A 57,671-nucleotide genomic window follows, 5' to 3' on the forward strand; every position below is an offset into this window, starting at 1 on the left:
AGAAGGAAAAGGTTACGAAAAAAATGATTGTGCAGTAATTGGAATAAATAATAAAACAGGAAAAATTACAAGATATGATTTTAGTGAAATAATCGGATTATCAGATTATGAAGTAACCCCAAAAGGCGTTTATGTCATGGGAAATTATAACTTTAATACTACCATATGTTTTTATTCTTTCGATACACATGAGAAAGAATACTATAAAATAAAAGATTTTGCTACGACGGATTTTTTTGTATGCAAAGATGTTCTTTACATATTAACTCTAGAAAATACCATTTTGAAAATTGATAAAAAAAATAAAAAAAATGAAGTGGCTTTTGATTTTTCTAAAGATTTTACCGAAGATGATAATGTTATAATGGGTGCAGTTTACAATGATAGTTATGTGTATCTTCCATATGATAAAAAGCTGATTAAATTAGATTTATCTAATAATAGCTATTCCTACGTTGAACTTCCAGTAGATAAAAACATATGGAGTTGCTACATTTTTAATGATAAATTATATGTAGGTATAGTTGATGAAGAAAACTTAACAGAAGACGGAAAAATTATCGAAGTGGATATGGAAAATGATACAGTTTTACATACTTATAAGTTAGATCTTTTAATCACAGAATTTGTAGTACAAGACGATTATCTTTATTTATATGACGATAATAATGTGGTGTATAAATATAAAATGGATGGAGATAAGCTTGATTTAATCTGTTCCCATGATTTACTAGATGATGGCTATAGATTCGTTTCCGGAATCTTTACTAAGTAGCCATTGAGAGTGTTAAATAAGATTTTAGAAAGTTATCCTAATAAAGTAACTCAAAAGCTTTTAAGGGAATCTATAAAAAAGCAGTAATCAAAGTGCCTAAAAACAAGGTAAAAAGCTATCCTAAACTTATGAAAAATAAGGGGCAGGCAAAAACTGTTAAAATTAAAAAATAAGAAATACTCTTAAGTAAAAAATAGGTCACACTAATGATATTTCCGTATTTAAGGAAAATCAATGGTGTGGCCTTTTTTACGGACATTTACCACATATATTTTTGACATAAAAAAAATATGATGCTAATATATGAAGAAGTGCGTTAAATAAAAATATTTACACCAACAGGTGTATATGACGAATAATCATAATATATGTTTAAATAAATGGAAATAAAATTTCAGGAGGTTTTAATGAGTAAACAAGCGCTTTCAGACCAGATTCTAATGAGTATAGACAAATCTGCAAGATACATTGGAAACGAGATAAATTCTATTAAAAAGAATCCAGAACATGTGGATATACGCTTCGCTATTTGTTTTCCGGATGTATATGAGATAGGAATGTCTCATCTGGGCATACAGATATTGTACGATATGTTTAATAAACGCGAAGACGTTTATTGCGAAAGAGTCTATTCTCCATGGGTAGATTTAGACAAAATACTAAGAAAAGAAAACATAAAACTTTTTGCCCTGGAATCCCAGGATCCGGTTATAGACTTTGATTTTTTGGGAATTACATTACAATATGAAATGTGCTATACAAACATTCTTCAGATTCTGGATCTCTCACAAATGCCTCTTTACGCAAAAGACAGAGATGAAAGTTTTCCTTTGGTTATCGGAGGTGGTCCTTGTGCTTATAATCCTGAACCTATCGCAGATTTCTTTGACCTGTTCTATATCGGAGAAGGTGAAGTAACCTATGGTGCTTTATTTGAACTGTACAAAAAACACAAAAAAGAAGGTTATGATAAAAAGAAATTTTTACTGGACGCCAGCCAGATAAAGGGAATTTATGTACCGTCACTTTACCAGGTAACATATAAAGAAGATGGTACTATCAATTCTTTTAAACCTAAATATGAAAATGTTCCTGCCATAGTAGAAAAGCAAATTGTTACTGATTTTAGCCGTTCTACCTATCCAACAGCTCCTGTAGTTCCTTTTATAAAGGCTACTCAAGATAGAATGATGTTAGAAATAGCAAGAGGCTGCATAAGAGGTTGCCGTTTCTGTCAGGCCGGAATGATTTATCGTCCAAACAGGCAAAAAGACCTTTGCAAATTAAAAGAAGATGCTCTTAAAATAATGGAAAATACAGGACATGAAGAAGTATCATTAAGTTCATTATCTTCCAGCGATTACACATATTTAGGCGAATTGGTTAATTTTCTTATCGACGAGTTTAAAAGCAAGGAAGTAAACATTTCCCTTCCGTCTCTTAGAATAGATAATTTTTCATTGGATATTATGAGCCATGTTCAGGATGTTAAAAAAAGCAGTCTTACCTTCGCACCTGAAGCCGGAACTCAAAGACTGCGTAATGTAATAAACAAAGGTCTTACCAAAGAACAGATTTTAAATGGTGCAAGAAGTGCATTTAATGGAGGCTGGCAAAAGGTAAAATTATACTTTATGTTAGGGCTTCCAACTGAAACTGAAGAAGATATGGAAGGAATTGCTACTTTAGCAGAAGATATATCAGAAGTATATTATGAGATTCCGAAGGATCAAAGAAATGGTAAATGCCAGATAACTGTAAGCACCTCCTTCTTTGTACCAAAGCCTTTTACTCCATTTCAATGGGCTCCTATGCTTACTTCAAAAGACTATGTTGAAAAAGCTAAATTTGTAAAAAGCTCAATTCGTTCTCAAAAAAATCAAAAAAGTATCAAATACAGCTGGCATGAAGCAGATGTAACCATTTTAGAAGGGGTGTTTGCAAGAGGTGACAGAAAAATTTCAAAAGTAATTGAAACCGCCTATAAAAAAGGCTGTATTTACGATGCCTGGACTGATTTTTACGATAATGATAAATGGCTTGAAGCTTTTGACGAATGTGGAATTGATATCGGATTTTATACCACAAGAAAACGCGAATTAGACGAAATCCTTCCTTGGGATTTTATTGACATAGGTGTTACCAGAAAATTCTTAAAAAAAGAATGGGAAAATGCACAAAATGAAATAGTAACTCCAAATTGTCGTGAAAAATGTTCCGGTTGTGGAGCAAAAAAATATAATGGAGGTGTCTGCTATGAAAATGAGGCTTAAATTTGAAAAAACAGGTATCGTTAAATATATAGGACATCTTGATTTGATGCGTTTTTTTCAAAAAGCATTCAGGCGAACCAGTATTGATATAAGCTTTACAGAAGGCTTTAACCCACATCAGATAATGTCATTTGCCATGCCTTTAGGCGTAGGTGTGGAAAGTGTTGGAGAATATATGGATTTTTCCGTAAACTCACCAATAGATATAAAAAAATCCATGGACGAACTTAATGCAGTAATGTGCGAAGGTATCATGGTTACAGGTATTTATCCTCTGATTGATAATGCAAAAAAAGCCATGTCCATAATTGCTTTGGCTGATTACATTATTAAATTTGATGATGAAATCATTAGAAATATTGACGAAAATACCTGGGATACATTAAATGATAAATTTTATAAAAATGCCTTAGAAATTTCTATTTTGAAAAAAACCAAGAAAAGTGAAAAAATTGTTGACATCAAGCCTATGATAAAAAAATTTCGCGCCTATACTGAAAATGATGAAAAACTGCTGTTTTTATCCTTGGATACAGGAAGCGAAAATAATCTAAATCCACGACTTGTTGTTGAAGCCTTGTATCATTATTTAAATATTGAATACAATGACTTTGGATATCATATTAAACGTACAGAATTATATGCTAAGAAAGATAATAATTATCTTACACTAGGTGAGTATGAGTGTTCTGCCACATTATAAGAAAAACACATTAATATAGCAGATATTCTAATATTCACTTTATTAAAAAAGGAGCACTCTTGGAAACTAAACTTGTAATCACAAATTTAAAATACAATGATAACAATAAATGTGTTTCAGCGTATTTTGAAAATGATGAGATAATAGAATTAAATACCATAGAAGACAACCTTATAAATTCCGTATATATTGGAAAAGTTGAAAATATTGTTCCCAGCATAAATGCCGCATTTATAAACATTGGAATAGGAGAAGACTGCTATTTTTCCCTAAAAGATAATCAGTCTATTCCTTATGTCAATGAAAAAAAAGATAATAAGCTAAAAATAGGAGATGAGATACTGGTTCAGGTTTCCAAAGAAGCCGGCAAAAAGAAACCGGCTGTAGTTACTTCTAATATTGCTTTTACCGGTAAATATGTTGTAATTACCTATGGAAATACTAAAATCGGTATTTCAAAAAAATTATCCAAAAACTATCATGAGAGATTTGAAAATCTAGGTGGCAAATTTGCAAATGACCTGTATGGAATTGTATTTAGAACTAATTCCGTAAATGCAAGAGATGAGGATATATTTTCTGAAATTAGGGAATTAGAAGGAAGATTAAATAAACTTTTAAATAATTACAAACATAGAAGCTGCTATTCAAAACTTATAAGCGGAATTACCGAATATGAACAATTCATTCTAAGGTGTGACACAAGCCAAATGGATTTTAGCGTAGTTACGGATAATGTTGACATTTATGAAAATCTGAAAAATAACAACCCTAATTATAATCTTAGACTTTATGAAGATGATTATCCTTTATTCAAACTTTACAATTTAGAAAGTTCTTTAAAAAAGGCTCTTTCAAAAAAAGTCTGGCTAAAATCCGGTGCTTTTTTATATATTGAGCACACAGAAGCTATGACCGTAATAGATGTCAACTCTGGAAAATACTCAACCAAAAAGAAAGAAGAAGCCTATCTAAAAATCAATATAGAAGCAGCTAAGGAAGTAGCAAGACAACTCCGTTTGAGAAATATTTCCGGAATATGCATTGTGGATTTTATAGACATGGAAAGAGAAGAAGACCAAAATGAACTAATGAAACAGCTACGCTCTTTTATAAAAAAAGATCCCGTTGGTGCTACATTAGTGGATATAACAAAATTAAATCTTGTGGAAATAACCAGAAAAAGAATAAAAAAACCATTATACGAACAATTTGCTTCTATATCTTCCATACAAGAGCAAAGTTTTGATGATATAGAAAAATAATCAAAGAAAGTGTTTTAATTATTAGACCATATATTTGTAATGAAATTTTGCTTGACATAAATTTTCATAGATGCTACTATAAAGAAGATGCCGCACAATAAGGTATAAGTTTGCGATTTTGCAACACCGAAATTGGCGAGTAATGATAATAGGAGGTGCCATATGTACGCGATTATAGCAACAGGTGGTAAACAGTACAAAGTAGCCGAAGGCGATATCATTAGAGTTGAAAAGCTTGGTTTAGAAGCTGGAGAAACTGTTACATTTGACAAGGTTTTATTAGTAAGTGACAATGGTCTTAAAACCGGAACACCTTACTTAGAAAATGCCACTGTAACAGGATCAGTTGTCAAAGAAGGCAAAAACAAAAAAGTTATTGTTTACAAATTCAAGAGAAAATCTGGATACCATAAGAAAAATGGTCACAGACAGGCTTTCACAGAAGTTAAAATCGATAAGATTAATGCATAGTAATGACTAATGTATTGATTTATCAAGATTCTGAAGGACTGTATCGCCGATTTAGAGTTTATGGTCATGCTGGATATGCAACTAGCGGAGAAGATCTCGTTTGTTGTGCTATCTCAACATTGGTGATTAACACTATAAACTCAATAGAAGCATTTACAGATGATGATTTTTGTGTTGATGTTGATGAAAAATCCGGAGATATAGATTGTCGTCTAGATACTTGTTCTAAGGATGTGAAACTTCTTGTTGATTCCATGGTATTGGGATTAACAAAAATAATGGAAAACGATAACGATAAATATATCAGAATAATACACGAGGAGGTGTAATGATATGTTAAATATGAACCTTCAGTTTTTTGCACATAAAAAGGGAGTTGGTTCTACAAAGAACGGACGTGATTCAGAGTCAAAAAGACTTGGTGCAAAAAGAGCAGACGGACAGTTTGTAAAAGCTGGAAATATTTTATACAGACAAAGAGGAACTAAAATTCATCCAGGTGTTAATGTAGGAATCGGTGGAGATGATACATTATATGCAAAGATTGATGGAATTCTTCGTTTCGAAAGAAAAGGTAGATCTAAGAAACAAGCATCTGTATATGCAGTAGAAGCTAAAGCTGAATAATTATTTTTTTCAATAATTTTTAAACCCGACTTTTAAGCCGGGTTTTTAAACTTTTATGATGATTTTCCTTGTATCATAAAAAGTGATCTCAAAAGATATTAATTGATTTATTGTTCGATATATCTTAAAAATGATTATATAAATTTGGGGTTCTACATTTTATTCCAAATTATATTCTTTTGTGATATTTAATGAATACTAAAGTTCATTAAAACACATTTTAAAGAATGATAGAGGTTTTATATATAGATAGTTTAAGTAATATAAAACGATACTAATATAAATAATATGATAATTAAGCTTAAAATACAGAAATTAAAATTTTCAGGCTTTACTTATAGATAATAAATAATTTAATGAGTTATAAAGGTAGGTGAATAGCATGTTTTCAGATAAGGTTAAAGTTATTATTCGTTCAGGAAAAGGTGGAGATGGTCATGTAAGTTTTCGCCGTGAGAAATTCGTTGCTAATGGAGGTCCTGATGGTGGCGACGGAGGAAAAGGCGGAGATCTTATTTTTCAGGTAGATGAAGGATTAAACACATTAGGTGATTTCAGATACAACAAAAAATATTCTGCCGGAAACGGTGAAACCGGTAAAAAAAGAAATCAACATGGAAAAAATGGTGAAGACCTTATATTAAAAGTACCTAGAGGAACTTTAATAAGAGATGCAACCAGTGGAAAAATAATCGCAGACATGTCCGGCGAAAATACCCGAAAAATAATTTTAGAAGGTGGAAGAGGTGGCCTTGGAAATCAACATTTTGCCACAGCTACCATGCAGGCACCGAACTACGCTCAACCTGGAAAAGCTGCAAAAGAAATAGAAGTAATACTTGAGCTAAAACTTATTGCTGATGTAGGTCTTGCCGGTTTTCCAAATGTTGGAAAGTCAACTTTTCTGTCAAGAGTAACCAATGCCAAACCTAAAATTGCAAATTACCACTTTACAACTCTTGTACCAAACCTGGGAGTAGTCGACCTTGACGGAAGCAAGGGATTTATAATAGCAGATATTCCAGGTCTTATTGAAGGTGCTTCAGAAGGCTTAGGACTTGGCTATCAATTTTTAAGACATATAGAAAGAACCAAAGTTATTGTTCATATGATAGATGCTGCTTCAACTGAGGGCAGGGATCCAATAGATGATATTAAAAAAATTAACCTTGAATTAAGTAAATATAATTCTGACCTTACAAAAAAACCTCAGATAATTGCAGCAAACAAAATTGATGTCTTAACTGAGGAAGAACAAAAAGAAATTCTTGATAAAATTAAAAAAGAGTTTTCCCATGAAAATTTACAAGTTTATCCAATTTCTGCTGTTACAGGTTCAGGATTAAAAGAGCTTTTATATGCAATAAAAGATACTTTAGACAAAAATGAAACACCAGATTTGATTTACGAACAAGAATTCTTCCCTGAAATTGAGTTGAATAATGAAACTGAAACCGGCCATACCGTAACAGTTGACAAAGACGGGGTATTCGTTATCGAAGGCCCTCAAATTGAAAAAATGCTTGGTTATACAAATCTTGAAGCAGAAAAAGGTTTCCTTTTCTTCCAGAATTTCTTAAAAGAAAAAGGTATCCTTGATGAACTTAAAGAAGCAGGTATAAACGATGGTGACACTGTAAGAATGTACGGTTGGGAATTTGATTATTACGATTAAATTTCTTTAATTATAATGTAAAAGGTTTAGTATATAAAAATACCGACCCCAAAATTAGATTTTTTACGAGACGACTTAGGTCGTCTCGTTTTCTTTGTTAGGGCAATTGTGCCCTGTTTTTAAATGGAGTTTCTCAAAAGAGAAACGAAATGCAAAAAACAAATAAACCACTTGCTATGCGAGTGGTTGAGATTGCTTTAGCTTACAGTAAAAAACCTCCAGTGATATAATAAATGCAGGTTCGCCAACCGCATTAAATCAAAGGAGGTATCCAAAATGGATGTAAATAGTTTATCACATACAAAATGAAATTGTAAGTATCATATTGTTTTTGCGCCAAAATTTAGAAGAAAAGTTATATATGGAAAATCTAAAATCTACCTAAAAAGTTTATAATGTCAAATCAAAAAAGTAGAGTTATACAAATTTTTATTAACTGGTAAGTATAACAACAATATAATTTTTCTGAAACAAAACTAAATTAAGCACTAAGACTTAAATTTAGATTTTTACGGGAAAATAACCCTAAAGAATAGGGATTATTATTTATTCGCAAAAGACAGCTTTATCGAATAAATAGCTATATTTCTCAAGAATAGCTATTTATTAAGTTTTCTTACATAATTTCCTTTGAATCCAGAATAATTGTAAATGGCCCGTCATTTTCAATACTTACTTTCATATCTGCTCCAAATATTCCTGTTTGAACTACAGGCACGCGTTCACGACATTTTTTTATTATGTATTCATACAAACCATTGGCAATTTCATAATTTCCGGCATCTGTAAAAGAAGGTCTGTTTCCTTTTTTACAATTTGCATAAAGGGTAAATTGTGAAATTAAAAGGAGTTCTCCCTTTATATCTGCTAATGAAAGATTTGTCTTGTCGTTTTCATCAGCAAATATTCTCATTTTTATCAGTTTATCTATCATTTTATCAGCAATTTCTTTTGTATCTTCGTTTGATACCCCAATAAACACTAAAAATCCCTGATTAATCTTTCCACATACATCCCCTTCCACCTTTACACTGGCAGATGTAACTCTTTGTATTACAAATCTCATTATTATTCTATAATCTATTTTTCTCTTTTTGAGTTAATAGATCTTCTCCTTTCTTTAAAACTGATGTTAGCATCTAATTAGTACAAAGTAAAATGAGCTATTCCCTTGAAATATAGTATATTCATAACAATAGGAGGAACTCTTTATGACACGTAAAACAAAACAACACACGATACCCATACGACAATGCCTGTATAGAATCCTTCCACTCTTTAATTAAAAGAGAATGGCTAATCCATTACATTCAGCCCTTCTTATAACTATAGCTGAAGTAAAATTCCTCGTTTGTAAAAGTGTAAAATATAAAATATTTCACTCATTCGTCGCACCATATCTTTATAAACCTATCAAATCTTGGTAGTTTTGGTTTAAGATAACCTCTTTTGTTTGCAGAAAAGAAATGCTTGTCAATAAGACGGTCTCGATATGCATTATATGACTCTGGTTTAGACATATGGGCTTTTGTATCTTTTGCTCTTCCAGTCTTTCCTTTATAAAAGCTTCGAATAAACTCTTGTTCTGCATCGGTCAGTTCGGGCCAGTCAAGATTATAGGACTTGAAGAGGATTCTCTCATAATCCGGAATAATATCCTTAATTGTTTCCGACTCTCCTTTATTAAAATATAATGAACCCAGGACTTGATACGCATAAGCATAACCAAGTGTCATGTCATATAATTTCTTTGCCTCTTCTGCATCTACATCAAGAAATTTTTCATAATTATATGCAATATCAAATTTATCCAGAGGTTTTACCTCTCTTGTGTCTCCCCGTCTAAAAAAAGATAGGCTTTTGGAAATATTCTCGCTGTTTGAATCTCTCTTATTAATAACAAAAAAGTCTTCTATGTTTTTTGATAATCCACTTACAACCAGATATACTCTTCGTCCCCTGTTAAACATTGTTCCTAATACGGAAAGAAGTCGAACTGTGTTTTCTGTTTTAGAAATATCATCTATCATTACAAGAACATTTCGGTTATTCTTGTTTGCCATTGCTATCATGTTTGCTAAAGTTGCCTCAGCATTGTAAAAATTACTGTTTTCAGAATAAGTTTTAGTTACCTCTATACTACCTTTACCTGATATTATAGGAATACCGCCTTGCGCTGACGCATTGGTTGTTACAAGAGTTTCTGTCTTTTTGTTGCTAATGAAATCCTCCTGGCTTAGATATGAAATAAGTGTCTCCACTCCATCTCCTTCTGCAGCAAGAGGATAAACAAGCCAGTTTTCATCTTTTTCAAGAGTTTGTAAAACTTTACCATATTCTACTGATTTTCCAGAACCTCTAAGTCCTGTTATCTTATAAACATATTTTGACGATTCTTCGCTCTTGAAATTTGCAATTATTTCTTCCGCAATGCCACAGTCAATATAAGGCTTTCCCGCAACACCAGGCGTCAGAGTAAATGGGTCAATTTTTACTGTCATATATTTATCTCCTAAGTTTTACTATTCGAGTAATATTTTTACTAATTTTTACGCTTCTTTACGCTTATAAGTTTTATTTTACCATTCCACCGATATTTTTACCATTGTTTTTTTATTACTATACCTTACTTTCGCTGCATGACAACAAACATTGTTATATTTTCGCTTTTCGTGTAGAATAAGATTTGGTAAAGCGGACATTCGGAATCCGCTTCGCTACTTCCTCATGAACGCAGTGGCACTTTGTGCCACCTGTCAGAAGGGGCTTTAACCCCTTCTGACACTAGTAAGCTTATACCCTCGCTTAAAGCTTACGCTTTTGAAGCGGGGGATTACTTACACTGCGTTCAAAAAGAATTAGAGAAATATCCAAACTAATTCAAGAATATATGTTCTCAAAACAAAACAATATAAGGAGAATGACACAAAATGGCTGATGTTAAATATCATGAACAGATAAATATACAAAACGAAAAAAAATTAAAGGAAATTCTTAATACAATCCCCCACTTTTGCAGGGAGTTTTTCAGGGGAATCGAGCCCACTACTTCTTCAAGAACCCGGATTGCCTATGCCTATGATTTAAGAATTTTCTTTGAATTCTTAATGGAAAATAACCCAGAGTTCAAAAAATATGATATGAAAGATGTTCCATTATCTTTAATGGATGAAATCAAAGCTGTAGATATCGAAGAATATCTTGATTACCTTAAATACTATAACAAAGACGGAGTCGATGTTACAAACGATGAAAATGGTCGAATGAGAAAATTATCTTCTTTAAGGAGCTTTTACAAGTATTTTTTCAGGCAGGAACGATTAAAAAATAATCCTGCCATTTTGGTAATGATGCCAAAAGTTCATGAACATACCATTACAAGATTAGATATAGATGAAGTTGCAAGGTTTTTGGATGCAGTTGAAAGCGGCGAAGATTTAAACAGTCGTCAAAAGGCTTTTCATAAGAAAACAGCCATACGAGATCTTGCTATGATGACACTTTTATTAGGTACCGGAATTCGTGTCTCAGAATGTGTGGGTCTGGACCTAGATGATGTGGATTTTAGAAATGGCGGCCTGAAGATACACAGAAAAGGTGGAAATGAGGTAATTGTATACTTTGGCGAAGAAGTTGAAACAGCTTTGTATGATTATTTGGAACAAAGAAACCAGATTATTACTAAGCCAGGACACGAAAAAGCCTTGTTTTTATCATTACAAAACAGAAGAATCAGCGTTAGAGCTGTAGAAAAAATGGTAAAAAAATACGCAGCTTTAGTTACCTCTTTAAAACATATAACTCCTCACAAACTCAGGTCAACCTATGGTACAAATCTATATAGGGAAACCGGTGATATTTACCTCGTAGCAGATGTGTTGGGACATTCAGATGTTAATACAACCAGACGACACTATGCTGCCATTGGAGAAGACAGGCGAAGAAGTGCCGCAAATAAGGTTACTCTACGAGAAAAAGGATTAGACAAAAATTAAGTTCATATAAAAGCAAAAGCACAAGTGCAATCACTATTTAATCAGTGTACACACTTGTGCTTTATAATTATAAAATCTGCAGATTCATAGTATTTTTCATCTGACAAATGTCAATACATGAAAGATATTTATGCTAAATAATATATTTTACTTCTTTACAACAAAATTAATAATTTTTCCAGGAACATAAATCTCTTTTACAATGTTTCCATCTAATTTACCCTGTAATGCTTCTTTTCCTGCTGCCAAAGCATCCTCTTTAGATATATCAACACTTAATTTGATAACAATTTTTGTCTTTCCATTAACCTGAACAGGTATATCTTTTTCGTCATCCTTCATTGATTCTTCATTGTATTTTGGCCATGTGCAGTTAAATACTGATGAATCATGTCCTAGTTTTTCCCAGAGCTCTTCACTTAAATGTGGTGCAAATGGTGAAAGTAAAAGAACAAATGTCTCAAGAGTTTCTTTATCGATTCCACCCTCTTTTGCCATGGAATTAAGCTTATTATTGTATTCCATAAAACCGGAAATAACTGTATTTAAACTAAAGCTTTCAAGTCTTGTTGTTATATCATAAATCAATTTGTGACGAATTTTTACAAGTTCTTTTGTAGGAGAAACAAATTTATCAAGGTTTGAATTAACAAGATTCCAGAATTTTGTTATAAATCTGTAAACTCCGTCAATTCCCCTGTCATCCCATTCAGAATCCAATTCCGGTGGACCTACAAAAAGCTCATAAAGTCTTAAGGAATCACAACCGTACTCATTTACCAAATCATCCGGTGAAATAACATTTCCCTTAGACTTACTCATTTTAATGCCGTTTTTCCCTGTAATCATACCTTGATTAAATAATTTTTTGAAAGGTTCATCAAAATCAACAACCCCAATATCATTTAAGAATTTGGTATAAAATCTTGCATAAAGGAGATGAAGAACAGCATGCTCAACTCCACCGATATACATATCTACAGGAAGATATTTGTCAGCCTTTTCTCTTGAAACAAGTTCATCCTTATTATGAGCGTCAATATATCTTAAGAAGTACCAGGAAGAACCTGCCCATTGAGGCATGGTATTTGTCTCTCTTTTAGCCGGTCCACCACAGCAAGGACAGGTAGTATTAACCCAGGAATCAATTCCTGCCAATGGTGATTCTCCTGTACCTGTTGGCTGATAAGATTCCACATCCGGTAAAAGTAAAGGTAAATCTTCTTCCGGAACAGGAACAGCACCACATTTTTCGCAGTGAATAATCGGAATCGGCTCACCCCAATAACGCTGTCTGGAGAATACCCAGTCACGAAGTTTGTAATTTGTAGTAGCCTTTCCAATGCCCATTTTTTCAATCATAAGAGGGGCTTCTTTTTTAAGTTTTGATGATTCCATGTTGTTCCATTCACCGGAGTTAATCATCAAACCTTCAGGCTTTGTATAAGCTTCTGTCATATTTTCAAATTCTTTTCCCTCAGGTGCAATTACCTGAACAATAGGAATATCGAATTTTTTGGCAAACTCAAAGTCTCTGTCATCATGAGCAGGAACACACATAATAGCTCCAGTACCATAATCAGCTAAAACATAGTCAGAAAGCCAAATTGGAACCTTCTTATTATTAAGAGGATTAATGGCATATGAACCGGTAAATACACCTGTTTTTTCCTTGTCCTGAAGTCTGTCAACAGAAGATTTAAGAGATGTTTTGTAAATATAATCCTCTACTTCTTTTCTGGTTTCATCTGTAGCAAGTTCTTTTGCAAGAGCATGCTCAGGAGCAAGCACCATAAATGTAGCACCAAATAATGTATCAGGTCTTGTTGTGTAAACAGTAATAGCCTTGTCACTGTTATCTACCTTAAAGTCAATTTCTGCTCCGTGGCTTTTTCCTATCCAGTCAGTCTGCATTTTTTTTACTTTTTCAGGCCAGTCAAGCTTATCAAGATCAGCAAGTAATCTGTCTGCATATTCAGTTATTTTAAGCATCCATTGTCTTAAATTCTTTTTTGTAACATCAGCACCACATCTTTCGCACTTACCATCTACAACTTCTTCGTTGGCAAGTCCTGTCTTACATGATGGACACCAGTTAATTGGCATCTCTTTTTCATAAGCAAGACCCTTTTTAAACATTTGTACAAATATCCATTGAGTCCATTTATAAAAGTCCGGATCAGTAGTATTTACTTCCATGTCCCAATCATATACTGCTGCTATTTGTTTAATTTGGCGTTTTATATTAGAAATATTATCTGCTGTAGATTTAGCAGGATGAACTCCCATTTTAATAGCATAATTTTCTGCTGGAAGTCCGAAAGCATCCCATCCCATCGGGTGAACAACATAATTACCGTTTAATATTTTGTAACGGCTCCAAATATCAGAAATAACATATCCTCTCCAATGTCCTACATGAAGACCGTTTCCGGACGGATATGGAAACATATCAAGACAATAATATTTAGGCTTTTTCCCGTCATTTACATTGATTGGGTTTTCTTCCCATTTTTTTCGCCATTTTTCTTCAATGGCAATATGATTATATGGTTCAGCCATATTTCATTCCTCCTATATCTATAATGCTTTCAGCTGTTAAATAACAATGTAAAAGGACATCATTATATCAATAATATTATGTAAAACTCACCATTAACAACTGATTTTTTCATAAGTTACCGACTATTTTTAATTATAATTTGTCTGAATAATATAAAAATTTGAAAATATTTTTTCTTATTTAATCATAAACAGCCATTAAATATTTTAATCATAGCCTATTGATTTGTCAAGAAATTACCATTTTTCAAGGCATTTAAACTTTTTATTTATGAAATAAACCACTGTTTTTACCTTCATTAATACCCCTTATTTAACATAAATGATAAACAATTTTATATGTTTTAAAAAACTTTCCCACTTTAAAGCCTCAAAGTGTTGACTTTTAATTAAAACTTCCTTAAAATAGCACTTAAAACAGGTCTTTTATATGGAGTACGGTAAAAGAAATAAAAATAGTAAAGGATTGGAAAGAAATGATTATAGTAATGAGACCGGGGGCAAAACAGTCCTCCATTGATGCAGTTATTAAAGAAATCAAAAGTAACGGTTTAGATGTGCATCTTTCAAAAGGTAAAGAAGTAACTATCATTGGTGTCGTAGGTGATAAAACAAAGCTGGCATCTGTAAATTTAATGTCCAGTGGTGATGTTGAAAAAATCGTAGAAGTTACTGAAAGTTATAAACTTGCCAACAAGAAATTTCATCCGGAACCAAGTATTGTACCGGTTGGAAACACTTTTATAGGACCAGGATATCTTACAGTTATTTCCGGACCATGTGCTATCGAAAATGAAGAACAGATGATGTCAACAGCTAAAGGTGTAAAAGAAGCAGGTGCTACTATTCTTAGAGGCGGTGCCTATAAACCTCGTACTTCCCCATATTCTTTCCAAGGTTTAGGAGAAGAAGGTCTTAAACTCTTAAGAGCTGCCGGAGATGAATATGATCTTCCTATTGAATGTGAAGTTATCAGTCGTGAATCTATAGAAACAGCCGCAAAATATGTTGATATGTTTCAAATTGGAGCCAGAAATATGCAAAATTTCTATCTTTTAAAAGAAGTTGGAAAAACAAATATTCCGGTATTCTTAAAAAGAGGTTTAAGTTCAACTATTGATGAATGGTTAAATGCTGCTGAGTATATTATGAGCGAAGGCAATAAAAATGTCGTATTATGCGAAAGAGGAATAAGAACCTTTGAAACAGCTACAAGAAACACATTGGATATCGCTGCTGTTCCAGTTTTAAAATCCAAAACCCATCTTCCGGTTCTTGTTGACCCTAGCCATGCCAGTGGTGTTAGAGAATATATCCCTGCCCTTTCAAAATCAGCTATAGCAGCAGGTGCAGACGGACTTATGATTGAAGTACACATTGATCCTTCAAAGGCTTTATCAGATGGTCCTCAATCCCTTAATATTCCACAATTCAAAGAACTTATGAAAGAATTGGAGGATTACAAAAAAATTACAGGAAGAAAATAAAAATGGATACCTTTTTAAATTTAGATATAAAAATCGGCTTTGTCGGACTTGGGCTTATTGGGGGAAGTATAGCCAAAGCTATAAGAAAAGTCTATGGAAACGCATTTATTAATGCTTTTGATATTTCAAGGGAATCTTTGGAGGCTGCTCTTTCCGATAAGACTGTTAATCACGCTACAGATAAAATAGATGACTCTTTTTACGGCTGTGATTACATATTTTTGTGTGCAAGTGTTAAAACAAACACTACATATTTAGATGAAATAAAAAAATATCTGACAAAAGACACAATTCTCACGGATGTTGGCAGCGTTAAAAACAATATACACGCATATATTCAAAAAGCAGGGCTTTCAGATTATTTTATAGGGGGACATCCCATGGCCGGTGCGGAAAAATCCGGATATAAAAATTCCAAAGCCCATCTTATTGAAAATGCCTACTATGTAATATCCCCTGAGAAAAATACTTCTCATGAGAAAATTGAAAAATATTCTGATTTTATAAAAAGTCTGGGGGCTATCCCTATTGTCCTTGATTATAGGGATCATGACCATATAACAGGTACTATTTCACATTTACCTCACATTATTGCAGCAGGTCTTGTTAATTATGTGAAAAAAAATGATGACAGCAGGGAAATGATGCGTACTCTGGCAGCAGGCGGTTTCAAAGACATGACAAGAATCGCCTCTTCTTCTGCTGATATGTGGAAACAGATTTGCCTTGCAAACAAAGATAATATTTTAAATGTAATGGATTCCTTTATGGACGAATTAAAGGATATAAGGAAAATAATTGAAGATTCTGACATTATAAAACTGGAAGAATTTTTTTCAAATGCCAGAGAATACAGAAATTCCATGCCGATTAAGGGCGGAGCATTTTCAAAAGCCTATGAGATTTATGTAGATTTAGTAGACCAGGCAGGTGCAATTGCTCCAATTGCTACTATTCTTGGAATTAACGGCATTAATATTAAAAATATCGGTATCATAAATAACAGAGAATTTATAGATGGTGTATTAAGAATTGAATTTGAAAGCGAAAAGGATCTTGATGATGCATCAAAACTGCTTTCTTCTTATAATTACAAAATTCAAACAAGATAAACAGGATAATGATATATGAAAAAAATAGAATTAGAGGCTGTTAAAAGCCTTAAAGGTGAAATTAATATTCCGGGAGATAAATCCATTTCCCACAGAGCAATTATGTTAGGCTCTCTTGCCCAAGGTGAAAGCCATATCAGCAATTTTCTTACAGGTGAAGATTGTCTTTCTACCATAGACTGCTTTAGAAAAATGGGGGTGGATATTCATCTTTCAGATAAAAATGTTAGTATAAAAGGTAATGGACTTCATTCCTTGAAAAAACCGTCATCTTTACTTTATACAGGAAACAGCGGAACCACCACCCGAATTATATCCGGAATTCTTTCCGGTCAGGATTTTGAAACACAATTAAACGGTGATGCTTCCATTATGAAAAGACCTATGAGTCGAATAATAAAGCCCCTTAAAATGATGAATGCCAGGATAGAAAGTCAACTGAATAATGACTGTACACCTCTTACAATACGCCCTTCAAACCTTAAGTCCATTGACTATGTTTCTAAAATAGCATCTGCCCAAGTAAAATCTTGTATATTATTGGCCGGCATGTATGCTGAAGGTAAAACTTCTGTTACGGAACCTTATTTATCCCGAAATCATACAGAAATAATGGTTAATTTCTTTGGAGGAAAAATTGAAACGGAGGGTACAAAATCAATTATTACTCCTGAACCGATATTAGAAGCCAGAGATATAATTATTCCGGGGGATATTTCTTCAGCGGCTTATTTTATTGCTGCTGCCCTCATTACTCCAGGTTCTGAAGTGTTAATAAAAAATGTTGGTATTAATCCTACCAGAGATGGAATTCTTACAGTATGTAAAAAAATGGGGGGAAATATTGAGCTTTTAAATGTAAATACTAAAAACGGAGAAAAAACAGCTGATATTTTAGTCAAATACTCTGATTTAAGAGGCGTAACTATAGAGGGGGATATAATACCACTCCTGATTGACGAACTCACCATTATAGCCGTTATAGCCATGTTTGCAAAGGGCACTACCATTATTAAAGATGCAGCTGAATTAAGAGTAAAAGAATCAGACCGTATTAAAACCATTACTACTAATCTTTCCAAAATGGGGGCAAATATTACGGAAACTGATGATGGAATGATTATTGAAGGAGGTTCGAAGCTTTACGGTGCCGAAACCGAAAGCTTTAATGATCACAGAATAGCTATGAGTATCGCAATTGCCTCCTTAAATGCCAAGGGCAAAACGATTATTAATAACAGTGACTGTGTAGATATATCATATCCTGGATTTTTTGAAGATTTAAAGAAGCTTTCATTATAAAAAACTTGTCAGAAGGGTTTATATTCCCTCCTGACAAGTATAAATTTCATCTTCGTTTACACTTAGTTCAAATGATGATGCCAGAAAGAATTCCTGCTCCGAAAGATCCAGGAGTTTTTTCATTTTATCAGAAAATTCACCACAAGCTCCGTCTTTTATCATATCTATGGCAAGCTCATGTTCTATTTCAATTTTGTATACTCTTTTACTTCGTAATGCATCATAACAGTCTGCAATGGATACAAGCTGAGCACTGATTGGAATTGCTTCTCCTGACAATTTATCCGGATATCCGTTTCCATCCCATTTTTCATGATGATAACGACAGATTTCATAAATATATTCATACAAAAAATCATCAAAAAGTGTTCTGATTCTTTTTAAAATTTCGCATCCCTTAATTGTATGAGTCTGCATTATTTCATATTCTTCTCCGGTTAATTTTCCCGGTTTTAATAATATGGCATCAGGAATTGCTATCTTTCCTATATCATGCAAAACGGATGCCTTTACAATGGCAGCAGCGATTTCATTATCTATACCATATTCCGGGAATTCTTCCATAAGGTGTCTTAATAATATACTTACAAATTTCTTTATGTTTTTAATATGCTGACCTGATTCAAAATTTCTAAATTCTACAACTGTACTTAAAATATCAATTAACTGTTCGTTGGTTTCTTCAAGAATTTTGGCCTGTTTTTTAATTTGCTTTGTCTGAATATCAACCAGATATTTTAAGTGATTCTTATTTTCATAAAGCTCTATTACATTTTTTACCCTTTTTATAACCACTTCTCTGTTAAAAGGTTTTATAATAAGCTCTGTTATCCCCAAGGCATAGGCTTTCTTTTCAACTTCCAGGGTATAATCACCGGTAATTAAAATAACCGGAAACTCTTTAATATAATTCTTTTGATTTAATATCTCCAAGAGCCCGAATCCATCTAACACAGGCATCATAATATCAAGCAAAACAGCGGCTATACCTGTATGCTCCTTTTCAATTACAGATAAGCCTTCCTGACCATTTTCGGCTTCCAATATATCAAAATCAGTCCTAAACAGTTCTCGTAAAATACCTCTGTTTATTTCCTCATCCTCTATGATAATAATCTTTTTTCTTCCACTTACCATTTTACTCAACCACCAAAAATTAGAATGAACTTAAAAATTTTTCTTTTAAAGAATCAATATTGCCAAACCGTTGCTCTATTTTTTTAAATACCCTTTCTTTGTCTTCTTCATTGCCAAAATAATCTTCTACTGCCAATGAGACCTTTTTGATAATATCGGCATTTTCATAAATATCTGTGGTATTAAATTCCAAAAAACCACTTTGAACTGTCCCCAAAATATCGCCGCTTCCCCTTAAGTCCAAATCTTTATTAGATATTTCAAAACCATCTGTTGACTTGTTTACAATATCCAATCTCTCTTTTGTCTTTTCGTTGTGTAAAAAAGGAGACATAAATATACAATAGGATTGATGTGCTCCTCTTCCAATTCGACCTCTTATCTGGTGAAGCTGAGCAAGTCCAAATCTTTCTGAATTTTCAATAAGCATAACCGTTGCGTTGGCTACATCAATTCCTACTTCAATAACTGTAGTTGATACTAAAACCTGTATGTCATTTCTTGAAAATCTGCCCATTATTTCTTCTTTTTCTTCATCCTTCATAGCTCCATGAAGATAGGAAACTTTAATATCCCGTGGAAAAATTTCCTCAAGCATTTTTGTATAGTCAATAACATTTACCAGATCTTTGTTTTCACTTTCCTCTACTAAAGGACATATAACATAAGCCTGCCTTCCTGCTCTTACCTCGTTAATAATAAGCTCATAGCTTTTCTTTCTGAATCTGGTATCCACCACACAGTTTTTTACAGGCAACCTGTTTGAAGGAGCCTTGTCAATGAGGGAAATATCCATATCAGCGTAAAGAATCATGGCAAGAGTTCTTGGAATAGGTGTGGCTGTCATCGCCAGTACATGTACCATTTCCCCTTTATCTGCAAGCATGCTCCTTTGGTTGACTCCAAATCGGTGCTGCTCATCTGTAATAACCAGTGAAAGATTTTTCATTTTCACCTTATCGGTAATAAGAGCATGAGTGCCTACAATGATGTCGATTTCTCCCGATTCAAGCTTTTCATATATTTCTCTTTTTTCTTTTGCTTTTGTATGTCCTGTAAGAATTGACACATTAAATGTTAATCCCAGATTAGAGAATAATCCTTTTATCTTTTTGTAATGTTGAGTCGCCAAAACATAGGTTGGAACCATTAACGCGCTCTGGTATCCGTTTTCTGCCATCATTATCATTGCCAGGATGGCAATTATAGTCTTTCCTGAACCCACATCTCCTTCCACCAGCCTATGACAGGCATAATCTCCTGAAAAGTCTTTAACAAGCTCTTTAAAGACTTTTTTCTGGGCATCCGTCAACTCAAAAGGTAACTTATTTATAACAGATTCAGCAATACTCCATTTTTTGATTCTGAAATTATTGTCAATCTGTCTTGAGGAGTCCTTCATAAGCCTTATCATGGATAAAAAAATAAAAAAATCATCAAAGGTAAGTCTTTCCTTTGCTTTTGTATAAGCTTCTTTACTAAAAGGAAAATGAATATTATTTAGTGCATACTCATAATCACAAAGACTATATTTATTTAAAAATTTCTCATCAAAAAAATCTAATGTCTCTATGGGATAGGATTCTATAACCTGACTTATCGCCTTAACAATAGTCTTGTTTGAAAGACCTTTGGTTTTAGAATATACCGGATATAAAGTTTTCGTAAGCTCACGATACTTATTTGTGGGAAAATATTCAGGATGTTCCATTACATAAGTATTTCCATCCTTTTTTATTTTTCCATAAAATACAAAAACCATACCGGCTTTTAATACAGAACACAAATAGGCTGAATTAAACCAGATAATAGACATGTCACCCGTTTCATCAGCTACTTTACATAAGACTACTGATTTTTGGTTTTTCGTGGTTCTTTTAACCAACGGAGCAGTTATTCTGGCTCTTATTGCAAAGACCCCTTCAAAATCAACATCCGCTATGTTTACCCAGTCAGTATATACCTTGTAACCGGATGGGCGATAATTGATTAAATCCGCTACAGTGACTACACCAATTTTTTTAAAATAATCTGAAGTTTTTTTACCTATACCTTTTAAAATACTTATTTCATTTGTTAATTCCATAATTTTTCTGTCTTGATTATAACACTTTCATAAAAATGATAAAAAAATAATTGCATGAATGACCACAATACAGTCATATTTAAAATAGAATCAATGCTTTATCCTGAATTTAAAAAAATCTGTAAATTACTTTAATAAATTACAGATTTCAATTAAAATATTTTACCATCTCCTGCCAAAATATACTCTGGCAGGAAATGCGTAAATTTTAATAACTTATTTTATTCTACGGAAACTATATAATAATATACAGGCTGACCACCGGAATGTAATTCAACATCACATTCATCAAATTCTTCTTCTAATTCCTCTGCCAGCTTTTCTGCATCTTCTTTAGAAATTTCATCTCCATAATACAAACTTACAAGACTTGACTCATCATCTACAAGTTTAGAAACAGTAAGTTTCACTGTCTCATTAAGCTCTTTGCCTACTGCTACAATGCTTGAATCACCAACTCCCATATAGTCTCCCTGATTGATTTCAAATCCATCTATGGAAGTATCACGAACAGCATATGTAACCTGTCCTGTCTTTACATTTTTTATTTCATCAAGCATACATTCTTCGTTTTCTTCAACACTTCTATCTGAAATAAAATTAATAAGAGCTGTTATTCCCTGTGGAACTGTCTTAGTAGGAATAACAATAATATTTTTATCTGTCACTAAGTCTTTAGCCTGATTAGCTGCAAGTATTATATTTCCATTGTTAGGTAATATAAATATATTTTTCGCATATACATTATCAATGGCATTTAGCATATCTTCTGTACTTGGATTCATAGTCTGTCCACCTTTGATGACATAATCTGCTCCAAGACTTTTAAATATTTCTTCAATACCATCTCCGGCAGATACACTGATAAATCCATACTCTTTAAGCTCTTTTGGAGCGGCTTTTTGTGTATTTAAAGCCTGTTCTTTTGCAAGCCTTTCTGAATCCTTTATAACTTTTTCCTGGTGCTCCTCACGCATATTATCAACTTTCATGCGAGTTAAGGAACCATGTGTCAAAGCTTTTTCAAAAGCAAGACCAGGGTGATTTGTATGAACATGTACTTTCACAATTTCATCATCAGAAACCAATACAAGGGAATCACCTATGGAAAGAAGATAATTTTTAAACTCCTCTTCCATTTCTTCTGTAAATTCTTTTTCAAGCTTTATGATGAATTCTGTACAATAACCAAATTTAATATCCTCAGTTTCGATAGGTTTTGAAGAAGCTGTTTTAGCAACAGGTTTAGGCGTATTATCCTTATCAAAACTTAAAACGGATTCTTTACCCAAATAGCCATCATATGCACCTTTAATAACCTCTAATAATCCCTGACCGCCTGAATCAACAACTCCTGCTTCTTTTAAAACAGGTAAAAGATCTGGTGTTTTATTTAAAACAATCTGTCCATAATCGATGACCTCTTTAAAAAACTCTTCAACATCATCGATTTTTACCACCATCTCACTGGCTTTTTCTGACATTCCTTTTGCTACGGTAAGGATTGTTCCTTCTTTTGGTTTCATAACCGCTTTGTAAGCTGTTTCAACGGCCTTTTGAAATGCATTTGAAATAACCATAACATCAATAACGTCATATTCAGCAACTATCTTTGTAAAACCTCTTATAAGCTGTGAAAGAATAACTCCTGAGTTTCCTCTCGCTCCTCTAAGGGAACCGGAAGCCATGGCTTTACATACATTTTTCATGGTACAATCTGTAACATTGCTGACTTCCCTGGCAGCTGACATAATTGTCATAGTCATATTGGTTCCAGTATCACCATCCGGAACAGGAAATACATTTAATTCATTTATCCATTCCTTACTGGAATCAAGTCTGTTAGCTGCTGCCAAAAACATTTTTGAGAGAGTCTTGGCATCTATCGTATTTTTTTCCAAAACAAAGTCCTCCTTAGTCGATTACTCTGACACCTTCTACATAGATGTTGATTTTATCGATATGCATCCCGGTAAATTCTTCTACTTTATATCTGACATTATAAATAAGATTTTCTGCAACAGAAGAAATATTTACGCCATAAGCTACTATAACGTGAAAATCCAGTGTAATTTTATTATCAATTATTTTTACGGCGATTCCATGATTTAAACTGTCTTTTTTCAGAATCCTCACAAGACCGTCCTTAACATTAACGGAAGCCATTCCTACAATTCCAAAAATCTCAACGGCGATAGAACCTGCATATTGTGCAATAACATCAGAATCTATAACTACTTCGCCTAAATGAGTATTTACATATCCTTTCATGGCTAAACCTCCATTCTTAATAGGATTTATTTATGCCTCGTTGTTTTGGGCAAAAAGATAATCAATTTTAATAGAAACATGATTATATTATATATATTTTTAATAGAATTATCTATAATTTAATTTTTAGATTCAAAGTAAAAATCCCCTACAACTTAAAAAGAAGTGTAAGGGACAAATTTTCTAATTTGACTAGGCTCTTTCTACTTTACCAGATCTTAAACATGAAGTACAAACGTATAATCTTTTATTAGCGCCATTAACTTTACATCTAACTGATTTAATGTTTGGCTTCCACATTTTATTAGATCTTCTATGTGAATGACTTACTTTGATTCCAAAGTAAGCACCTTTACCACAAACGCTACACTTTGCCATCATCGCACCTCCTTGTCAATACGTTATGATGATAAAACGCTTAAATATTAGTCTTTTTTAGACCCACAATGCAATCATTGTATCAGATATACTATTGATTTGCAAGTATTTTTTTATTGGGCGACTCATTTTTTATAGCATTTTATTGAATTTTCAATCACATTATTAAACAAATATTATCAATAAGCTATTTATCGACATTTTCTTCTTTAATATCTTGTGTTTTAGTATCATCTTTATCCTTTAAAACATCGTTAACAACAGCTTCTTCATCCTTATTTAATTTAACCTCAGGTTTATCACTGTCATTTCCTGATGTAAATTTGTTAATAATATCAGGTACCATATCAAGTATTTTGGTTACACCATCCTGATTTTTAACATTTACAAGTTTTGTACAACCGTTTTGAATAACAAGTACTGCACTTGGGCTGATTTTTCCACCCATACCACCACCGGCATTTTCTGATTTATCACCTGAAAAAGCTCCGGCACCAATACCAAAAGATGCTTCTACCAAAGGTAAAATTATGGTATCACCCATTTTTACCGCGTCACCTACAACTGTCTTGGTTGTTATAAAATTTTCCATTCCTTTAAACAAAGATTCAACTGTTGATTTTAAATTGTTATCATTATTTTTATTTTCCATTAATCGTTTCCTCCCGTTTCCTTAAATTTCTTATATATGATTCTACAATCTTTATTCATAAACACTTTCAGAAATAAGTATAAAAGATAAAACAAAAAAATGCGACCTTTCATTCTAATATTTCCTTTTAATACTTTCTTTTGGAAATCCGGTATAAATCTGACATCTTTACTAATGGGAAGTAAAAATGACAAGAAACCGGTAATTTCACCTGTAAGGGCAGGATCATCGCTTCCATATCGAAGCTTTCCTGATATTTGTCTTGGAAATATATGTTTAAGTGCCTTTTTTAGATTTTTTTTCAAAAAACGAAAAACTTTCTTATTTCTTTCATCATTTATAAAGCTTATTATTGTATCTATGTTTTCCCTGATATTTAAAATACCTGTTTTTATTGAAACAAAAAATTTCTTTATCTTTTCAGGTACAGAAGCAATAAAATTAACTACTGTCTTAAATTTATTTGTAATCCTGTTTTCTGTATTTGTTTCTTTTTCGTCGTCCTTAACATTCCCGATTGGTTCTTCATATTCATTACCCAAAACCAAGTCAGCTTCATAATCATCATTTAAATCAGAAAGATTACCTACACTTTCCTTAAGCTCATTTTTATCAGATTCATCCGGGGTTGTTAGCTCTATATCCCTATTAACATCCAGCTTATCTAATATGACAATTTCATCAGGTTTTCCCATTAAATCAGACTTTTCGTCTGTTTCCTTGTTAAAATTGTGTTTTTTTCCTTTTAACAGAATATTGAAAATATAAATACCGATTTTCAACTCTTTATTTTTAAAAATAACCTTTAAAGAAACCAGGCTAAAAAGCCAGGACACTTTTGTTTTAAAGCAGGCTGTATCAAAGCCTTCTTTTTTTACTGCTCTGACATCGTATTTAAAAGGGAAAAAAAGCAGTAATAATATAATCAAAAATGCCAACGCTAAAAGACTACCTAATATTATTAAAAGTATTTTTAAAACTGTCAGCAGTATACTAAGCATAACTCTCCTTATTGTTAACTATAAAACTCCCTAACATTAAATGCTCCTGTTTTTTTATATACATTATCTATAAGAAAAACAAGTAATTCAAGTGTTTCATCGTAAGATTCACCTATTGCCAGAACAGTCAGGTCATCTTTAGGATAGTATTTTTGCAATAATATGTTCGCATTTATTATATCGAACAAATTATTCTTATTTGATGCAAAGCAAATAACATATGTATCCAGAAGAATTTTATTATGTTTTAATCGCCACAGTATTTTTCTTTTATGACGGGATGCTTCTTTTCCATAATATAATTTTTTTGAAAATTTCATATATTACCTCAATTTTTAACCATAGTAACCATTAAAAATTTCTTTGCAAACCGGTATCGCTGAGGCAGCATTTGCTCCTCCACCTTCGACTACAACTGCTATGGCCAGCTGAGCACCATCTGTAGGTGTATATCCAATAAACCATGAATGAGAAACATTTTTATCACTAGAGTACTCTGCCGTTCCTGTTTTTCCGGCTACAGTAAAGCTACTTCCATTAAAACGAAATCCGGTACCGCTGTTTACAACTTCCTCCATGAATTCCTGTATAATTTGGGCTTCTTCAGTACTCATTAATGTTTCATAAACTTCATTTCCCTGTGAAGAAACTACTTCTGATTTATAGTTTTCTATTCTTTCTACTAAATGTGGCTTCATAAGCACACCATTATTAGCAACAGTAGCCGCCAATAAAGCCATGTGAAAAGGAGTAACTTCTGTTTCACCCTGACCTATTGATGTCATCATAATATCCGTTGTATTTGATGATGAATTAAGTACAAAGGAGCTTTTTTTAACATCAAGATCAAAGTCAATATTCTTATTAAAAAGCATTGACTCACAAAGGTTTGCAAATGAATCTATATTTAATCCCAGTCCTATGTTAGCATAAGAAGAATTACAGGATTTCGCAAAGGATTGCTTTAAATCAACATGTCCATGAGCAGTATTATCATAGCAGGCTAAAGTATAGTTATTATGGGTAATACTGCCACCACAATCATAACTGTAATTTAGATAATTTCCGGAATTTTCTCTTAAATACTCCAAAGTGGTTAAGGTTTTAAATATAGAACCAGGTGGATATAAGCCCTGGGTTGCCCTGTTTAACAAAACCGAATCGCTGCTGTTTGATATGTTGTCCCAGTTTGCACTTAAAGTATTTGGATCAAAGGAAGGTTTTGAAACCATTGCCTTAACTTTACCGGTAGAAGGTTCAATTATGACAACTGCACCTTTGTTATCTCCCAATGCATTATATGCTAATTGCTGTAATTTGGCATCTAATGTAGTAACAACCGTATCTCCTTTTTGTTTTTCAGAAGACCTGGTTTTTTCAAGTTTTTCTTTAATATCTGAACTTGAAGTCAATAGCTTACGATTTTCTGCTGATTCAATACCAGATTTACCCGTTGTAGTATAACCAACTACCTGGGCAAAAACATCGGCATAGGGATAAATTCTGCTTTCGGTTCCATCTTCTGCCACATTTGTATAAGCAAGAATATTTCCATTGGCATCGGTTATATTTCCCCTTACAACAGTTGTAGCATAATTATCTATTCTTTTATTATAAGGATTATCAATTACTTTTTCACTTTCATAAAAAATAAAATATGAAATGTAACCTACTATGCAGATGAACAAAGTAAAGAATGAATAAGCAACGACAGCATATTCTCTGTTATGTTTGGCTTTTTTCTTTTTTTCTTCTTTTTCTATTCTTTTTTGCTCTTCTTCACGAAATTTTGCTTCTTCCTTTTCACGCTTTATCTGTTCTTTGGTTTTTTTCACCGGTGGCCTTTTGGTAGAAGTTTTATGAATGTGTTCTTCGGATTGCCTTTTCTTTTTCATGTTCTGAATTTCTGACCCTGACCTTGCCGGAATGGGCTTTTTCGCTGTTTCTTTCTTTTTTGTCGCTGTCCTTACTGTCTTTTTCTGATTCTTTTCGTTCATTTTCCTCACCCTCATCTCTTCGCATAAGATAAAGTCCCTGAATTATTGCAAATATTATTAGTGTAGATAATAAAGAACTTCCTCCGTAACTTACAAGAGGTAATGTAACACCTGTTAGTGGAATAAATTTTGTTACTCCACCTATGGTTAAAAATATCTGAAAACCATAAACTGTTCCAAGGCCTAATGCTACTAGTTTATAAAAGCGGTCTCTAATTTGCATGGATATATTTAAAAACATTATAAAATTACTAAGACACAGCAAAACAAGACATATTCCAAAAATACCACCTAACTCTTCACAAATGGCAGAAAAAATAAAATCTTCTTCTACAATAGGAATGGTATCAGGCATTCCCTTACATAATCCCGTTCCAAACCATCCTCCGGTTCCTATGGCAAATAAAGATTGGCATATCTGATATCCGCTGTCTGCTATATCACTCCAGGGATCAAGCCAGGCCGCAACCCTTTGTTGTACATGGGAGAATATCTTTTCTGCCAGAAAAGCTGCAACAGCACCACTAGCCAGTATAATACCAAAATATGTCAGTTTTTTTGTTGCTACATAGAGCATAAAAAGATATACCACAAAGTAAATTAACGCAGCACCAAGGTCTTTTGAAATAACCAATATCAGCACATGGGCCGCTGCAACTGCAGAAGTCACCAGTAAATCCCTGATTTCTGTGGATTCATAAAATCTTGAAGCCAGGAAAAATACAAATATTATCTTAACAAATTCTGAAAACTGCAGTGAAAAACCACCTAGATTTACAGATAGTTTTGCACCATATGTAATATGTCCTAATACAAATACTGCTGTTAAAAGAATAAATCCTATACCACCATATACCCAGGTTAAATTTTTGAAAAATTTAAATTTTCTGATAATAAGAGGTATCATAGTGGTGACTATCATGGCAACAACTGCAATCATAAATTGCTTTTTTGCCAGTGCAAAGTCAAGTCTTGCCAACATAATAAAACTTATACTAAGAAGCATTACCATATTGTTCACAACTAATCTTGAAACAAGAGGAAACACAATCTTATATACCAAAAGAACAGCCCAGAAAAACACAACCTGTTCCAGGTAAAACACTAGTATATCTCCTTTATTTGTTTCATTTTGAAGATATATGGCTCCGTAAGCACAAAAATGTATCAAAAACATCAATATACTTTGAAAAACAGAAATGCCTGCTTTTTTTTCCTCATCCGAGTATCGAAAAACAGCAAAACATTGAAAAGTATATAGTGCGAACAAAATTATAATAATATATTTTGAAGCTTCAACAATTATGTCATTCATCTTATTCTCACTCGACTCCTCTTTTATAATGTCCCCTTGTAAAATCTTTAAAAATTTCTTCATCCTTAAGGTCCGTAGTTTTGTCATATTTATTTGAAATATAATTCAATATTTTTAGAACCTCTTTAGCAGACTCAAAAGTAAAATCTATTTTTAAATATTGAAATCCAAGATTTTTAATTTCAGGTAAATAATCTGTTAGTACGGTGGCTACACTGTTGTATATAAGATTATTGCATTCAAAACAGTTGCACATTACCTTGAATTTCTTGTTCTTCCTATCTGAAAGATCAAGTTTTTCATATTTTTTATTACATTTAAATGCATCTTTATTCACGCACATCTGAGACACCATCAGTATTTGATGCCCGTATATTCTGTACTGACAGCCACTATTATCAAGTTTTGACAACTCTTTAAAGGTAAGTTCCGCCGGTCTTGTTATTACAAGATTTCTTTCTTTATAAAATATATCCGAATAATTATTAAAAGCATATAGCCTATCATCACAAATAATTATATAATCACTATCATTACTTAAATGCGTTTTTAAATAATTAAGACTGTCAAAATTTTTAACCAGAAAACCATCTATATCTTCTGATAAAATATTTGTGAGATTTTTTTCATAATAATCTCGTACCTCTTTTCTAAAAATATCCGGCATTTCATAAAAAAACTTCTTAGAATTTGTATGGCAGGCTTTAACAATATCAGATAAACTTTGCTTATTAAAACGCAAAAAATACTCACTAATATATATACCCTTTACCAAATCAAAAGTAATAACTTTTTTAAATTGCTCTAAATTACTTACCTTTACATAAAAGTCCGGATTGCCCATAATATTTTTAGCATTAATTATTTGTTTCGACTCATTAGATTTTTCAAGAGTTCTTTTAAAATTACCATTAATCTTATCAAGAAGCATTTCTAAAGCATTTCTTCTGATTTCTTTAAGGTTTCCTACTGTCAAAAACAAGCCATTCTCTATATTTACTTCCAAACTGTCAAAAACAAAAGGATAATCACCGGTCTTTATAATCGGTTTGATAACATTTTCTACTGTCAGAGGTTGTTTTATAGCCTCTGATGGAATTATATCCGAAATATATTCATAGTTTTTATCTTTATATTCAATAGTAATAGTAACAGGAAATCCTTTATTTATTTTAATAAACCCATTAATTTTTTCTTTAGATTCAACAGTATATTTTTCTTTTATTGCTTTAAAAAATGGTTCGTCAGCCGAGTCATAAGCCGGCTTTATCTTTGTAATCATATCCGGATCATTTTTTCCAAAATAGTATTTATTTGTAAAACCACATCTGTTCCCTATATCTGAAAGAAATTTCTCATCTTTAGGGTCGATTTTATATTCTAAAACCCCATCATTATAAATATCAAGATACTTCCTGTAGATTGAAGTAACAGCACAACTGTATTCAAGCCTTTTCATGCGGCCTTCTATTTTTAAAGACATAGCTCCGGAATCCAGTATTTGTGGAAGAATACTTAAAGTATTGTAATCTCTCATACTAAGGATATAGGACGATTGAGCTTTTTTGTCGTTTAAAACCGGTGTATACTGCAAACGGCATGGTTGAGCACAACGACCTCTGTTTCCGCTTCTTTTTCCCAACATTGAACTAAATAAACACTGGCCTGAGTAAGAATAACACAAAGCTCCATGAATGAAGCTTTCTATCTCTATATCAACATTTTTATGTATTTCTGATATTTCTTTTAGGGATAATTCTCTGGAAGTAACTATTCGCGCAGCACCATATTCCTTTAATAATCTGGCTCCGTCAAGACCTGTCAGAGTCATCTGGGTACTGGCATGTAAAGGTAATTCTGGAAAATATTTTTTTGCAAACTCAAATACGCCGACATCCTGTACTATAATGGCATCAAGACCAGCGCAATAATAATCATAAAGATAATCATACAAATCTTTTTCAACTTCGTCGTTTTTTAACAAAGTATTTACTGTAAGATATAGTTTTTTATTTCGAATATGAAGATACTCTATGGCACTAAGAACTTCGTCACGAGAAAGATTCCCAGCAAAAGCCCTTGCGCCAAATAAACTTCCACCGGCATAAACAGCATCTGCGCCTGCATTTGCGACTGCTTTTAATGTTTCAAAACTGCCGGCAGGGGAAAGTAATTCATTATTATTTTTCATATATTAAACATCAGCCTTTTTATCATTCTTAAGATTGTTCCCCAATAATACATCTTTTAATGATTCTTCTAACTTGTTCTTATTAAATTTAAGTTCTTTAATTTCAGATTCGTTTTTGGCAATAGTTTTCTGAGCTTCTTCAAGTTTTAGCTGAAGCTCAATAATATCATGCTTGATACTATAAAGCTCTTGTTCTTTTTCTTCCAGGCTCTTTTTTAATTCTCCTGCTAACATATCAGCTTTAAAGTAATCATGAGCGATATTAAGATCTAAAAGTGCACTTTTGGTCTCGGAAGTCAAATGTCTGTAACTGTCCATAGAAGCCATTTCTTCATCTTTTTCATTGATGTAAGCTGCAACTTTTTGTAAATAATCTACACTTTCGTTTCCACTTAGAGTATAAACTTTTCCTCTTATCAAAACATCTGTGCTAGTTTTTTCAGCCATCTATTTTACACCCCTTATATATATTAATATTTGTACGGAACACTTAATGCATCATAAGCAAGCTTGGTTGCCACTCTTCCCTTTGGCGTTCTTATGATAAATCCGTTTTTTATTAAAAATGGTTCATTTACATCTTCCAAAGAACCACTGTCTTCTCCTAACGACGCTGCTAAATTGTTTAGACCTACAGGACCACCATCAAATTTATCAATTATGGTTTTTAGTATAGTCCTGTCAACATTATCAAGTCCATATTCATCCACATCCAGCATCCCCAAAGCAATCCTAGTAGTCTCATATGTAATATTACCATCAGCCTTTACAATTGCATAATCCCTGACTCTTTTCAACAATCTGTTGGCAAGTCTCGGCGTTCCTCTGGATCTTCTTGCTATTTCCAACGCCGCATTTTTTTCTATATCAAGACCTAATCTCTTTGCAGATTTTTCCACTATTATACACAATTCTTCAGATTCATAAAACTCTAATTTTTCAATTATCCCAAAACGGTCTCTTAACGGTGCTGATAACATACCGGCTCTGGTAGTTGCCCCAATTAAGGTAAATTTAGGTAGATCGATTCTTAAAGATTTTGCATTAGCACCTTTTCCAATCATTATATCTATTACATAATCTTCCATAGCAGGATAAAGCACTTCTTCAATCTGTCGGTTCAATCTGTGAATTTCATCTAAAAAGAGAATATCCCCCTCATTAAGACTGTTTAAAACTGCTGCCATATCACCTGCTCTTTCAATAGCAGGTCCAGTGGTAACTTTAATATTAACACCCATTTCATTGGCAATAATACCGGATAATGTAGTCTTTCCAAGACCCGGAGGTCCATAAAATAATATATGATCTAAGTGATCATGACGTTTTTTTGCAGCCTCGATACTAATTTTTAATGCAGTTTTTGCTTTTTCCTGACCTATATAATCTTCAAAAGTTTTTGGTCGAAGGCTCTTTTCCTCAACCTCTTCTTCTATTGTAAAATCAGTTGAAATAATCCTTTTTTCCAATATTTACACCATCCAAATTTATATTCTTACCAGATTGGTAAGAGCTATCTTTAAGACATCTTCAACAGATGTAACCGTATCAATATCAATTTTATTAATAGCCATATAGCTTTCAGATTTACTGTATCCAAGTGCTATTAAAGCTTCCATAGCTTCTTTTTTGATATCTTTTATTTCATTTTGTCCTTCAGGATTCAAAATACTTTCTTCATTAGTGTCTGTAAAAGACGAATAAGGATTTATTTTATCCTTTAACTCTATAATAACCTTTTTTGCAGTCTTTTGTCCAATACCCGGTGATTTAGCAATAGCTTTTGCGTCTTCTGATATTATGGCAGTAATCAGCTCGTCTATCTGCAATGTAGAAAGTATCCCCAAAGCACCTTTGGGACCAATACCACTTACACTGATTAACTGTTTAAAAATACTTAAAATATCATTTGATAAAAAGCCGTAAAGCTCCATTGCATCATCTTTTATATTCAAATATGTATAAAATCTCGTTTCTTTATTGTAGGCAAGTTTTATTATGGTATTTGAGTCTGTATAAATTCTGTAACCGATACCATTATTTTCTAATATTATACAATTTTCTGACTTATCTGTAACAAAGCCATTAATATAAGCATACATATCAAACAACTTCTCCTATATAATAAAAATCATGGCATTCCACAAGCTTTACATCAACAACATTTCCTATAAGACGCTTTCCACCTTTGAAATGTACAGTAAGATTATTAGCCAGCTTTCCTGTAAGCATAGTAGAATCCTGATTATTAACCTCTTCTGCCAAAACCGGAAGTGTTTGTCCAACTATCTTATTAGCCTGTTTTGAACTTTCCTCTCTAACTAAAGCTAGCAATCTGTCAAATCTGTCATGTACAATATCTTCCGGAACCTGATCAGGCATTTTAGCAGCCCTTGTACCTGTTCTTTTTGAATAAATAAAGGTAAAAGCGCTATCAAAAGAAACTTTTTTCACAACATCCATTGTTTCAAGAAAATCTTCTTCCGTTTCTCCCGGAAATCCTACGATAATATCAGTTGTAATAGATGCATCAGGAATTTCTTTTCTAATTTTTTCAACAAGTAAGAGATAGTCTTCTTTTGTATAGTGACGATTCATGGCTTTAAGTATCCTTGAACTTCCAGATTGTAATGGAAGATGAATATGATGACATATCTTTTTAGAATTTTTGATTACTTCTATAAGATCATCACTAAGGTCTTTCGGGTGTGGAGTCATAAATCTTATTCTTTTTATTTTATCAACTTTTTCAACTTCTTTTAAAAGCTCAGAAAAAGGGATCTTTTCTTCAAAATCATTTCCATAAGAATTTACATTTTGACCTAAAAGCATTATCTCGACAACGCCGTCATTTGCAAGATTTTCGATTTCCTTGATAATCTCATTAACCTGTCTACTTCTTTCTCTTCCCCTAACATAAGGAACAATGCAATAACTACAAAAATTATTACAACCAAACATAATATTTATGCCGGATTTAAAAGGAAACTTTCTTTCCACCGGAAGGTCTTCTACTATTTTATCCGTATCTTTCCATATATCTATAACTGTTGATTCAGCTTTAAATGAATTATACAACAATTCTGGAAATTTATAGATATTATGTGTACCAAAAACTAAATCCACAAAACCATAATCTTTGCGAATTTTTTCAACAACATCCGGTTCCTGCATCATACAACCACAAAGTGCAATTTTTAATTTAGGGTTGTGTTTTTTATTATGAGACATTTTTCCAAGTCGACCATATACCTTTAAATTAGCATTTTCTCTAACAGTACAGGTATTATAAATGACAAAATCAGCCTCATTTTCTTTTTTAGAATCCAGAATTTCATAACCCACTGCCTCTAAAATACCAGTGAGTTTTTCTGAGTCCCTTGCATTCATCTGACATCCAAAAGTCTTGATGCAGGCAGTTAGTTTACCCTTATATTTGTCCTTTAACTGTTCAAGAAGGATTCTTGTTTTTTTAATGAAATAATATTGTCTAAGAGGCTCTGTTTCCGGAGCCTCTATACTAATATCCAGATTTTCAATTTCTTTTTCAAGTAATGTATTATTCAAAATAATTCTCCTATAATCATATAATATCTGATTTAATTAATAAACCCATGTTCGATAAAACGTATATGATTATATAATATTTATTTTATTCTTGCAAGTTGTTTAAGGCCTAATCTGACCATCACCATAAATGATATATTTGTAGGTGGTAAGGGCATCTAATCCCATTGGACCTCTGGCATGAAGTTTTTGAGTACTGATACCGATTTCAGCACCAAATCCGAACTCAAAGCCATCTGTAAAACGCGTTGACGCATTTACATATACAGCAGCTGCATCGACTCTTTCCAAGAATTTTTGAGCATTGGCATAGTCTTTTGTAATAATGGATTCAGAATGACCACTATTATATTTATTTATATGAGAAATAGCTTCATCAATGTTTTCAACCGTTTTTATGGATATTATCAGGTCCAAATACTCTTTTCCCCAATCTTCTTCATCAGCAGCAATTGCATCAGTATAAATATCAAGAACAGTCTTGTCACCTCGAATTTCAACACCTTTTTGCTTAAGAATGTTACATATTACCGGTATTGCTTTTTGTGCTATATTTTTGTGTATTACCAGAGATTCACAGGCATTGCACACACCTGTTCTTTGAGTTTTGGCATTTACTATAATATTTGCTGCCATATCTATATCAGCCGTTTCATCAACATATATGTGACAATTTCCAGTGCCGGTTTCTATTACAGGAATTGTACTGTTTAAAACGACATTTTTTATAAGACCTGCTCCACCTCTTGGTATCAGTACATCTACATAATCATTCATTTTCATAAATCTTGTGGTTGTTTCGTGATCTGTAGCTGTTATGAGATTTATGGCATCAGGATTAATTCCATTTTCCTTTAAAACCCCTCTAATACTATCTACAATAGCAATATTAGAGTTTATTGCATCACTTCCACCCTTTAAAATTACAACATTTCCCGTTTTAAAACATAAACCAAAGGCGTCTGCCGTAACATTTGGACGTGCTTCATATATAATGCCAACTACGCCTAAAGGAACTCTCTTTTTGCCAACCAATAATCCATTAGGGCGTTTTACCATAGAATCTATGCCACCAATAGGGTCATCTAAAGTAGCAATTTGTTTCAGCCCCAAAGCCATATCTTCTATTCTTTTTTTATTAAGGCTAAGTCTGTCAATAAGACTTTGCTTCATTCCCTTATTTACGCCATTTTCAACATCAATCTTATTTTTTTCAATAATTTCATCACTGTTTTTTACCAAAGCATCTGCCGTTTTTCTTAATATATCATTTTTTTCATCTATTCCCAAAATAGATATTTCTTTCAAGGCTTCTTTTGCATTTTCGCATACCTGGTTTAAGTCAAACAATTTGTTCTCTCCCCTCCCGTTTTTTAAACATTTCCTGTCAAGCCATTAATGTCTGGCACATTCTCCTGTATCCCCTTTAAGAATTTGTATTCCATGTAATAAAGAATCCAAAATATATTCAAGGCTTTCTTCAACTGCCTTTGGTGAACCTGGCATATTGACAATAAGGCTTTGTTTTCTGATTCCAGATACTGCTCTTGAGAGCATAGCTCTTTTTGTGATAGTCATTGAATATGCTCTCATTGCTTCTGCTATTCCCATAGCCATTCTGTCACAGACTTCTATGGTAGCTTCAGGGGTAACATCTCTCATAGAAAAACCTGTTCCGCCAGTTGTTAAAATAAGATCAGCTATTTTCTCATCTGCAAGTTTTGTCATTGCAGCTTTTAGCTTTTCCTTATCATCTTCAACAATCTCCATTGAAGTTACCTGATAGCCGGCTTTTTCTACCATTTCTTTAATTTTAGCTCCGCTAAGATCCACTCTTTCACCTCTGCTACCTTTATCCGAGGCTGTTATAATACCTACGGTATATGGTAATTTATAAGTCATCTCATCACCAACTTTTACTTTTCCACCTTTTAAAACTTTTGTAAAAACACCGTTTGTAGGCATTATACAGGTTCCTACCTGCTGCATTATTGCACAGCCTTTATGACATTCTTTACCGATTTGAGTTAACTCAAGTTCTACATCACCAACAAAAAATTTTGTTCCTAATGGAAGATGTATAAAATCTATGCCGGATACCAGAAGATTTTCTCCAAAAGCTCCGTCAGACACTTCAACGCCCTTTTTCTTGAAGTCCTCTCTTCTTTCGTAGCTTAATAATGACACCTGTCTATGCCATTTTCCTGCATGAGCATCATTTTCCAGTCCAAAATCCTCAATAATCATCGCTTCATTGATATTTACTTTTTCAACACCCTTTTTCTCACTTATACAAACTGCTTTAATAGTTCCCATTATTTCTTATCCTCCTTAAAAATGTCCCTTTGTAAAAATGTCTTTTTTATCTCCTCTAAATATTTGTTAAATCTATTATTGCTAACTTTAAATTTAGGGTAGGCAATAATAAATCTTTTTGTAATAAAAGAGTTATTTTTAACCATTGTAATATAATAGCTACTAGTTTTTTCAAGTTTTTCTTTAAATTCCTTTGAATAAAATTCGCTTTTTTCTTTAATGGTATCAAAGGTTTTGGGAATAATTTTTCCTTCTTCAAAGATACTTCCTGCCGTTTCAGAAATGTCATTCACTTTTTCATAGATATTTGCTTTCAATTTTGAAAAATCCATAGCTTCATTTCTGTATGCATCAATTTTCTCACGGAATTCTTTACTGTTTTGATAAACTCTCGTGGACTTAATATAGTCATAAAACTCGCTGATTGTTAATTCCATCTTTGCAAGACGGGATGTAAGATTTATTGTAGCCATAGCTGAAACTGTAAAATCAACGACATAAGCCAGACTTATAATCATTACTGCTTTCTGTCCCGTGGATACGCTATACAAAGCCACAAATCTTACTACAGCGGGTTGTAAAATAAGAAATAATGCCACTGTAAAAAATCCCCAAGCAATTGATGAACTAAGACAAATGCGCCCTTTATAGTTAAATTTTTTTTCACTGTAATCCCACCAGCTGGTTTTAAAAATATTTTCCATTACAGTTCCTGTAAAATATTCAAGTATTGTAGGCACTACAACACCCCCTGCATAAATAAGAATTACATTTCCATCAAGAGGTTTTAATATTAAATAAACTAAAACAGCACCTGCACCATATATGGTACAAAGAGGACCTGTAATAAAACCACGATTTACTATATGTCCCTGTTTTAGAGAAACATAGGTACTCTCAAATACCCAGCCTAAAAAACTATAAATATAAAACCAATTAATTATGTTATATACGGAAACATCCAATATAGTCATATTCCAGATATTAATCACCTGACCTTCTATTTCTTATCAATAATTCTACTATACTAAAATACTATAAAAAATACCAGTCAATTTTAGGAAAATAGTAAAACAATAAATTGTTATAAAAAAAACTATAAAAAATATTGTAGCTACAATATATCCAAGAAATAATGTATAATTATTTTATTAACTGATTACAACTTTAAAAGACAGGGGAATTTTAAAATGGCAACCTTAATTAAAGATTTAAAAATAAATATACAAAGCCCTTTTTTAAACGCAAATTCCAGTGAGAAAATTTTATTTTTTGATATTGAAACAACGGGATTTTCTGCAAAGACATCTAAATTATATCTCATTGGAGGTATATACAGATTCATGGGAAATTGGAAAATTATACAATTTTTTTTAGATTCTGACGAAAATGAAAAAGATTTACTCTATGATTTTATGTCATTTGCATCCGAATATACACTTTTGATAAGCTATAATGGAACGGGATTTGACACCAGATTTTTATGGGAAAAATGCCAATTACTTGATGTAGAATACACTTTGGATAATCTGACCCACTTTGATATTTATAAAGAAATCTCAAGATATAAACCTTTTTTCAAACTAAGCCATATGAAGCAAAAAAACATTGAAGAATTTCTTGGTGTAAATAGAGAGGATCAATTTGATGGTGGCCAGTTAATCCAAAAATACTTTGATTATATTATGACTCCAAATGACGAAGATAAAAAGCTTTTATTACTCCATAATTCCGACGATTTATTTGGAATGATTCAAATACTGTCCATTGTACATTATTCAAAATTTTTCAGCGGAAGCTTCGAAATCAAAAAGTTGTCTATTGATGAATATTCAAATAAAGACGGTGAAGTTCAAAAAGAGGCCTTGTTTGAGCTTTCGCTACACCTTCCATTAGAAAAAAGAATTTCTTTCGGAAATGACATTTTTTATATTACAGCTTCTAAAAAAACAGCATTTATGAAAGTACCTATCCTGAAAGCAGAAATGAAATTTTTCTATCCTAATTACAAAGATTATTACTATCTGCCTCAGGAAGATATGGCAATACATAAAAGTGTTGCATTTTATGTAGATAAAGATTTTAAAACAAAGGCAAAAGCTGCAAATTGCTACGGAAAGAAAAGTGGAGAATTTTTAGTTCAATATGAACAAATTGTTTCTCCTTATTTTAAAAAAGAATATAATGACAAAACTTCATATTTTGAACTTACAAACGAATTTATTAGAAATCCTGCCAAAATAAAAGAATATGTTTTGCATATATTCAAATATCTTTTAAAAAAACAAAGATAAGCCCTATGTAAATAAAAAGCATACGGATTCAGAATAAATCTGAATCCGTACACTTTTTTAGAAACTGTAACTATCCTTTTTGGAAAAAGAATGATTTATATCTTATGTAATTCAACTCTTTATAATTCATAATCTGCTCAGTACTTCCTATAAATAAAAATCCGTCTTTTACAAGAGATTCATTGAATTTTTTATAAATAACCTCTTTGGCCTCCTCAGTAAAGTATATAACAACATTTCTGCAAAGGATGAGATGACACCCGGAAATATAAGAATCCTTTAAAAGATTATGTTCTTTAAACTGTACTCTTCTTTTTATATCCTCTGATATCTGGTAGGAAGATCCTATTTTTGTAAAATATTTGTTTTTCAAGTCTGAGGGAACACCCACCAAACTTTTTTCGCTATAAAGTCCAACTTTAGCCTTTGCTATAACCTGCTTATCAATATCTGTGGCAATAATATTTATGTTATTTAACGGCACAAGCTTTGATAAACACATAACTAATGAATATGGTTCATCTCCCGTAGAACAGGCAGCACTCCATATCTTAAGATTCTTTCCAAATTTTTCAATCAATGCCGGAAAAACCTGTTTCTCCAAAATCTGCCATTGCTCCGGATTTCTATAAAACTCGGAAACATTAATAGTCAAAAAATTTATAAATTCCTCAAAAAGCTCTTTTGAATCTTTCAAGCTTTTTACATAATCAGAATATGTCTTAATTTTATGTTTTGAAATAAGAGAATCTATACGTCTCTTCATTTGTTTTTCTTTATAGCTGTTTAAATCAATCTTAGTAAGTTTATAAACATCCGTCTTAAAGGTTTCGTAATTGTCAGCCATTTATCTGCCTCCCAAACTTGTATTTAGTGTAAAAACCGTATACTATTTTCACCTCAATACACTATATAGAATCTATCGGTGAAAAAAAGCATTTACTTAGTTAAGTGATGCAAAATCCTGCGATGAAAGCTAAAAATAATTATATTTCTCTCTTAAAAATGATAGTTCTGTATTATCCATCAAAAAAGCCAGGAAAAATCTACAACCTGACAAAAAGGCAGGCACAAAGGCCTGCCTTAAAAATTTCAATTAAAATGATTATTCAGCGTCCTCAGCAGGAGCTTCTGGTTTTTTGTCCTGCTCCAATGCTTTCATGCTAAGACTTATCTTCTTATCATCAACATTCAAATCTACAATTTTAACTGTAACTTCCTGTCCGATTGAAAGAACATCTGATGGTTTATCAACATGATCTGTAGAAATCTGTGAAACATGAAGTAAAGCGTCAACACCTGAAACAATCTCTACAAATGCACCAAAGTCTGTCATTCTTGCAACTTTTCCTGTTACAACAGTACCAACTGCATATTTTTCCTCAGCATTAAGCCATGGATTTTCTTCAGGAAATTTAAGGCTAAGAGCAATCTTCTTCTCATTGATTTCTTTAATAAGAACCTTAACTGTATCTCCAACTTTGAAAATCTTCTTTGGATTATCAACTCTTCCCCATGACATTTCTGAGATATGAAGAAGTCCGTCTGCTCCACCTAAATCGATGAAAGCACCAAAATCTGTAACATTTTTAACTGTTCCTTCTACTGTATCTCCTTCATGAATCTTTTCAAGAAGTTCTTTTTGTAATTTTTCTTTTTCTGCAACTAAAAGCTGCTTACGATCTCCAATAATTCTTCTTCTTCTTGGATTGAACTCACTGATAACAAATTCAACTTCCTGACCGTCATATTTTTTGAGATTTTTTTCATATACATCTGATACAAGGCTAGCTGGAATAAATACTCTTGCTTCGTCTACAACAACGCTTAAACCACCGTTCAATACCTGAACAACTTTAGCTTTAAGAACTTCCTTATTATTGAAAGCTTCCTCAAGTCTCTTATTTCCTTTTTCAGCAATAAGTCTCTTATAAGAAAGAGTAACCTGACCTTCACCATCATTAACCTTAATTACTTTACTTTCAATAGGATCTCCAGCTTTAACAACTGTAGTAAGATCTAAATTTGAATCGTTGCTGTATTCATTACGTGTGATAATACCATCTGATTTATAACCGATATTTACAAATATTTCATCTGGCTTTACATCGATAACTGTACCCTCTACAACCTCTCCTGTATGAATTGTTTTGAAATTTTCCTCAATCATTTCATCGAAACTCTTATCTGACATTTCTTTGAACCTCCTCAATAATTTTTTTTGGGGTTGATGCCCCGGCTGTAATACCTACATTATTTGTGGATTCAAAGTTGCTCAAATCCAAGTCATCAAGTGTCTGTATATAGTAAGTATTTGCACATTCTTTTTTACAAATTTCAAATAATTTCTGTGTATTGGAACTATGCTTTCCGCCAATTACAATCATAGCGTCTGCCCTGGATGCTATTTCCCGAGCTTCATCCTGACGTTCTTTTGTGGCACTGCAAATCGTACACATACTCTTAATATAATAATCCATTTTAGAAATAATTTCAACAAATTCTTTAAATTTCTTCTTATTATATGTAGTTTGTGCGACAATGCATATTTTTTTTGGTGATTTTAACAAAAAATTTTCTGCCTCTTCTCTGGAATTTATGATTGTGACATCATTTCCCTCACACCATCCTCTAATTCCCTCAACTTCAGGATGGTCTTTATCACCAATAACTATAATATGGTAGCCTTCTTTGCTTTGTTTTTCAACAATATCATGAATTTTTAATACAAAAGGGCAAGTTGCATCAATAATCGTAACATTTTCTTTTCTTTTAAGCATATCATATATTTCCTTGGAAACGCCATGAGAACGAATTACAACCGTTCCTTTTTCCAGTGAAACAAGCTCTTCGTAATCATCGATTACCTTTACGCCTTTTCTCTCCAGTTCATTAACAACATACTCATTATGAATTATCGGTCCATATGTATAAATCGGCTTGTTTTGCGCATTTTGAACCTGTTCATACACTTTTTTTATTGCTCTTTCTACTCCAAAGCAAAATCCTGCAGTTTTTGCGACTTCAATATTCATCATTTATACCTTTTCTTTGTAAAGAGATATTATATAATCAACTACTTCATCCGGAGTAAGATTATCCGTATTCACTTCAATAGCATCTTCTGCCTTTTTTAAAGGTGATATTTCTCTGTTTTTATCCATTTCATCCCTTTTTGAAATATCTTTTGCTATGTCATCAAGACTGTAGTTTTCTCCCTTTTCTTTAAATTCTTCATAGCGTCTTTTAGCCCTTACATAAACATCTGCCGTAAGATAAATCTTTAAAAATGCATCAGGTAATACATTTGTACCAATATCTCTTCCATCCATGACAAGGTCTTTTTCTTTTGCAAGCTGCCTTTGAAGAAAAGTCATCCTGTCACGAACTTCTTTTACTTTTGAAGTATATGAAGCAGCCATGCTCACATCTGATGTTCTAATAAGTCCATTAACATTTTCCCCGTTTAATATCACCTGTTGTGCTCCGTTTACATATTCAATGGAAACATTTGCACCCTCACATTTTTCGGCTACTTTTTTACTATCCTTAACATCTACGCCCTCTTTTAACATAAAAAGAGCAATGCTTCTATACATAGCACCGGTGTCAACATATATCATATTTAATTTTTTTGCGATAGCTTTTGCTACGGTGCTTTTTCCAGCTCCTGCCGGTCCATCAATTGCAATGTTTTTTCTCATAACAGCCTCCTGTTTTTAAGCATTTTTTCCTGCTGCGTACCCGCTTGACCAGGCTACCTGAAGATTGTATCCACCTGTCAATGCGTCCACATCAAGAACTTCTCCTGCAAAAAACAATCCTTTAATATTTTTGCATTCCATTGTTTTAGGATTAATTTGCGATACCAAAACCCCACCTCTGGTGATAATGGCCTCGTTCATCCCTCTAAGTCCGGTTAATGTAAAAGGAAAATGCTTTAATAATTTAAGAAGTATTAACCTTTCTTCTTTTGTAATTTCATTAACTTTTTTATCCGGATTTATTTTACTTAACTGTATTATTACCGGAATCATTTTTGTCGGAAGCAATCCGCCTAAACTATTTTTAAAGGCTTTGTTTTTTGCTTCTTCAAAGTCTTTTAGCAAACGCCTGTCTAACGCCTTATCATCCAAAGCAGGCTTAAAATCTATAAACATTTTAAGGGATTTTTTCTTTAAAATGTTCCCTATATAGCTGCTGGCCTTAAGTATAATCGGCCCGCTAACTCCAAAATGAGTAAAGAGCATTTCTCCAAATTCTTCATATATCATTTTTTCACCATCATAAATATATGCTGTAATATTTTTTAAAGAAAGTCCCTGTAACTCTTTTACATAATCTTCTTTTGCATTAAAAGGTACAAGAGACGGCTCTGGTTCTTTAACCTCAAGTCCAAATGCCCTTGCAAAATCATATCCGTCACCGCTGGAACCTGTAGATGGGTATGATGCTCCTCCCGTAGCTATAATAACACTTTCCGAAATATATTTTTTCCCATTATCATCTTTTATGTAAAATAAATCTTCTTCTTTTTTTATGGAAACAATATTAGTGTTATATACTATTTTCACCTTATTTTCAGATAATACCTTCGTTAAGCAGCGGATAATGTCGGATGCTTTATCTGATACAGGAAATACTCTGTTTCCTCTTTCAATCTTTGAAGGTACACCGTTGCTTTCAAAAAAATCAAAAACATCATAATTGTTAAAAGCAGAAAATGAACTGTACATAAATTTTGAATTACTAATAATGGAAGAAAGAATTGTTTCCCTGTCAGAAAAGTTAGTATAATTACATCTTCCTTTTCCGGTTATGTAAATTTTTTTTCCTGCTTTTTCATTCTTTTCCAATATAGTGATATTGTCAAATTTATTTTGTAAAGATGCCGAATAGGCGGCCATCATTCCGGCAGCTCCTGCACCTACTATTATAAGATTCATATGTCAGATTTCCTCCGGATTCTTATATTGATTAACAAATGAAGGATCAAAATAATCTATTTCATCACTTTCATATACCTGATATTCTTCCCAGATTTTTTCCAGATTCTCAAGATTTTCTACTACTTCATCTTGTTTTTTCATACATAATGCAACGATTAAAGCATTTATCAAGCTTAATGGGGCTACTAATGAATCTACAATACCTACCATATCACTTTTGGCTAAAAGATTACAGGAAGAATAAAGATTCATAGGTGAATATACGCTGTCAGTAAGAGTAATTACTTTGGCACGACGATTATTTGCAAATTCAAGTGCTTTAAGAGTTCGCATGGAATATCGTGGAAAACTTATACCAATTATAACATCTTCTTCATTTATTCTAATCATCTGTTCAAATATTTCACTGGGAGAACTGGTTTTTAACAACACCACATTATCAAAAATAAGATTCAGATAAAAATTTAAAAATTCTGCTAAAGGGGAGCAACTTCTGATACCGATTATGTATATCTTTTTTGCATTTGAAATAATATCTACTGCTGTATTAAAAGCTTTCCTGTCAATATTATCTATTGTATGTTTTATCTTTTCAGAATCGGAATGGAGAACTGAATCTACTATTTCTGACTGAGTAATCCGTCCATAGGTTACTTCCATTCTTTGTATGGAATTCAGCTTGTTTTTAACCATCTCTTCTAAGGCTTTTTGAAACTGAGGGTAACCCTTATAACCAAGCTGAGTAGCAAATCTTACTACAGTAGATTCACTTACTCCTATTACTTTTCCAAGTTTTGAAGCAGTTAAAAAAACCGCTTTATCATAATTATCTATAATGTATGTGGCTATTTTCTTTTGTCCTTTGCTAAGACTGCTGAAGTTTCGATTTACACGACTAAGCAGTCCATTCGAATTTTCCATATATCCTCCAATGAATTTATGCATTTTTTAAAGTCTGATTTTAAAAATAATATGCAACAAACTAACCGGAAAACATTTCTAAGAAACATTTTCCGGTCGTAAAACTTCGCATAAATTATATATAATTATCTTTGAAAAATCAACATTTTTTTCTTACTGCATATCTTCAAGGCATGCGTTTAATTTTTCCATTTTAGCTTCTGCGGTATAAATAAGCTCACTACATTCTTTTAATTCTTTTTCTATGTCTATATCGCGTATATCAAGCTTTTTTTCATTGTCATCATAAAGAGACTTATACAAAAGATCATGCTCCAAACTTGCCCACAAATCCATAGACAAGGTGCGTAGCTGTAATTCAACCGGAACCATTTGTTTTTTATTCATAAAATAAACCGGAACTCTTATGGTCATATGTAAACTCCTGTAACCGTTTTTTTTAGGTTGAGCAATGTAATCCTTTATTTCCATGATATAAATATCATCCTGAGCCATCAGTCTGTCTCTGATTAAATATACATCTTTAATATATGGGCAAATCACTCTTATTCCTGCAATATCAAATATGTTATTGCAAGCAGCTGTAAGAGTCAATGCAAGGCTCTTTTTTTGTAATTTTCCTAAAATACTTGATGCTGATTTTAAACGAGTGTCAATATGGTGGATAGGTACACGAAGCTTCCTGTACTTAAATTCGTCTTTTATTATTTCAAGTCTGGCAGTTGTAGCAGACATTGCAGCAGAATACATCCTTAAAATAGGATCCATTGTTGCTGAAAACTGATCTGTAATATCTGCTATATATTCCATGTCGTCGTTAACTGTGGTATTGGCCGGTACCAGGGCGGTTACCTCAATATTATTCTCAACTTTTTTATAAGAAGCTTTATTTCTTCTGGTTAATTTCTTTAAAGATCTGCTTATCATTTTATTCCTCACTATTTTTTACCTGATGAATATTCTTTATATCAGGCTTTATTTCTCATAAATACATCTAACTATACAACACTTATTCATACACCTTTATTTTACAAAAAATGTATAAACAAATGGTGGGCTAATTCTTAAAATATTATTAAGATGTATGGCAAAAAATATTAAACCTGCAAATAAGCTGATTTTTACTGGGGAAAAATATAGAAATGGAAAAGCCCGGCTAAACCGGGCTTCCCTAGGATAATAAGAAAAATATTTTGAAAAAAATACCTTTAAGCTAATTCATGAGTAACATCTTGCGAATTATTACCCGTTTCTCATTCTTGCTAAGTTTAAAATAGCACTCAATTGTCACACAATGGTCACATTGATTATTAATTATTGAAATTTATTTTTATTTGATTCTTTTTCTCATCTAATAGCCTTAAGATATCACATTATTGATTAAATTGTTTTTCTTTTAATTTTTAAGGATTTAAATCTAAAAACAATAGATTCTGTACATATTTCTATGATATACTCATAAAGCAGTATATCATAATAGGAGTAAAAAAATTGAGAATAGCTATAGTTGATGATGAAACAATTTATTCAGATTGTTTAAAGAAAATTCTTCTGGATTTTTCAAACAAGTACGGTAGAAATTTTGAAATTTTTACCTACGAATCCGGAGAAGATTTTGTTGACACTTTGGAAACAAAAGAATATTCCTTTGTTTTTATGGATATTTACATGAAAAAAATAAACGGCATAGAAGCTGCCACTACCATGAGAAGCAAAGGTCATAACAGTATTTTGGTTTTTCTTACAACCAGCACTGAATTTATGCCCCAGGCCTTTTCCTGTCACGCTTTTGAGTATATTACAAAGCCTTTTGATGCAGAAAGGGTTGAAAAAGTATTAAAAGATGCATTAAAGGTAATACCGGAGGAAAGTGTCTATATAACTTTAAATGTTTCCGGAATGGACATAAAAATCCTTTTAGAGGATATTTATTCTGTTTTAAGTGATGCTCATTATCTGGATTTTCACACTAAAAACGGTAAGGTTTTAAGATGTCGTATGACCGGAAAGCAGTTTTTAAATCTAATTGATAATGACGAAAGATTTTTAGCAATAAACAGAGGAATTATTGTAAATATGGATAAAATAAGCGAGATTAAAGAAGGAACGATTGCAATGGAGGGCGGGGATGTTTATCCTGTACAAATCAAAAATTCTTCTAAAATAATACAGGCAATTCAGGATTATAATTTTGCCAAAATCAGAAAACGTCAAAAAAGGGGGAATATATCTTGAATATGACGCTATACTGGGAAACCTTTTCCAGTTACCTGATATTAATTCCCAGCGCCATAATATGTTACCTTCCCTTGAAGGGTCTTTTGGTCTATCCGCTGAAAAAAATAATGCTTACTATACTTTTAACATTAAGTATATATATTCCTATAGCAAGCTATTTAGAAGTAAAATATATGATTAACGGAAATATGTTTCTTATTGCTTCACTGGTATTCTTTTTTTATATGTATTACAAAACCACGACAATAGACATATTCAAGGCTTTATGTGTATTTATGACGGCAACGGTTTCCATGGCTTTTGCATCTTCTCTTTCTTGTATAGTTGATGCAATTTATAATCCTACAAGTGGCTATGATATATTCAGTCTTGAGGGCTTTGCAACTCAATATGTGATTGCAATTATTGAAACTGTTTTATTAATATGGCCTTTAGGTCAGAAAATGAATTATCTTCTGCGCAAATTAAACAGTAGAAAAATCTGGCTTACTATTTTGGGATTTCCAATAATATCCCTTATGCTGGCCATATTTACCACACCAAAGCATTATCATACCCTATATACAGGAAAAGTTTTTTTAAGTTTTATTATAGTTACAATTGCTAATATATTAATTACCGTATATGCCTATGTATTTTCATATAATATTGCCAAAACTCTCTTAAGCAGAGCCGAACTTGAAGAGAAAAACAGATTTCTTGAAATGCAGTCATCCTCCTATAAAAGATTACAGGATTATATGGAGCAGACAAAAAAATTAAGACATGATTTTAAACATTCTGTACATGCTATGTCTACCATGGCTAAGAATGAAGAATATGATTCTTTGAAAGATTACATTAACAATTACGAAAAGGAATTATCAACCTATACAACCATAATTTTTTGTAAAAATTCCGCATTAAATGCTGTTTTTCAATATTATTATCAGCTGGCAAAGGATAAGAACATCGAGGTAAACTGGTCTCTTGATTTTCCTGATCCTCTAAATTTTCTTGAAATAGACTTGTGCTCTCTTTTAGGAAATATTATGGAAAATGCCATAGCCGGCTGTGAAACAGTACCTGAAAGTGAAAGATTTTTTTCAATCTCTGTAGAGGTAGCCAATACAAATTATCTTTATATAGTCTCTACCAATAGTTTTGATGGAAAAATCAGAAAAAAAGGAAATAAATTTCTCACCACCAAAAGAAGTGGCAATGGAATAGGAATTTCCTCAATGGAAAGTATAGCCCAAAAATATGAGGGCAATCTTAAAATATTCACAGACAAGAATGAATTTAATGTTGATGTTATTTTAAAAACCAAATTATAATCAGCAAAAAAAGCTACCCTCAAGAGTAGAGTAGCTTTTTTTAGAGATTTTTGAGACTTTGTTAAATAATTATATTATTTCGGCAAGATGATAATAACATATTCAAGAACAAAGTTCATAATTTTGGCAAAAAATAATGATTTTTGGCAAAATTAATAGAAAAATAATTTTCCTTATCTATTTTTCATTTAAATAAAACTAATTTCCACCTGTAGCAATGAAAGGAGAAAGCGAACTTGCCATTTGATATGCCGGCATAGTTTGTAAGGATACTCTACCCGGACCTGTTACAACTGTGTTAAATAATCCTTCTCCTCCAAGAAGCATATTTTTAACGCCTTTAACTGATTGAATATCAATTGTACAACTTCCATCCATCATGGCAAGATAGCCTGTATCAACAAGAATCTGCTCTCCTGCTCCCAGCTCTTTAGTTACTACTGAACCATCTATTTCCAAAAATGCTATACCATTTCCTGAAAGCTTTTGCATGATAAATCCTTCACCGCCAAAGAAACCTGCTCCGATTTTTTTCTGGAAAAAGATTGAAAGTTCAACTCCACTTGAAGATGCCAGATATGCTGATTTCTGACAGATAATATCCTGTCCCGGTCTGACTTCAACTGCTATAATATTCCCTGGGAAACTTGATGCAAAAGCAATGCATCCCCCTTGATTTTTAGGTGCCGAATATGTATTGCTAAATATTTTCTCGCCTGAAAAAGCCTTTGAAAACATTTTTCCAAGTCCACCACCTGTTGTATTCATTGTTAAATTCGGAGACATCCAACTCATTGCTCCACCTTCACAATTAATACTTTCTCCTGGCTCTAACTGAACCTCTAAAACCGGCAATGGCGTCCCTTTAATTTCATATTGCATAATAATCCTCCTGACAATATTTTTATTTTGGGTTTCTAATTAAGTAAAAATACTAAAAAATAAATATTTCTTTAATATTCGTCTTAAAAAATCATAAACCTTAGATATATTTTATGTTATATTCTTATAAAATATGACTTTTGTCAATAAATTTTTCAAATATTTTTCATTGTTGGAGCATGCTATCATCATGGGTGCATATGCATCTCTTCCCTTTATATCAAACATAAAAGGATGATTTTCAAAATGTCTTTTATAAATTCTGACAAAGTCAAGAATTCCTTTTTGTATTTTTTCACTTATCTTAGGATTCTCCGTTAAATTTGAAAAACCTAAAATAATGTCCAAATTTTCAAGATAAATCTTTTTTTCTTTATCATATTTGTAGGGATAAAAGCCATCAAAAGAAGGTGTAGGGGATGATAGCAAAAGCTCCCAATAAACATTATAGTCTTTTGACGGATCATGTTTTTTAAATAAATCCCTGTTTTCGCCCTGGGAAAACATATAAGAAACCAGTTTTTTGCTTTGAAAAAAAGGCTCTGAAATATCCGGTTCAGAATTATTAATACTGTTTCCTGCTGCAACTATCCCCGTAACTTGGCAATTTAAATTCCATACTTTTTCAACCAGGTAGGATAACGACAAGGCTCCGCTTCCTGACCATCCTATATCCACAGCACAAGCCTTTTTTGAATCCTTTAAAAGAGCTTTAAAATAAGTTTTTGCAGCCCTGTTTTGTGGTTCGTAAATTTCAATAATTTTATCAAAATGTGCCTCTAATATTTCTTTTACCCGGTTAATATTCTTGTCAGTCAAGTAGGAATCCAGATATATTTCACTGTTTCTAAAATCATCTGTTAAATCATATAAAGGCTTTATCTCCATTGAATTTAAGATTTCCTTTATGGTAATTTTCTGATTGCTCTTATGGTAAAGGAAACGCTTAAAATAGTCATTTTTATCATGCATAGCCATAAGTTTTACGGCTGCTTTTCTCGACCAGTAGGTATAGTATATTTTTATATCATTTTTTTTAATTTCATCTGTGTAAAGGTATTCATAGGCCTTTTTAAGCACATCTCCATCCCTTGAAAGAAAAAGCAGGGTATCAATACTATTATTCTTAATGTTCTCATGTATAAAATTACAATATCCCGTAACAAAAAGTCCTCCGTAAATAAAGCCGTATTCATAAAAAGGACTATAGATTTTAAGAGCATTATAAATATGACCTGCAACTATACCCCTGTAGGCACTCCCAGTGATGCATGACATGTCAAAAGGTCTGTATTTGTTGGAAACTGTATTGGTTTTTGGATATAACAATGAAAAAATCCCTGCATCTTTTGCATTTATCAAGTCACTTTTTTCGCTGTCACCAATGTGTATAATTGATTTTTTGCCATATATTTTTTTAACTTCATAAAATAAATCTATAGAAGCTTTGCTTTTTTTGTATTCATTTGAAACGAATATATTATCAAAATAAAAACCATTTTTTTGTAGTATGGATTCAATAACTTTTCTTGAAAGATACATATCCGTAACTGCTATTATTGTCTTTTTTTCTTTTTTAAGGTCATTATAGAGTTTTTTCATAAAAGGATTGCCATAGCAAAACTGATATTCCAGTTCTTCCTCTTTTTTTGCCCCTAAAGAAGCATTAATACCTGTTTCTTTTTCAATTAGCTTCCAGATATCCAAAAGACTTACTTCCATATGTCCATTTTTTTCTTTACAGACAGTTCTAGCCTTATACTCTGCTGCTTTTCTTATGTTTTTAAAATCCATAATTCCAAAATCCAAAGCAAGAATATCAAAAATATCTGCCGGCTTGTCAAAGGGTCTGAAAATAAGGGTATCAAATACATCAAAGGAAATAACATCATATTTAAGAAGTATTTCCCTATAATCCGTAAATACCCTGTCATATTTAACTCCTGATTTTTCCAATAAAGATTTTACATAGATAGAATTTGAAAGTGATTCACTTTTATGAATATTTAGTTTTTTTTCTTCGTAAATGGAATTATCATAACTTTTTCCAAGAAAATGCATTCCTAAAATATAATAAGCAAAATTTAACCACAATAAATAGAGCCAGCTTGCATATTTTTTCAGACCAGTGGTATTGTCATGAATTAAGTGATAGCGTCTGGAAATTCCCGGCTGTCTGTTTACCAGTTGATTATATATCCATAACTTCATAATCTCTCCCCTTATTAAAGCAGGCTACTGTCCTCATTTGGCACACAACCATAATCAAGCCTTACATCACTAAGCTTTATTATTATTGGAGAATTTGAATATATCCTGCAGGCAAATTTCTTTATGTTTAAATGTTGTGTCATGTCAAAAGTAAGTACTTTTCTTTTTTCTTCCTTTGTTACAATTTTTTCATCAGTTATTATGCTTTTGAAATTTTTATCAACATAGTAGCCAAAGGACATAAACAAACTTGCTTTAGATTGATTTAAAAGCTTAGTTGAAACGGAAAAGCTTAAATATTTAATATTTCTTATAGTAGATTCATTAACAGACAATCCTAGCTTATTTATAATGGCATAGCCCCTTCTACAACATAATATTCCATTGTCATGGTCAAAGAAGTTTCCCTGGGACATAATGGTTTTCCAGGATTTTTTATTTTGAAGACCATCATTTCTTAAAATATTTCTACTGTAATCAATGTGTCTTTGTGCATTTAAAATACAGTTTTGGCGTATTACTTTAAAATAATCTTTTGCAATCTGATCCTGAAAAACTGAGGGTTCTTCATGGCCTATTACTATCTGTCTTATTCGCTTATTTACATAATCATAGTAATTATCAATGTAATGCAGGGCACTTTTTCCCCATATATGATCTATGTTTCCTACACAATATTCAGGAAATCTTACTACATTTATCTTTGGATTATTTTTCATTACATACTCGTATAAATAAGTAAGCTCGGAATTGACCTTATTTGCGTAGGCTTCTACACCAAATATGAAAGAATTTTCATTGTGATTATAAAACTCATTTATTAAATAGGTTTCAATCATAATTACCTTATCCGGACTGTAGTTTTCAAGAATTTTTGAAATAAATATATCTAAAGCCTCTTTTTTTTCGTTAAGACTTACATCTATTTTTTCTATATTCTCTATTTTCATGTCCTTAATGCCCGAAGCCATTGATTTTAAATGATTTGTGCAGGTTACAAAACATTCCTCGTCATCTTTTGTATTAATAATTCCTACATTTAATCTAAATTCAGCCAGGTCAAAAATAAAATAATCACTTCCCGAAAGGCAATCCCTAAGATTAGTTTTATTTAAGTCTGAAAGGACACATTTTTTTATAAAATCCGGCAGCTCATTGCCTTCAGCAATACATTCAAATTCCACATTTGGAGCGGGTTTTGTAAAGACAAAAGGACTTGAGGACTGATAAAATCTGTTTACCTTAAGTTCTTCATCTTCCGGGTTTATTTCAGGTATATTAAATACATCTCTGCAAATGCAGCTTCCTAAAATATTAAAAGTTATCATAATTCCCCCCTATTTTACTATGTTATTCTTTCTCAAAAACTGCATATATTTTAGATACTTAAGTTTAAAATTTGAATTAAATTCAGTATAATCAGCCAGTTCATAATAATACTCAATAGGTTGATTTTCATCAAATTCAGACATTTTTATGTAAGGCAATTCAAAATACCTCACCAATTCCTCTGTTCTACTGTCAATTGACATAAATAATGCAGGAATCCTGTTCCAAAGAGCCATAACATTACCATGAAATCTCGGTCCCATGGAAAACTGGAAACCTTTCATATAATCTTTCCATTCATTTGTATCAAAAAACACCTTTTTCTTTCTATTTAGCCATTTTGAAACATAATTATAATAATTATCATCTGCAGCATTTTCTTTCACAAATTCGTGACTTGTCTGCTCTACAAAATCATAATCTTTATTGGCACAATAGGTTAAAAAATGTTTTTCGTTCTTGTTTAGTAAACCGTAAAAAGTTCTGAAATTTGCACATACCTTTGTGATTTCTTCATCACTTTTTTTAATAAAAAGGTTTGAATCATTTTCATAATACAATGATGGACAGCCGATTATATCAATGTTTTTTATTCCGTTTTTTTCAAGAATTGTAGCTGTATATTCTCCTCTGACACCAATAATCGCCCTTTCTTGCATAGCAGAAAGAACATTTTTTGTAGATTCATTTAATTTAAAATCTACTTCATAATCCTTTGCCTGAAGTCCAACACTCATAGGTACAAAAGCAGTATTCTTGTTTTTCTTTACTCTTTCATAAAGATAATCAAAATTACTATTTTCGTTTATCCAGATTAAATCCGTAACCACAATAGGAACATTTTTTATATCCTTTGCAATCTGTTCATAAGCCTCATAACTAATATTTAGTAAATCAAGATTTTTTATTAAAGAATCCCTAAATACAAGGTTTCCGGTATTTAAACCTACTGATTCAAATGCAATTTCAGTGTTTGAATAATCATGAGGTCTTTCTAGTAAAATTCCACTGAATTTGGTTGTTTGCTTTTCTTCTATCACTGTTGGGATATATGTATATTTTTTCTCTGCATATTTAGGATATTTTTTTACAAGATAATTTGCCAGTAAATTTTTTTGTATAAGTTCAGGTTTTTCAGAAATTTTTTGAATAATATATCCCCAATTATTCATAGATAATTTTATAACATTAGAATTTAATCTTGACAAAATAAGGTCATATAATTCATCTGAAAAATCAAAGCCAAAATCCTGTGGATTTAAATCTTCTGTAAGAATATTCATAAAAGTTCTGATACATTTCTCGCATATGCAACAGTTTTTCCCGTCTCTTTGTTCCCAGCATACCCTTAAATGCATTTTTTTCCCTGTATTTTTTACATAATCACAAATGCTTTCTACTTTATCATTTCTGGAAGTGTTTTCTCCAACGCAAAAACAGGATGCACTGGAAAATTTCAGTGAATTTGTGATTTTTGAAAGTTTGATTCCAGCATAATCTTCTCGATTTTTAACATTGTTATTCTGGGATATATATATTTTTTTAATGCCGTAATAGTAAGCCATAACGGCCCCATGGGATAAAATACCCAGTTCTTTTTGAAAGCCTTGCCACCAGTTTGTCAGGTTAGGCTTTGCAAATTTTGCATTTAAAATTTCGTAATTTAAAATATATCTAAAAGAAGTCTGGAAAAATCTACACTCTAAATCATATTCTTCTGCAACTTTCGAAGTCTGTCTAATAACCTCATCCCAACCGTCGCTTTCGTGAAAAAACAAGTCATTTCCCCACATGGTAGCAAGTATTGGTTTTTCATTTAAAAGATTAATAAGAGCATCTACAGAACCTACTCCTCCAGAATAAAAGAGCATACTTCTGTCTTCTTCCTTTGATAAACGATTCGAAACAATCTTATTTACAACTATCTTCCCTTTAAAAGCCAGATTTGGATAGAGTTTTGCAAATATTTTCTTTATTTCCTCAATGCTTGACAGATAATTTTCGTCTATCTCTTCGATTTCAATAGTTGCATCATAAAGCCACGCAACCGGCAATACATTTGTAAGAAAAGGTATCACAAGAATAGAATTTGGAATTGTAAAAATTTTAAAATCATAATCTACAAAAAAATCCACATTCTTTCTGAAGGCATTAGCAATACTTCCTTCGCAATAAAAAACATAATCCACCCTGGTATTTTGTTTTTTTATGTTCACTAATTTAATTTTTTCCATAATTACATCCCTATCTCTCCTAAAAATCAGGAGTCTTTTTTATTAAAAAAATGTTCAAATAGTCTTTTTTTGAAAAATGATCTATCCACTAAAAACCAGTACAAGCCTTTTGAAATCAAACCTTTTTTATGGACATTTTTCAGATAAACTTCGTATTCGTAATTTATGTTTTCACTGTCTTCAATCCTTGATTTTAAAGAATTTTCTTCAATTCGATAATTCTTAGAATCCAGATACCAATTCCATATTTCATTTAACTCTTTTTGACTTATACCACCATAATATTCATCTTCTATTTTACAATAATCAAATATAGCTTGGTCAAATTTTTTCGGATTTATCAAATATTTTTCATATTGTGCGCTATATTCCGCTGGATTAACCTGAATAATATTTAAATATTCACTATAATAATCCATAAATTTGTTATTAAAATTTTTAGCGGCATACTGAAGCTGGTCTACCACATAATCTCCGATAAAATCATTTCGTTTTTTTTCTAAAACCGGCATGACTTCATCCGCCTTTTTCTCATATGAAATACAGGAGGGATTTCTGTCTGAAAAAATATATTCATTTACAATTCCCGAAATTGAAGGAACGTAGTCAAAGTATGAAATCACCTGTAATTCATTTTTTTTAATTCTCATAAGTGCTTCATAACCTGAATTATTTAAGAAGGCAAAAGAAACACTTTTGTTCATCGCCTTAATAATACTTTTTTGAAGCTTTCCACTATATCCAAGGTCAAAAATCAGGTCATTTTCATTTATTTTTGACTCCAGATAGTTTTTGCAATTTTCAAAACTTATATTTGCCTTAACAGGGGAATATTGATATTTTTTTAAAAGTCTGATAAAAGAAGCAAATTCTTTTTCGCTTTTAAATACTTCATCTGTTAAAAAGCCTTCAGATTCATAAAACTCTTTAAGTTGCGGTGTAAGAGGTTCTAAAACATCAATATATCTTTCAATTACGGATTCAGGTGAATTAGCCTTATAATTACAGGAAACAAAAATAGCATCAACAAATTCCTGTTGGGATATTTCTACGGGAATTAATGATTTTCTGCTTAAATATAAATAATTAGTTTTGGGAATATCCCCATTAATTTTTTTATAAAAGCTTTCATATAATTCTTTTAAATAAAATCCGTCTCTTGATGAAAAATGCAGAGTATCTTTTTTTAATTCCTTCATTTTTTCATAAAGCCATTTTATAATACCAAACATGTGCATTCCCAAAGCCAAGGTGCCCAAAAAGAAAGGATCTCCGTTATAATCAGAGTCTTCATTTACGGGAATAAACGGATTATCAAATAAAATGTTGGCAGCTGTAGCATAAAGACAGCGCATGGATAAATTGTTTTTTGCCTGATTTATATCTATTATACTGTTATAGTTTTTAAAAACACCTTTTACGGAATTCCCCTTATATTTCCCCGGCATCTTATTTGTAAGAACATCCTTTGTGGAAGTCAGTATAAAGGATTTAATGTTTTTTTCTTTAGAAGCCTTACTGTCACTATCTATGTTATCTCCAATATGGATGATTTGGGAAGCAGTAAGTCCGTTTTCTTCAAGAATCAGGTCATAAAGATGACCGGTTTTTTTCAAAAGTCTTCTATCACTGGATAAATAAATTCCTTTGTAGCCATAATAACCATTTTTATCAAGAATTTCTATAACGTCCTTTAATTCCAGATACATATCGGAACTGATAAAAACATCTTTGTGGGATGTTATAGCAAGTTCATACAATTCAAAACCGGTATTTCTCCTGGATGAAAAATGTTTTTCAAAGGCAGTTTCCTTTTCCATAAGAATACCTGTCAGTTTTTTATTCACTCCAAAATATTCTGAAAAAGTATCGTAAATCTCGCTTAATGTAACATCTTCATATTCCGGAAACTCCTGTTGGATTCGCTTTCTGCATATTTCCTCCGACATTTTTCTGTAACGGAACAAAACCTCTTCCTCGTAAGGGTAAATATCTGTTTCCATTAATACAATCCTAAAAATATCATCAGGATTTAAAACATATCTGAGAATTAAAGTATCAAACAAATCAAAAGATACAGCTTTTATCTTATCTGATACAATGGCTTTTTTGATATGTTCTAAAGAAGAATCCCAAGAA

Annotated in this window: 48 protein-coding genes and 1 pseudogene (1 of these 49 running past the window's edge); 16 read left to right on the plus strand and 33 right to left on the minus strand. The window is 32.2% G+C overall.

From position 1 onward, the window contains the following. The 9 genes and pseudogenes from BM153_RS13575 to BM153_RS13465 form a co-directional block, all read left to right on the plus strand. Positions 1-775: hypothetical protein (locus tag BM153_RS13575; protein ID WP_177205527.1), on the plus strand; the 775-nt coding region annotated here is incomplete at its 5' end. 407 nt (positions 776-1,182) lie between these two features. Next, entirely contained in the window at positions 1,183-3,048 is a 1,866-nt protein-coding gene (locus tag BM153_RS01195) for a TIGR03960 family B12-binding radical SAM protein (protein WP_092869960.1), read from the plus strand. Then, entirely contained in the window at positions 3,032-3,751 is a 720-nt protein-coding gene (locus BM153_RS01200) for a TIGR03936 family radical SAM-associated protein (protein WP_177205528.1), read from the plus strand. Before BM153_RS01195 ends, BM153_RS01200 begins: the two co-directional genes overlap by 17 nt. Positions 3,752-3,810: 59 nt before the next feature. Further along, positions 3,811-5,016, plus strand: coding sequence for a ribonuclease E/G (locus tag BM153_RS01205; RefSeq protein WP_177205529.1), 1,206 nt, complete (start codon positions 3,811-3,813; stop codon positions 5,014-5,016). Positions 5,017-5,178: 162 nt separating this feature from the next. Further along, positions 5,179-5,487, plus strand: coding sequence for a 50S ribosomal protein L21 (gene rplU / locus BM153_RS01210; protein WP_092869963.1), 309 nt, complete (start codon positions 5,179-5,181; stop codon positions 5,485-5,487). 2 nt (positions 5,488-5,489) lie between these two features. Continuing rightward, complete coding sequence (locus tag BM153_RS01215; protein ID WP_092869964.1) at positions 5,490-5,816, plus strand: ribosomal-processing cysteine protease Prp; 327 nt, start codon at positions 5,490-5,492, stop codon at positions 5,814-5,816. Positions 5,817-5,820: 4 nt separating this feature from the next. Further along, the gene (gene rpmA, locus BM153_RS01220; RefSeq protein WP_092869965.1) at positions 5,821-6,114 is read left to right on the plus strand and encodes a 50S ribosomal protein L27; all 294 of its coding nucleotides are present in this window, start codon (positions 5,821-5,823) and stop codon (positions 6,112-6,114) included. Positions 6,115-6,496: 382 nt separating this feature from the next. After that, positions 6,497-7,789 (plus strand): GTPase ObgE, encoded by a 1,293-nt coding sequence (gene obgE, locus BM153_RS01225; protein ID WP_092869966.1) that lies wholly within the window; start codon positions 6,497-6,499, stop codon positions 7,787-7,789. 276 nt (positions 7,790-8,065) lie between these two features. Continuing rightward, a pseudogene (locus BM153_RS13465) lies at positions 8,066-8,182 on the plus strand (transposase); the annotation flags it as partial. Between the two features lie 223 nt (positions 8,183-8,405). Here the strand turns inward: BM153_RS13465 and dtd are convergent. Together dtd and BM153_RS01235 are read right to left on the minus strand one after the other, a co-directional pair. After that, positions 8,406-8,855: a D-aminoacyl-tRNA deacylase gene (dtd, locus tag BM153_RS01230; protein ID WP_092869967.1), complete on the minus strand. Its 450-nt coding sequence runs from the start codon at positions 8,853-8,855 to the stop codon at positions 8,406-8,408. Between the two features lie 316 nt (positions 8,856-9,171). Next, positions 9,172-10,290 carry a hypothetical protein gene (locus BM153_RS01235; protein ID WP_092869968.1) on the minus strand — a complete coding sequence of 373 codons (1,119 nt, stop codon included), beginning with the start codon at positions 10,288-10,290 and terminating at the stop codon, positions 9,172-9,174. Positions 10,291-10,719: 429 nt separating this feature from the next. Here BM153_RS01235 and BM153_RS01240 point away from each other — a divergent pair, with 429 nt between their 5' ends. Next, positions 10,720-11,784: a tyrosine-type recombinase/integrase gene (locus BM153_RS01240; protein ID WP_092869969.1), complete on the plus strand. Its 1,065-nt coding sequence runs from the start codon at positions 10,720-10,722 to the stop codon at positions 11,782-11,784. A gap of 147 nt (positions 11,785-11,931) precedes the next feature. Here the strand turns inward: BM153_RS01240 and leuS are convergent, their stop codons facing one another. After that, positions 11,932-14,346: a leucine--tRNA ligase gene (gene leuS / locus BM153_RS01245; protein ID WP_092869970.1), complete on the minus strand. Its 2,415-nt coding sequence runs from the start codon at positions 14,344-14,346 to the stop codon at positions 11,932-11,934. Between the two features lie 476 nt (positions 14,347-14,822). Here leuS and aroF point away from each other — a divergent pair, with 476 nt between their 5' ends. Genes aroF through aroA form a run of 3 tightly spaced genes read left to right on the plus strand, consistent with a single transcriptional unit; the run spans position 14,823 to position 18,247 of the window. Next, positions 14,823-15,833, plus strand: a complete 1,011-nt coding sequence (aroF, locus tag BM153_RS01250) for a 3-deoxy-7-phosphoheptulonate synthase (RefSeq protein ID WP_092869971.1) — start codon at positions 14,823-14,825, stop codon at positions 15,831-15,833. Positions 15,834-15,835: 2 nt separating this feature from the next. Then, positions 15,836-16,945 (plus strand): prephenate dehydrogenase, encoded by a 1,110-nt coding sequence (locus BM153_RS01255; protein WP_092869972.1) that lies wholly within the window; start codon positions 15,836-15,838, stop codon positions 16,943-16,945. Between the two features lie 24 nt (positions 16,946-16,969). Beyond that, positions 16,970-18,247, plus strand: coding sequence for a 3-phosphoshikimate 1-carboxyvinyltransferase (gene aroA / locus BM153_RS01260; RefSeq protein ID WP_334293883.1), 1,278 nt, complete (start codon positions 16,970-16,972; stop codon positions 18,245-18,247). 18 nt (positions 18,248-18,265) lie between these two features. On the opposite strand, the gene BM153_RS01265 is transcribed toward aroA, so the two are convergent. From BM153_RS01265 to BM153_RS01350, 18 genes are all read right to left on the minus strand, one after another. Beyond that, entirely contained in the window at positions 18,266-19,384 is a 1,119-nt protein-coding gene (locus BM153_RS01265; protein ID WP_092869974.1) for an HD-GYP domain-containing protein, read from the minus strand. 19 nt (positions 19,385-19,403) lie between these two features. Beyond that, complete coding sequence (gene recG / locus BM153_RS01270) at positions 19,404-21,470, minus strand: ATP-dependent DNA helicase RecG (protein ID WP_092869975.1); 2,067 nt, start codon at positions 21,468-21,470, stop codon at positions 19,404-19,406. Between the two features lie 221 nt (positions 21,471-21,691). After that, positions 21,692-23,371, minus strand: coding sequence for a DAK2 domain-containing protein (locus BM153_RS01275; protein ID WP_092869976.1), 1,680 nt, complete (start codon positions 23,369-23,371; stop codon positions 21,692-21,694). A 13-nt stretch (positions 23,372-23,384) separates the two neighbouring features. Further along, a complete protein-coding gene (locus BM153_RS01280; RefSeq protein ID WP_092869977.1) occupies positions 23,385-23,741 on the minus strand; it encodes an Asp23/Gls24 family envelope stress response protein in 357 nt (118 codons plus the stop codon). Between the two features lie 192 nt (positions 23,742-23,933). Continuing rightward, positions 23,934-24,119, minus strand: coding sequence for a 50S ribosomal protein L28 (gene rpmB / locus BM153_RS01285; RefSeq protein ID WP_092869978.1), 186 nt, complete (start codon positions 24,117-24,119; stop codon positions 23,934-23,936). Positions 24,120-24,306: 187 nt separating this feature from the next. Next, positions 24,307-24,771, minus strand: coding sequence for a GerW family sporulation protein (locus BM153_RS01290; RefSeq protein WP_092869979.1), 465 nt, complete (start codon positions 24,769-24,771; stop codon positions 24,307-24,309). Then, the gene (locus tag BM153_RS01295; RefSeq protein ID WP_092869980.1) at positions 24,771-25,772 is read right to left on the minus strand and encodes a DUF2953 domain-containing protein; all 1,002 of its coding nucleotides are present in this window, start codon (positions 25,770-25,772) and stop codon (positions 24,771-24,773) included. Before BM153_RS01295 ends, BM153_RS01290 begins: the two co-directional genes overlap by 1 nt. Before the next feature lie 14 nt (positions 25,773-25,786). Continuing rightward, positions 25,787-26,092, minus strand: coding sequence for a hypothetical protein (locus BM153_RS01300; RefSeq protein WP_092869981.1), 306 nt, complete (start codon positions 26,090-26,092; stop codon positions 25,787-25,789). Positions 26,093-26,107: 15 nt separating this feature from the next. Continuing rightward, positions 26,108-27,667 carry a peptidoglycan D,D-transpeptidase FtsI family protein gene (locus BM153_RS01305; protein ID WP_092869982.1) on the minus strand — a complete coding sequence of 520 codons (1,560 nt, stop codon included), beginning with the start codon at positions 27,665-27,667 and terminating at the stop codon, positions 26,108-26,110. Continuing rightward, the gene (locus BM153_RS01310; RefSeq protein ID WP_092869983.1) at positions 27,630-29,084 is read right to left on the minus strand and encodes an FtsW/RodA/SpoVE family cell cycle protein; all 1,455 of its coding nucleotides are present in this window, start codon (positions 29,082-29,084) and stop codon (positions 27,630-27,632) included. Before BM153_RS01310 ends, BM153_RS01305 begins: the two co-directional genes overlap by 38 nt. A gap of 7 nt (positions 29,085-29,091) precedes the next feature. Next, a complete protein-coding gene (locus tag BM153_RS01315) occupies positions 29,092-31,275 on the minus strand; it encodes a peptidase U32 family protein (RefSeq protein ID WP_092869984.1) in 2,184 nt (727 codons plus the stop codon). 3 nt (positions 31,276-31,278) lie between these two features. Continuing rightward, positions 31,279-31,722, minus strand: coding sequence for a cell division protein ZapA (gene zapA / locus BM153_RS01320; protein WP_092869985.1), 444 nt, complete (start codon positions 31,720-31,722; stop codon positions 31,279-31,281). A gap of 23 nt (positions 31,723-31,745) precedes the next feature. Further along, the gene (gene ruvB, locus BM153_RS01325; protein ID WP_092869986.1) at positions 31,746-32,744 is read right to left on the minus strand and encodes a Holliday junction branch migration DNA helicase RuvB; all 999 of its coding nucleotides are present in this window, start codon (positions 32,742-32,744) and stop codon (positions 31,746-31,748) included. Positions 32,745-32,762: 18 nt separating this feature from the next. Beyond that, the gene (gene ruvA / locus BM153_RS01330) at positions 32,763-33,377 is read right to left on the minus strand and encodes a Holliday junction branch migration protein RuvA (protein ID WP_242949047.1); all 615 of its coding nucleotides are present in this window, start codon (positions 33,375-33,377) and stop codon (positions 32,763-32,765) included. Position 33,378: 1 nt separating this feature from the next. Beyond that, positions 33,379-34,842: a tRNA (N6-isopentenyl adenosine(37)-C2)-methylthiotransferase MiaB gene (gene miaB / locus BM153_RS01335; RefSeq protein WP_242949048.1), complete on the minus strand. Its 1,464-nt coding sequence runs from the start codon at positions 34,840-34,842 to the stop codon at positions 33,379-33,381. A gap of 102 nt (positions 34,843-34,944) precedes the next feature. Continuing rightward, entirely contained in the window at positions 34,945-36,192 is a 1,248-nt protein-coding gene (locus tag BM153_RS01340; protein WP_092869989.1) for a glutamate-5-semialdehyde dehydrogenase, read from the minus strand. A 45-nt stretch (positions 36,193-36,237) separates the two neighbouring features. Then, positions 36,238-37,158: an MOSC domain-containing protein gene (locus tag BM153_RS01345; RefSeq protein WP_092869990.1), complete on the minus strand. Its 921-nt coding sequence runs from the start codon at positions 37,156-37,158 to the stop codon at positions 36,238-36,240. Further along, positions 37,158-38,150: a putative ABC transporter permease gene (locus tag BM153_RS01350; protein ID WP_092869991.1), complete on the minus strand. Its 993-nt coding sequence runs from the start codon at positions 38,148-38,150 to the stop codon at positions 37,158-37,160. The genes BM153_RS01345 and BM153_RS01350 overlap by 1 nt, the downstream gene beginning before the upstream one ends. A 198-nt stretch (positions 38,151-38,348) precedes the next feature. Here BM153_RS01350 and BM153_RS01355 point away from each other — a divergent pair, with 198 nt between their 5' ends. Further along, on the plus strand, positions 38,349-39,452 hold the full coding sequence (locus tag BM153_RS01355) for a ribonuclease H-like domain-containing protein (RefSeq protein WP_092869992.1): 1,104 nt from the start codon (positions 38,349-38,351) through the stop codon (positions 39,450-39,452). A gap of 70 nt (positions 39,453-39,522) precedes the next feature. On the opposite strand, the gene BM153_RS01360 is transcribed toward BM153_RS01355, so the two are convergent. From BM153_RS01360 to BM153_RS01390, 7 genes are all read right to left on the minus strand, one after another. After that, positions 39,523-40,299, minus strand: a complete 777-nt coding sequence (locus BM153_RS01360) for a CheR family methyltransferase (RefSeq protein ID WP_092869993.1) — start codon at positions 40,297-40,299, stop codon at positions 39,523-39,525. A gap of 258 nt (positions 40,300-40,557) precedes the next feature. Then, entirely contained in the window at positions 40,558-41,646 is a 1,089-nt protein-coding gene (gene rpsA, locus BM153_RS01365) for a 30S ribosomal protein S1 (RefSeq protein WP_092869994.1), read from the minus strand. Continuing rightward, positions 41,636-42,487, minus strand: a complete 852-nt coding sequence (ispH, locus tag BM153_RS01370; protein WP_092870351.1) for a 4-hydroxy-3-methylbut-2-enyl diphosphate reductase — start codon at positions 42,485-42,487, stop codon at positions 41,636-41,638. The genes rpsA and ispH overlap by 11 nt, the downstream gene beginning before the upstream one ends. A gap of 3 nt (positions 42,488-42,490) precedes the next feature. Beyond that, entirely contained in the window at positions 42,491-43,156 is a 666-nt protein-coding gene (cmk, locus tag BM153_RS01375; RefSeq protein WP_092869995.1) for a (d)CMP kinase, read from the minus strand. A 15-nt stretch (positions 43,157-43,171) separates the two neighbouring features. Then, positions 43,172-44,398 (minus strand): BaiN/RdsA family NAD(P)/FAD-dependent oxidoreductase, encoded by a 1,227-nt coding sequence (locus BM153_RS01380; RefSeq protein ID WP_092869997.1) that lies wholly within the window; start codon positions 44,396-44,398, stop codon positions 43,172-43,174. A 3-nt stretch (positions 44,399-44,401) separates the two neighbouring features. Further along, on the minus strand, positions 44,402-45,322 hold the full coding sequence (locus BM153_RS01385; protein WP_092869999.1) for a MurR/RpiR family transcriptional regulator: 921 nt from the start codon (positions 45,320-45,322) through the stop codon (positions 44,402-44,404). A 153-nt stretch (positions 45,323-45,475) separates the two neighbouring features. Next, on the minus strand, positions 45,476-46,249 hold the full coding sequence (locus tag BM153_RS01390) for a GTP pyrophosphokinase (RefSeq protein WP_092870001.1): 774 nt from the start codon (positions 46,247-46,249) through the stop codon (positions 45,476-45,478). A gap of 564 nt (positions 46,250-46,813) precedes the next feature. Between BM153_RS01390 and BM153_RS01395 the strand changes: the two genes are divergently transcribed. Together BM153_RS01395 and BM153_RS01400 are read left to right on the plus strand one after the other, a co-directional pair. Then, positions 46,814-47,557 (plus strand): LytR/AlgR family response regulator transcription factor, encoded by a 744-nt coding sequence (locus BM153_RS01395; protein WP_092870003.1) that lies wholly within the window; start codon positions 46,814-46,816, stop codon positions 47,555-47,557. 176 nt (positions 47,558-47,733) lie between these two features. Next, positions 47,734-48,876, plus strand: a complete 1,143-nt coding sequence (locus BM153_RS01400; protein ID WP_177205530.1) for a sensor histidine kinase — start codon at positions 47,734-47,736, stop codon at positions 48,874-48,876. 198 nt (positions 48,877-49,074) lie between these two features. Here BM153_RS01400 and BM153_RS01405 read toward each other — a convergent pair whose 3' ends face one another. The 5 genes from BM153_RS01405 to BM153_RS01425 all read right to left on the minus strand — a co-directional run. Beyond that, complete coding sequence (locus BM153_RS01405) at positions 49,075-49,758, minus strand: TIGR00266 family protein (RefSeq protein WP_092870007.1); 684 nt, start codon at positions 49,756-49,758, stop codon at positions 49,075-49,077. A gap of 111 nt (positions 49,759-49,869) precedes the next feature. Continuing rightward, on the minus strand, positions 49,870-51,969 hold the full coding sequence (locus BM153_RS01410; RefSeq protein WP_092870009.1) for an HAD-IA family hydrolase: 2,100 nt from the start codon (positions 51,967-51,969) through the stop codon (positions 49,870-49,872). A 14-nt stretch (positions 51,970-51,983) separates the two neighbouring features. After that, complete coding sequence (locus tag BM153_RS01415) at positions 51,984-53,297, minus strand: DUF6270 domain-containing protein (RefSeq protein WP_092870011.1); 1,314 nt, start codon at positions 53,295-53,297, stop codon at positions 51,984-51,986. A 9-nt stretch (positions 53,298-53,306) separates the two neighbouring features. Continuing rightward, a complete protein-coding gene (locus BM153_RS01420; RefSeq protein WP_092870013.1) occupies positions 53,307-55,532 on the minus strand; it encodes a polysaccharide pyruvyl transferase family protein in 2,226 nt (741 codons plus the stop codon). Between the two features lie 26 nt (positions 55,533-55,558). Continuing rightward, positions 55,559-57,671, minus strand: partial view of a glycosyltransferase gene (locus BM153_RS01425; RefSeq protein ID WP_092870015.1) — the 3' portion only. Its footprint extends 983 nt past the window's final position; the window shows 2,113 of its 3,096 coding nt (coding positions 984-3,096); its start codon lies off the right edge, out of view — the gene reads right to left on this strand; its stop codon occupies positions 55,559-55,561.

The sequence above is a fragment of the Acetitomaculum ruminis DSM 5522 genome, assembly GCF_900112085.1.
GTDB lineage: Bacteria > Bacillota > Clostridia > Lachnospirales > Lachnospiraceae > Acetitomaculum > Acetitomaculum ruminis.

Excerpts from the sequence above, each read along its gene's own strand:
- BM153_RS01295 (WP_092869980.1), bottom strand. The coding sequence starts at position 25,772 with ATGCTTAGTATACTGCTGACAGTTTTAAAAATACTTTTAATAATATTA.
- BM153_RS01405 (WP_092870007.1), bottom strand. The coding sequence starts at position 49,758 with ATGCAATATGAAATTAAAGGGACGCCATTGCCGGTTTTAGAGGTTCAG.
- BM153_RS01200 (WP_177205528.1), top strand. The coding sequence starts at position 3,032 with ATGAAAATGAGGCTTAAATTTGAAAAAACAGGTATCGTTAAATATATA.
- BM153_RS01360 (WP_092869993.1), bottom strand. The coding sequence starts at position 40,299 with ATGGCTGACAATTACGAAACCTTTAAGACGGATGTTTATAAACTTACT.
- obgE (WP_092869966.1), top strand. The coding sequence starts at position 6,497 with ATGTTTTCAGATAAGGTTAAAGTTATTATTCGTTCAGGAAAAGGTGGA.
- rpmA (WP_092869965.1), top strand. The coding sequence starts at position 5,821 with ATGTTAAATATGAACCTTCAGTTTTTTGCACATAAAAAGGGAGTTGGT.
- BM153_RS01195 (WP_092869960.1), top strand. The coding sequence starts at position 1,183 with ATGAGTAAACAAGCGCTTTCAGACCAGATTCTAATGAGTATAGACAAA.
- BM153_RS01300 (WP_092869981.1), bottom strand. The coding sequence starts at position 26,092 with ATGAAATTTTCAAAAAAATTATATTATGGAAAAGAAGCATCCCGTCAT.
- BM153_RS01240 (WP_092869969.1), top strand. The coding sequence starts at position 10,720 with ATGGCTGATGTTAAATATCATGAACAGATAAATATACAAAACGAAAAA.
- BM153_RS01280 (WP_092869977.1), bottom strand. The coding sequence starts at position 23,741 with ATGAAAGGATATGTAAATACTCATTTAGGCGAAGTAGTTATAGATTCT.
- BM153_RS01415 (WP_092870011.1), bottom strand. The coding sequence starts at position 53,297 with ATGATAACTTTTAATATTTTAGGAAGCTGCATTTGCAGAGATGTATTT.
- rplU (WP_092869963.1), top strand. The coding sequence starts at position 5,179 with ATGTACGCGATTATAGCAACAGGTGGTAAACAGTACAAAGTAGCCGAA.
- BM153_RS01315 (WP_092869984.1), bottom strand. The coding sequence starts at position 31,275 with ATGAAAAATAATAATGAATTACTTTCCCCTGCCGGCAGTTTTGAAACA.
- BM153_RS01410 (WP_092870009.1), bottom strand. The coding sequence starts at position 51,969 with ATGAAGTTATGGATATATAATCAACTGGTAAACAGACAGCCGGGAATT.
- BM153_RS01355 (WP_092869992.1), top strand. The coding sequence starts at position 38,349 with ATGGCAACCTTAATTAAAGATTTAAAAATAAATATACAAAGCCCTTTT.
- BM153_RS01290 (WP_092869979.1), bottom strand. The coding sequence starts at position 24,771 with ATGGAAAATAAAAATAATGATAACAATTTAAAATCAACAGTTGAATCT.
- BM153_RS01235 (WP_092869968.1), bottom strand. The coding sequence starts at position 10,290 with ATGACAGTAAAAATTGACCCATTTACTCTGACGCCTGGTGTTGCGGGA.
- BM153_RS01310 (WP_092869983.1), bottom strand. The coding sequence starts at position 29,084 with ATGAATGACATAATTGTTGAAGCTTCAAAATATATTATTATAATTTTG.
- BM153_RS01345 (WP_092869990.1), bottom strand. The coding sequence starts at position 37,158 with ATGGGAACTATTAAAGCAGTTTGTATAAGTGAGAAAAAGGGTGTTGAA.
- BM153_RS01420 (WP_092870013.1), bottom strand. The coding sequence starts at position 55,532 with ATGGAAAAAATTAAATTAGTGAACATAAAAAAACAAAATACCAGGGTG.
- cmk (WP_092869995.1), bottom strand. The coding sequence starts at position 43,156 with ATGAGAAAAAACATTGCAATTGATGGACCGGCAGGAGCTGGAAAAAGC.
- rpsA (WP_092869994.1), bottom strand. The coding sequence starts at position 41,646 with ATGTCAGATAAGAGTTTCGATGAAATGATTGAGGAAAATTTCAAAACA.
- dtd (WP_092869967.1), bottom strand. The coding sequence starts at position 8,855 with ATGAGATTTGTAATACAAAGAGTTACATCTGCCAGTGTAAAGGTGGAA.
- zapA (WP_092869985.1), bottom strand. The coding sequence starts at position 31,722 with ATGGCTGAAAAAACTAGCACAGATGTTTTGATAAGAGGAAAAGTTTAT.
- BM153_RS01390 (WP_092870001.1), bottom strand. The coding sequence starts at position 46,249 with ATGATAAGCAGATCTTTAAAGAAATTAACCAGAAGAAATAAAGCTTCT.
- rpmB (WP_092869978.1), bottom strand. The coding sequence starts at position 24,119 with ATGGCAAAGTGTAGCGTTTGTGGTAAAGGTGCTTACTTTGGAATCAAA.
- BM153_RS01380 (WP_092869997.1), bottom strand. The coding sequence starts at position 44,398 with ATGAATCTTATAATAGTAGGTGCAGGAGCTGCCGGAATGATGGCCGCC.
- BM153_RS01255 (WP_092869972.1), top strand. The coding sequence starts at position 15,836 with ATGGATACCTTTTTAAATTTAGATATAAAAATCGGCTTTGTCGGACTT.
- ruvA (WP_242949047.1), bottom strand. The coding sequence starts at position 33,377 with ATGTATGCTTATATTAATGGCTTTGTTACAGATAAGTCAGAAAATTGT.
- BM153_RS01400 (WP_177205530.1), top strand. The coding sequence starts at position 47,734 with ATGATTAACGGAAATATGTTTCTTATTGCTTCACTGGTATTCTTTTTT.
- BM153_RS01265 (WP_092869974.1), bottom strand. The coding sequence starts at position 19,384 with ATGGTAAGTGGAAGAAAAAAGATTATTATCATAGAGGATGAGGAAATA.
- aroF (WP_092869971.1), top strand. The coding sequence starts at position 14,823 with ATGATTATAGTAATGAGACCGGGGGCAAAACAGTCCTCCATTGATGCA.
- recG (WP_092869975.1), bottom strand. The coding sequence starts at position 21,470 with ATGGAATTAACAAATGAAATAAGTATTTTAAAAGGTATAGGTAAAAAA.
- BM153_RS01385 (WP_092869999.1), bottom strand. The coding sequence starts at position 45,322 with ATGGAAAATTCGAATGGACTGCTTAGTCGTGTAAATCGAAACTTCAGC.
- BM153_RS01305 (WP_092869982.1), bottom strand. The coding sequence starts at position 27,667 with ATGAAAAAGAAAAGGCAATCCGAAGAACACATTCATAAAACTTCTACC.
- leuS (WP_092869970.1), bottom strand. The coding sequence starts at position 14,346 with ATGGCTGAACCATATAATCATATTGCCATTGAAGAAAAATGGCGAAAA.
- BM153_RS01215 (WP_092869964.1), top strand. The coding sequence starts at position 5,490 with ATGACTAATGTATTGATTTATCAAGATTCTGAAGGACTGTATCGCCGA.
- ispH (WP_092870351.1), bottom strand. The coding sequence starts at position 42,487 with ATGAATATTGAAGTCGCAAAAACTGCAGGATTTTGCTTTGGAGTAGAA.